The sequence below is a fragment of the Curtobacterium sp. MCBA15_016 genome, assembly GCF_001865105.1.
GTDB lineage: Bacteria > Actinomycetota > Actinomycetes > Actinomycetales > Microbacteriaceae > Curtobacterium.
Genome location: NZ_MJGR01000067.1, coordinates 57,672 through 113,664, shown reverse-complemented (window position 1 = coordinate 113,664; position 55,993 = coordinate 57,672). Strand labels below are relative to the sequence as shown.

Below are 55,993 nucleotides of genomic sequence, written 5' to 3'. Positions count from 1 at the left end.
CGTCGACGGAGTGGCCGGCGAAGCCGCTCGCCCTCACCGCGATCGACGCGACCGACGGCACCTTCCGCGTGCTCACCGCGGCCGACGCCGTGCCGCTCCCCCGCGCCGTCGCCGCGAGCTGCTCGGTGCCGCTCGTCTGGTCACCGGTCGGGATCGAGGGCCGCCCCTACGTCGACGGGGGCATGCGCTCCGCCACGAACGCGGACGTCGCCGCCGGGTACGAACGCGTCCTCGTGATCGCGTGCGGTCCCGAGGGGCCGTCGCCGCTCGGGCCGTGGCTCGACGTCGCGGTCGAGGGGCTCCGGGCGGCCGGTAGCTCGGTCGAGGTCGTCGTCGCCGACAGCACCTCGCAGCAGGCCTTCGGCACGAACTCGCTCTCGCTGTCCACGCAGGCACCCGCCGCCGATGCCGGACGGACGCAGGGCGCTGCCGTGGCCGAGGGCATCGCCGCGTTCTGGGCGTGAGTTCTCCACAGACCGCCGAGTGACCGTGTCGGGTTCCGGGAGCGCCGCTAGCGTGGGTGCATGACGACGCCGTTCTCGGACCTCGACCAGTACACAGCCCTCCCCCGCGTGGACGGGATCGCTGTGAGTCCGGACGGCTCCCGGGTCGCGCTGACCGTCAGCGTGCTCGACGCCGACGGCACGGGCTACCGGCGGTCGGTCTGGGCGGTCCCCGGAACGGCGGACGCTGCGGCCGCTCCGGTGCGCTTGACGCGCTCGGCCAAGGGCGAAGGCGGCGTCTCGTTCACGCGCACCGGTGACCTGCTGTTCGTCTCCGGCCGCCCCGACGGCGAAGGCGACAAGGACAGCGACGCCGCGCAGCTCTGGGTCCTCCCCGCCGCCGGTGGTGAGGCACGACCGGTCACGAAGCTCGCGGGCGGGGTCGGTGGCGTCCTCGGCACCGCATCGCACTCGGACACGATCGCGGTCACGGCCGGGCTGCTGCCGGGTGCCGGCACGGAACGGACCGGTGTGGTCGCCGCCGACGCCGAGCTGCGCGGACGCCGGAAGGACCGGAAGGTGCAGGCGATCCTGCACGAGACGTACCCGGTCCGGTTCTGGGACCACGACCTCGGCCCCGACGAGACGCACGTGCTGACGCTCGACCTCGGCACGCTGCAGGAGAAGGCGACCACACCGTCAGCGACCGCCGCCGATCCTTCCGATGACGAGGCCGGACCCTCCTACCCGACGCACCTCCCCGTGCTCACCGACCTCACCCCCGCTCCGGGCCGCTCGCTCGAACACGTCGACGGGGTCGTCACGCCGGACGGTTCGGTCGTCGTGGCCACGGTCGGCGTGCAGGAAGCCCGCGGGTCCCGTTCGACGATCGTCGCGTTCGACGTCGCGACGGGCACGCGCACCGTGCTGCTCGACGACCCCGATGTCGACCACGAGATGCCGACGATCAGCCGTGACGGCCGGACGCTGGCATGGGTCCGGACCGAGCGGTTCACACCCCGCGGTGCGACCGAGCAGGAGATCTGGGTCGCCCGGTTCGACGGGTCCGCGCTGTCCGACGCACGGCGGATCGCGGTCGAATGGGACCGTTGGCCGAACGAGCTCGTGTTCGCGCACGACGACGGTGCGCTCCTGGCGACGGCGGACCACGACGGTCGCGCACCGGTGTTCCGGCTCCCGCTCGACGGCGGCGCCGTCGAACAGCTCACCCACGACGACTGGGCGTACTCGAGCCTGCGCGTGGCGGCGGCGAGCGGGACCGTGGTGGCGCTCCGTGCCTCCTGGGCCGCGCCGCTGCACCCCGTCCGGATCGAGGCCGACGGCACCGTGACGACCCTGGCGACCCCGGCGCCGCTGCCCGAGGTGCCCGGCCACCTCGAAGAGGTCGAGACGACCGCGGCCGACGGCTCCCGCGTCCGCGGCTGGCTCCTCCTGCCGAACGACGATGCCGGGACCGCCCCGCATCCGCTGCTGCTCTGGATCCACGGTGGTCCGCTCAACTCGTGGAACCAGTGGTCCTGGCGGTGGAACCCGCAGCTCGCCGCGGCCCGCGGGTACGCCGTGCTGCTGCCGGACCCCGCACTGTCGACCGGGTACGGTCTCGACTTCATCAACCGCGGCTGGAACGCGTGGGGGCAGGCGCCGTTCACCGACCTCATGGCGATCACCGACGCGGTCGTCGCCCGTGACGACGTCGACGAGACCCGGACGGCAGCGATGGGCGGGTCCTTCGGCGGCTACATGGCGAACTGGGTCGCCGGGCACACCGACCGGTTCCGGGCGATCGTCACGCACGCCAGCCTCTGGGCGCTCGACCAGTTCAACGGCACGACGGACATGTCGCAGTACTGGCAGTCGATCTTCGACGAGACCGGGCTGCACGAGAACGACCCGCACCGGTTCGTCGCGGACATCACGTCGCCGATGCTCGTGATCCACGGCGACAAGGACTACCGGGTGCCGATCGGCGAGGGGCTGCGTCTCTGGTCGGAGTTGGCGGAGCACCACGCGGCGGACGACGGGACGATGCCGCACCGGTTCCTGTACTTCCCGGACGAGAACCACTGGGTGCTCAAGCCACAGCACGCGGTGGTCTGGTACGAGACGGTGTTCGCGTTCCTCGAGCAGCACGTGCTCGGGGGCGAGTGGCGGCGGCCGGAGTTGCTCGGGTAGCGGGGCGGGCGCCGCGCGGGCGCGCGGGGTGCCGGCGCGCGGCGTGTCACACGCGATCCGCGACACGGCACGAGTCGATCGACGCGTGGAATGTCGATCACCGCACCCATCACCCGCGGCCCGACCGTGACCGCACGGCTTGCGACGTTCCGCGCGTCGATCGACACGCGGAACGTCGCGAACACGCGCCCCAGCCCGGCCCGCCCCTCAGACGAACGCGGCCTGCCCCGTGATCGCCCGCCCCACGATGAGCGTGTTCACCTCGCGCGTCCCCTCGTACGAGTAGATCGCCTCGGCGTCGGCGAAGAACCGCGCGACACCCTTCTCGAGCACGATCCCGTTGCCGCCCTGCACCTCGCGGCACCACCCCACGGTCTCGCGCATCTTCGCCGTCGCGAACGCCTTCGCCATCGCCGAGTGCTCGTCGGCACCGGTGCCGGCGTCCTGCATCGCCGACGCCTGCGTGCACAGAGCGATCGACGCGGTGATGTTCGCGAGGGACTTCACGAGCAGGTCCTGCACCATCTGGTGCGCTGCGATCGGCTTGCCGAACTGCACGCGGGAACGGGCGTAGTCGAGCGCGGCCTCGTAGGCGCCGACCGCGATGCCGATCGCCTGCCACGCCACCTCGGTGCGGGTCAGGCGGAGCACTTCGGCGGTCGCGCGGAACGAGTCGGCGTGCTGCAGCCGTCGCGACTCCGGCACTCGGACGCCGGTCATGACGATGTCGGCGTTCTGCACCCCGCGGAGTGCGATCTTGTCCTCGATCTTCGTCGCCGTGAACCCCGGCGTGTCCGTCGTGACGAGGAAGCCCTTCACCTGACCGTCGGCGACGTCCTTCGCCCAGATCACGACGACGTCCGCGAAGGTCGCGTTGCCGATCCAGCGCTTCTCGCCGTCGAGCACCCACGTGTCGCCCTCTCGCCGGGCCGTCGTGCGGAGCCCCCGAGCGGAGTCGCTGCCGGACAGCGGCTCGGTCAGCCCGAACGCCCCGACGAGCTCGCCGGAGGCCATGCGGGGCAACCACTCCTGCTGCTGCTCGTCACTGCCGGCCACCGCGATCGAGTTCATCGCCAGGCCGGACTGCACGCCGATGAACGTCGCGACACTGGCGTCCACACGCCCGAGCTCGAGCGCCGCCCACCCGCGGTAGACCGCCGAGTTCTCGAACTGCCGGACGAGCGGGATGCCCGGCCCGTACATGCCGAGCTCGGACAGCGGCTTGATCACCTGCATCGGGAACTCGGCGCGCGCCCAGTACTCGTCCGCGATCGGGCGCACGTCGGACTCGAGGTACGTGCGCAGCCGTCCGAGTGACTCGCGCTCCTGGTCGGTCAACCCCTCCTGGAACCGGTAGAAGTCGGACTCGAGGAGCGCGGGGATGGCCGTCGTCAGTGACATACACTGATCGTGCATCATTCTGCGAAACGTTGCAAGGGAGGAGCGCGTGTACACATCGGATTCTGCGCTGCGCGCGTTCCGGGAGGCGCGACACACCTTCATCGCCGGCTCACGCATCGACATGGGCGCGCTCGCCACCTCGCTCGGCGTGGACCGCACGTCGCTGTTCCGGTGGGTGGGCAACCGTGACCGGTTGCTGTCCGAGATCCTCTGGTCCCTCGCCGTGCCGACGTTCGACGCGGCGGCCGCCGCGGCGGCTCTCGCCGGGGCCCCGCGCATCGTCGACGTGCTCGACCGGTTCACGGCGGACCTGATCGACGCGCCCTACTTCCGGTCGTTCCTCACCCGCGAGCCAGCCCGGGCACTCCGCCTGCTGACCACCACCGAGAGCGACGTGCAGAGCCGGTTCGTCGGCCGGGTCACCGCCCTCGTCGAGGAGCAACGCGTCGCCGGCGCGTTCGACCCGACGCCGCTCTCCGCCGAGGAGCTCGCCCGGCTGCTCGTCCGGATCTCCGAGTCCTTCACGTACGCCGACCTCATCTCCGGCCAGACGCCGGACCCCGAACGCGCACGAGCCACGTTCGAGTACGTCCTCCGACCGACCACGACAGGAGCCCGATGACCATCGCCGACTACCCCTTCGTCCGGCTCTACCCCACCCGGTGGAACGACAACGACATGTTCGGGCACGTGAACAACACGATCTACTACAGCGCGATGGACAACGCGGCCACCTACTGGTTCCGCGAGGAAGCCGGCCTCGACCCGTTCGCGTCCGAGTGGATCGCCGTGCTGGTGTCGTCGAGCTGCCGGTTCGTCGAGTCGGCGGTGTGGCCCGACGTCATCGAGGTCGGCATGCGCTCGAAGCACCTCGGGAACACGAGCCTGTCGTGGGAGTTCGGCCTGTTCCGCCAGTCCGACGGCGCGCTGCTCGCGACCGGGGAGTTCGCGCACGTCATCATCGACCGCGAGGGCGCCCGTCGGCCGATCCCCCTCCCGGACGACCTGCGCGAGCTCGTCACCGCCACGATGGCGACGCCCGCACGGTCACCCGAGCCCGAGCCTCAGGGGCGGTAGTCCTCGCGGCGGGGGTTGTTGAGCCGCACCGCGAGGTCGTCACCGGCCGGGTCGTGGCCGTTGCGCGTCCCGATCACCTTCACGACGGTCGACAGCACGAAACCGATCCCCCGACCGATGACCCGCACGATGCGCATGCGTCGAGGATAGCTCGCGTCAGCCCTTCAGCGCCGCCAGCTCGAGGTTGATGTCGTCGGGGTCCTGCACCGACAGGATGACCATGCCCGCGTCACCGAGGTCGGTCACCTCGCCGTGCTCCACCCCGGCCGCGTCGAGTCGCGCGGCCGCCTCGTGGAGTTCGTCCACCGACCCGACGACGAAGCTCACGTGGTCGAGGCCGACCGTCTCCGAGTCGAACCGCTGGCCCGCCGGCGCGACTGGACGGAGCCCGAACACCTGGTCGCCGAGCCGGAAGACGCTGCCGCCGTAGAAGCGCTCCCGGTCCTCGCGGACGCCCGGCTCGTCGATCTGGTCGCTGAAGTCGATCGCCGGGTCGGTGCCGAGCAGCTGCTGGTAGAAGGCCTTGCTGCGGTGGATGTCGGTCACGGTCACACGGACGTGGGCGAGTGCGGTGGGTCGGGCGAACGGTTCGGTCACGGGAGTGCTCCTCAGGCAAGGGGCCGGCAGGGTCCGGCCCACCCCGACGCAACGCGCCCCACCTGACCGGACGCCCCGACCGTGCGGCCACCGGACAGCGCGCCGCGTCGAACCACGAATCCGACATCAGACCAGGCCGGTGCCCTGGTTCGATGTCGGTTCCCTGGTTCGAAGCGAGATCGCCCGTACGACGACCGAGTGCGGCCGGCGGCGCCCGGCGGCACGCAGCCGCCCTAGATCAGGTCGTCCGTCAAGTGGTTCGGCGTGCCGAAGCGGTGCGCCGTGATCGACACCGCCTGCTCCCGCACGAACGGCAGGACCTCGAGGCGCCCGGCCTCGGTCACCGGCTCCCCGTACACGGCCACGTCCGGCCGACCACCGATCGCCGTGTACAGCGCCGACGTGTCGCCACCGATGAGCCGCACGCGCCCGGACGGACCACTCGCCACCGCCGAGGCGAACGCCGCGTCGGAGTGCGACTGCGTCAGCGACCGGACGTTCGGCAGCGCCCGGACGGCCGAGGCGACGTCGGCCGGCAGGGTCGACACGGTCGAGACGTCGATCGTCGTCCCGGCGCGGACGGACGCCGCGACGACGCGGACCAGATCGGCGACCCCGTCATCGGAGGCAGAGGCAGCGAGGCGCACCCGCACCGCCGGGTACGGCAGGTACCGCGCGATGTTCCGCTCCGCCGTCAGCGCGGACACGTCGGTCGCCGTGCCGAAGAGCGACGCCCACGCCTGCTCGTCGGACGCCACGGCCCGGTCGAGCGACGGCGACGCCACCCCGGCGGCACGGACGAACGCGGCGACCGCGGACGAGAGAGACGAACCGGACGCGGCCGGAGCAGGCGCCCAGGACCCGAGCCCGAGCAGGTAGTTCAGCCCACCGGCCTTCGTCCCGGCACCGACGGCCGACTTCTTCCACCCGCCGAACGGCTGGCGTCGGACGATCGCGCCCGTGATGCCACGGTTGACGTAGAGGTTGCCCGCCTCGATGCGCCCGAGCCAGGTGCCGATCTCGGCGCGGTCGAGGGAGTGCAGGCCCGAGGTCAGGCCGTAGTCGACCTCGTTGACGATGTCGATCGCCTCGTCCAGCGTGCGCGCGGTCATGATGCCGAGGATCGGCCCGAAGTACTCCGTGCGGTGGAACGCCGACCCGCGGCGGACACCGTCACGGACACCGGGGCTCCAGAGCGTGCCGGAGTCGTCGAGCTTCGCGGGCTGCACGGCCCACGACTCTCCCGCGCCGAGCGTCGTCAGGCCGTCCAGGAGCTTGCCGGCGGCGGGCTCGATGACCGGCCCCATCTGTGTGGTGGGGTCGGTCGGGTAGCCGACGGTCAGCGACGACACCGCGTCGATGAGCTGCGAGCGGAAGCGTCGCGAGGTGGCGACCGAGCCGACGAGCACGACGAGGGACGCGGCCGAGCACTTCTGCCCCGCGTGCCCGAAGGCCGAGGCGACGACGTCCTTCACGGCCAGGTCGAGGTCGGCGGACGGGGTGACGATGATCGCGTTCTTGCCCGAGGTCTCGGCGAGCAGCGGCAGGTCCGGCCGGAAGGACCGGAACAGCGAAGCGGTCTCGTACGCCCCGGTGAGGATCACCCGGTCGACGAGCGGCGACGCGACGAGCTGCTGCCCGAGGTCGTTCTCCGACACCTGCAGGAACGCGAGCACGTCGGCCGGGGCGCCCATGGCGTCGAGTGCGGTCTCGATGATCGACGCGAGGACGGCACCGGAGCGCTCGGCGGGCGGCGCGGGCTTCAGCACGACGGCGGACCCGGCCGCGAGCGCGGCGAGGGTGGACCCGGCGGGGATCGCGACCGGGAAGTTCCACGGCGGCGCGACGAGCGTGAGAGCGGCCGGGGTGAAGGACGCGCCGTCGACCTCGTCGAGCTCGGCCGCGAGCGAACCGTAGAAGTGCGCGAAGTCGATCGCCTCGGACACCTCGGGGTCGGCCTGGTCGATGGTCTTGCCGGTCTCGGACGCCATCACCTCGACGAGGGCTGCGCGGTTCGCCTCGAGTGCGTCGCCGACGGCGTGGAGCACCGCGCCACGCGCGGCACCGGACCAGGTCCCCCAGACGGCACCGGCGTCACGGACGCGACCGAGCGCGGTGTCGAGCGCCGTGGCGGAGTCGACCCGCGCCTCCTGGACGGCACGGACGCCGAGCGTCGACGACGCGACTCGGTCCGTGATCGCAGCACCCCACGATCGCACCGCGGCGACCGACGGGTCGCTGTCCGGCGTGTTCTCGAAGTGCCCCGGGCCGGGGCGATCGACGGCGGCGTAGCGGTCGGCGACGCGGTGCGATGCGGGGGCATCGAGCCCACCGGGCAGTGCGAGGGGGGCGAGCGACGCGCGGAAGCGCTCCTCCTCGCGGGCGAACAGGGCGGGCGAGGACACCAGGGAGAACACCGCGGACATGAAGTTCTCCTGCGACGCGCCTTCCTCGAGGCGGCGGATCAGGTACGCGATCGCGACGTCGAACTCCTGCGGGTGCACGACGGGCGTGTAGAGCAGGAGCGATCCGACGGTGTTCTTGACCGCAGAAGCCTGCCCCTGCGCCATGCCGAGCAGCATCTCGAACTCGATGCCGTCCCGGACGCCGCGCTCCCCGGCGAGCAGCCAGGCGTGCGCGACGTCGAAGAGGTTGTGGCCGGCGACCCCGACGCGGACGTTCTCGATGCGCGACGGCGTCAGCGCCCAGTCGAGCACTCGCTTGTAGTTGGTGTCGGAGTCCTGCTTGGTGTGCCAGGTGGCGAGCGGCCAGCCGTGCACCGACGCCTCGACCTGCTCCATCGGCAGGTTGGCGCCCTTGACGAGGCGGACCTTGATGCCGGCACCGCCGCGGGCACGGCGGGCGGCGGACCACTCCTGCAGGTGCTCCATCGCGGCGAGCGCGTCGGGCAGGTACGCCTGGAGCACGATGCCGGCTTCGAGGCCGAGGAACTCCGGCTCGTCGAGGAGCTTCGTGAAGACCGCGATGGTGAGGTCGAGGTCCTTGTACTCCTCCATGTCGAGGTTGATGAACTTCGCCGGGGACGCCGATGCGGCACGGCGGAACAGCGGGCGGAGCTTCTCGATGATGTCCTCGACCGCGTGGTCGAACGCCCACGGGGAGTGCGGGTGCACGGTGGAGGAGACCTTGATCGACACGTAGTCGACGTCGTCGCGGGCGAGGAGCTTGTGCGTGCCCTCGAGTCGGCGGGCTGCTTCGCCCTCGCCGAGGACGGCCTCGCCGAGCAGGTTGACGTTGAGCCGGACGCCGTCGCGCTTGATCTTCGCGATGGCCGGCCCGAGCTTGGCGTCGGTCGCGTCGACGATGAGGTGGCCGACCATCTCGCGGAGCACGCGGCGGGCGATCGGGACGACGACGCCGGGGAGCGCCGGCGCCATCCCGCCGCCGAGTCGGACGAGCCCGCGGAGTGCGGCGGGCAGGAAGCCGGGCGCACCGGGCGCGATCGCACGGAGCTTGCGTGCGGCGACGCCGAGGTCCTCGGGGCGGACGACGCCGTCGACGAACCCGACGGCGAAGTCGAGGCCGGCGGGGTCGGCGAGCACTCCGGCGAGCTGCTTCGCCGAGCCGTCGACCGGGTAGGTCTCGGCTTCGGCGAGCCACTGTCGCACGAGCGCGACGGACTGGTCCGCGAGGGCGTCGTGGTCGGTGGCGGGGTGCTCGTGCAGGGTCGTCATGGCATCAGTGTGGAGCCCGCCATGCTGAAGCGGAAGCAACGTTTCGTGACGGATACCCATCAGCGACACTAAAGTGTCGGCATGCTCGACGTCCGCCGCCTGGTCCTCCTCCGGGAGCTCTCGATCCGTGGCACGATCGCCGCCGTGGCCGAGGCCGTGAACTTCACGCCGTCGGCCGTCTCGCAGCAGCTCTCCGCCCTGGAACGCGAGGCCGGCGTACCCCTGCTCCGCAAGGCCGGACGGCGGCTCCAGCTCACCCCGCAGGCCGAGGTGCTCGTCCAGGCTGCGGGGCACGTGCTCGACGTCCTCGAGCGGGCGCAGTCCGAGGTCGAGGAGACCATGCCGACCGTGCAGGGTCGGATCCGGGTGGCGGTGTTCCAGTCCGCGGCGCTCGCCCTGATGCCGAACGCCCTGCACGCGATGGCGACCGAGCACCCGGACGTCCGCATCGAGATGGTGCAGCGCGAGCCGGAGACCGCACTGCACGAGACGTGGATCCGGGACTTCGACATGGTCATCGCCGAGCAGTACCCCGCGCACGCGGCACCGCGGCTCCCCGGACTGCAACGCGAGGACCTCACGACCGACGCCGTCCGTCTGGCGCTGCCCCCGGTCGACACGGCCCTCGCGCCGGTGTCGTCGATCGAGGACGCCGCGGCGCTGCCGTGGGTGATGGAGCCGCGCGGGACCGCGTCGCGGCACTTCGCCGAGCAGGTCTGCCGTCGCTGGGGTTTCGAGCCCGACGTGCGGTACGAGACCGCCGACCTGCAGACGCAGATCCGGCTCGTCGAGTCCGGCAACGCCGCGAGCCTCATGCCGGACCTCATGTGGACGGGCCGGACCACGACGTGCCGGTTGGTGGAGCTGCCGGAGCACCCGCGGCGGACGATCTTCACGGTGGTCCGAGCGGCCGGGTCCTCGTCGCCGGCGGTCCGCGCCCTCCGCTCGGCCCTCGAGCGCGCTGCCGCGACCGTCGGCGACTGACCGTCGGCGACCGATCCGAGCGCGACCGACCGTCGGCGACTGACCCGACGGCGACCGACCCGAGCGCGACCGATCGGTCGCTCCGTCGTCGTTACCGGACCGAGACGTACCGGGTCGTCAGGATCGTCGGCGCCGCGACACCTCCAGGATGAGGGCACCTCCCGGTGCCCCGCACAGCATCCAGGGGGATCCCATGAAGCAGTCCTGCACCGCCAGTGTCCGACGCGGCGCCGCCATCGGCGCAGCCGTCGCCATCGTCACTGCCTCCTCGGCGTTCGGCATCGGCGCGACGAGCGCGATGGCCGACGAGGCTCCGACATCGCTCACGCCCGCCACCACCGTCACGACCGGCACGTCCGACGGCTCGGGAGGCGCGGCGAGCGACCCCACGTCGCCCACCGCCGACGAGACGGGGACGACTCCCCCCGTGGTCACCGACGACCCCGCCGAGTCGCCCGGACCGGTCCCGACGCCCGACGCGACCACGGACCCGACAGCGGCACCGGAGCCGTCCGCCACCACGACCGCACCCGCGGCGACCGCGGCGACCGCGCCGGCCGAGGAGGCTCCGGACCAGTCCGCCGCCGCGGCGCTCGCCTTCCCCGAGGGCACGAGCGCCGACGCCCCGCTGGTCCTCACCGCGACGGTGGGCGACACCGTGTCCCGGACGTTCACCGCGACGGGCGGGTCGGGCACCGTGTCGTACAAGGTGCGCGGCGCGAACGGCAGCCCGGTCATCGGCCAGGGCGACTTCAACAGCGACTTCTCGTTCGACGGGACCACCGGCACGCTGTCCGGGTCGCCTCGGTACGCCCTGCGGACCTACACGTTCCAGGTCATCGCCACGAGCGGCTCCGAGACCGCCGTCGAGTACGTCGAGCTCACGGTGAAGCCCGGTGCCCCGGTCGGTGTCACCTTCTCGGTCGCCGCGCAGGAGACCTCCGGCCTGTGGCAGGTCGAGCCGGACGGCACGATCTGGGAGGAAGCAGTCGGCAAGGGACGAGTCCGCATCGTCTCCGACGTCCCCGTCGCGACCGGGACGACACTCTCGCTGGCTGGTCTCGCGGTCGACGCCTACGGCAACCGCGTGACCGGGAGCGACCAGGACGACGACTACCCCCGGTCGACCGTCACGAGCACCGTGTCGTCCGACCGTGCGGTGTGGGACCCGGCGGGTGCGAACCTCGTGACCTTCACCGAGGCGGGCACCCGCACGGTGACCGTGTCCGAGGGCGGCGTGTCCACGTCCTTCACGGTCGTGGTCACCGACGAGCCGTTCGCGTTCGTCGACCCGTCGTCCGCCGACGCTCCGATCGCCATCACCCCGACCGCGGGCGAGGAGTTCACGCGGACGTTCGACGTGTCGGGCGCGACCGACCCGTCCGACCTCCGCTACGAGCTCCGCGGGGTCCAGGGCGAGCCCTTCGACGAGACGTACGCCCGGAACGGGCTCGACCTCGCCGTCGACCCGACCACGGGCGTGCTCACCGGGACCGGCACGGCGGCGACGTCGTTCCGCTTCCAGGTCGTCGCGACGAGCGGCGGGAAGGAGGCCGTCGCGAACGTCGAGGTCACCGTGTCGCCCGCGGCCTTCGCGAAGCTCGTCGTCGCGGTCCTGCCGTCCGACCGGGACCCGGAGTCGGAGACCTGGGCGGTCGACGGCGACACGATCACGCACAGCACCCCGGACGGCGGTTCGGAGGTCGTCGACGCGGTCCCCGCACGGCAGGGGCAGCGCATGCTCGTGCTCGCGGTGCCGGTCGACGCCTACGGGAACGCGGTCGCCGACCACGACGACCTGACCATCACGAGCGACGTCGCGAGTGACCGAATCGCCTACGACCCGAGCACCGCCGCGACCTGGGTCACGTTCGAGCACGCCTCGCCGCACGTCGTGACCGTCGCGTACCAGGACCGCACGCAGGACATCCGGTTCGACGTCACCCCGACCGCGGCGACGGCGGGAGCCACCACGAACACGGGCTCCGGCCGTCTCGCCTACACCGGCGCGGAGACCTCGGGTCCCCTCGCCTGGGCGCTCGGACTGCTCGCCGCCGGCGGCGGACTGCTGGTCCACCGGCTGCGTCGCCGTCGCGCCTGAGACGCGACCGTCCGGCGGACCGGGAGGCGCGGTGCCAGCTGGCACCGCGCCTCCCGTCATCGTCGGCGTGCCTGAGTGAACCGGAATGCCCCGGGGACGCCTGCGGTCGTACCGTCGTCGCTGACAGGAGCGGATCGCCGCCCTGCACAGAACGACCAGGGGATCTCATGAACACCACCACGTCGTCGCGCCGTCGCGCGGCCCTCGTCACCGCCGTCGCGGTCGCCGTCGCCGCAGCCGGTTCGACCGCCGTCCTCGGCGTCGACGCCGCATCCGCCAGCACCACGGTCACGAGCCAGCACGCCGCGGCGACGCCCGCGCCGCTCGCCTTCACGCAGAGCTCCTCCGCCGCCCACCCGATCGCGCTGACCGCGACCGCGGGGAAGGCGTTCTCGCACACCTTCACCACCAACGCGAAGGCGGGGTCGGTCGCCTACGCAATGGACGAGCCGGCCGGGCCGACGGCGGACTCGCCGCGCGCGTCCGACCACTTCTCGGTGAACACGAACACCGGCGTCCTGTCCGGCACGGGGGTCGAGAGCGGCATCTGGGACTTCCAGGTCGTCGCCCTCCGCAACGGCGTCGAGGCCCACGCGTACGTGCAGCTCACCGTGGTCCCGGGGGCAGCGGTCGGCGTGCGGACGTACGTCTCGCAGCCGAACACGACCGCACCGATCTGGTACATCGCGCCGAACGGTGTCGTCCGCCAACGGCTGACCCCCACGAGCAAGGCGACGGTCGTCAAGACCGTCCCGGCGGTCCGGCTCGAGCAGCTCATCGTCACCGGGGTCGCGGTCGACGCCGAGGGCAACGTCATCAAGGCTCCCGACGAGGGCGGCGACGTGTCCACGGTCACGAGCAACGTCACGTCGGACCACGTCACCCGGACCGGCGCCCAGGACACGATCACGATCAGCGGTGCGTGGTCGCACCGTCTCACCGTGACCCAGGAGCACGCGCACACGTCGTTCACGGTCTCGGTGGCGCACGCCGCGCACTGAGTCGACCACGGGGAGCCGCGGGTGGCGCGCTGGACGGCACGCCACCCGCGGTTTCCCGCACGCACCCCCAACCCAGGTCACATTTCGTGCTCGGTGCTCCCGAGCACGCGCGCGTACCCCTACGATCCGATCAGGCCGAGGATTCTCGGCAGATTCTTACGATCCGGCACCCGACCGGACCTGAACACCTGGGGGAACACGTGCGCCGCAGCACTTCCACCGTCCGACGCGCCTGCGCGCTCGGGACCACCGCCGCGCTCATCGCGCTGACGACCGGTCTCGGCATCGCGACCGCGACCGCAGCACACGCCGAGGGCGCCGACACGTCGGTCCCGACGCAGACCGCGCCGGCCGACCCGACGCCGACCGACGCGCCGACGGACACCACGCCGACGGACGCGCCGACGGACCCGGCACCGACGGACGCGCCGACCGACACCGCGACGGACGCGCCGACGAGCACGCCGACGAGCACCACGGCACCGTCCGCTCCCGCACGGAACCAGACGCCGTCGGCCGCGTCGACGGACGCACCGGTCACGCCGCTGGCCGCCGACCCCGCCGTCACCGTCTCCGGCGACACCAAGGTGGGCTCGCAGCTCACGGCGGACACGACCGGGTTCGACGAGGACGGTTCGTTCAAGTACGTCTGGACCGAGGCCGACGCCGGCCCGACGCCGACGACGATCGCCAAGACCAAGACCTTCACGGTCGACCAGACCGAGGCGGGCAAGCAGCTCGTCGTGACCGTGACCGGCGACCTGCCGGGCGGCGGCAAGGAGACCGTGACCTCGGACCCCTCCGCGGTCGTCACGCAGGACCCGGTGTTCGTCGACGCGGACGGCAAGCCCATCACCGAGGGCACCGAGGCGGACGTCGACGTGCTGCCCCTCGAGGCCACCGCCGGTGACCCGTTCTCGTACACGTTCCGCGCCCAGGGGTACCCGGCGCCGACCTACAAGCTGGACTGGTACTACGGCGACGAGGAGGACTCCGCCGACTCGATCGTCGAGTCGAAGTCGCAGGCCGACTCCATCGCGATCGGGTACGGCTTCGAGGAGGACGACGACTTCACCGTCGACGACCAGCTCCCCGAGGGCATCACGTTCGACCCGACCACGGGCGAGCTGAGCGGCACCGCCACCCTCGCGTCGTTCTACGACTTCGCCGTCACGGCCACGAGCGGTGACGTCTCGACCACGCAGTACGTCGAGCTGACCGTCGACCACGCCGCCGCGTTCGGCATCACCGCGTTCACGACCGACGAGAAGTCGATCACCGCGCGGGACAAGCGCATCTGGCTCATCCAGCCCGACGGCTCGATCTACACCGTCGACCTGTCGACCGACGAGGACGGCTTCCCCGAGGAGCTCACCCTCACGCCGACCGGCCGTCCCACCGTGGCGCAGGGCGGCACGCTCATCGTGTCCGGCTCGCCCGTCGACCGCTTCGGCAACGACGCGTCGGACTTCGACGACGAGGGCAACCCGACGTTCGTCCCGACGGTGACCTCGGACGTCTCCACCGACGTGGTCGCTCCGTACGAGGAGAACGGCGCCGAGGGGCAGGGCGTCTTCGGCGTCACGTTCCCGCACGCGTCGATCCACACCCTCACGGTCGCGAGCGGCGCGCTGCAGCCGCTCTCGTTCGCGGTCGACGTGCGTCCGACGACCCCGACGGTGGCCGTCGTCACGCCCACCACCGCGAAGGGCCAGCTCGCCTACACCGGTTCCGACGCGACGGGTGCCCTCCCCTGGGCCCTCGCGCTCGTCCTCGCCGGCGCCGGTCTGATCGGTGTGCGCACGCTGCGCCGCCGTCACGCCCAGCGCTGACGCCCAGACGCCTCCCGCCAGTCGCGTGCCCGCGTGACTGACGGGAGGCCCACCTCGGCCCCGCCTCGCCCCTCACCGGCGCGGCGGGGCCGTTCCCGTCATCCGGTGGGTGTCGGTCGGTAGCGTGGGGACCATGCCCACGCTCCTGCACATCGACTCCTCGGCCGACCTCGCGCACTCCCGCTCCCGCGCCCTCACCGCGGCCTTCGCGGACGCCTGGCGCGCACGCGGCCCGGAGTACACGGTCGTCCGCCGCGACCTGCACGTCGACCAGCTCCCCCACCTCGAGACCTCGGCGCTGCACTGGGCCGCCGCCGACCGCACGGACGACGAGGTCGTGGCCCCCGAGGCCGACGCGCTCCGGCAGGAGGTGATCGACGAACTCCTCGGCGCCGACGTCGTCGTGGTCGGTGCGCCGCTGTACAACTACACCGTGCCGTCGACGCTCAAGGCGTGGATCGACCGCATCCACGTGCCGGGTGTCCTCGCCGGTGCCGTGCAGCCGCTCGCGGGGCGTCCGGTCGTCACCGTCGTCAGCCGGGGTGCCACGTACGACGCCGGGACCCCGACGGAGGGCTGGGACCACGGCTCCCCGGTCCTGCACCTCATCCTCGGGACCGCGCTCGGCATGAAGCCGTACCCGATCACCGTGAGTGCGACCCTGGCGGACCGGCTGCCCGACCTCGCGCCGCTCGCGGACCACGCCGCCGCGGAGTTCGCCGACGCGAAGACGACCCTGGAGCGCCTCGCCGCGACGCTCGGCTGACGCGGGGCGCCTGCGCCCGCGGCGGCAGCGGCGCCCCGCACAACCGAAGTCCATCCGCGCCGCGGCAATCCGCGGCGCGGAGGCACTTGCGTTGTGCGACGGCGGTGCGAACCGCGGCGCCGAGGCCGCTGCGGCCGGCGGGGTCAGGCGGGGCGGACCTCGTCCGCGCGACCGAGCAGCGCCGCGTGGAACGCCGTCTGCGTCAGCGCGCTCGCGAGCAGGAACCCCGTCATCGACTCGATGCCCCCGCTGAAGGGCACCCGGGACGCCACCTCGTAGAGCGTCGGCGAGGACAGGCCGTCGAGCGCGTCGGCGACGTGCCGCGACCGTTCCTCGCGGTGCCGCGCCAGGGTGCGGGCCCGGCCGACGACGTCACGGAAGCGGTACTCGTGGCCGGGGCAGACCTCGAGGTCGGCGTACCCGTCGAGCCGTCCGAGCGAGGCCAGGTAGTCGCCGAGCGGGTTCGTGGCGGTTCGGCCCCCGAGCCCGATCCCGGAGTTGATGCGGGGCAGGACGTGGTCGCCGGTGAACAGCAGGCCGTCCTCCGCGTCGACGAAGCAGCAGTGTCCGGCGGTGTGCCCGGGGGTCCACAGCGTCCGGATCGTCCGACCGGCGACCGGCAGCACGTCGCCGTCCTCGAGCAGCAGGTCCGCGAAGGGCTCCGCCGTCCGACCGAGCCCGATCCATCGTCCGCTCCCCCAGGCCTCGACCACGCCGGCGCGCAGGTGCTCCGGCAGTCCCCACGTCGCGATGTCGGCGTCGTTCGCCGCGGCGTCCGCCCGCTCCCGGTGCAGCGCCTCGACCTCGAGCCGGTGCATGGCGACCCGGGCGCCGGTGGCCCGTCGGATCGCCGCCGCGGCACCGAGGTGGTCCGCGTGCAGGTGCGTCACGACGACCAGCCCGACGTCGTCGAGCGACCGCCCGATCGCCGTGAGGCCGTCGCGGAGCACGTCGAGACCGTCGTCGGCGGTCCACCCGGGGTCGATCAGCGCGAGCGAGCCGTCGGAGCCCTCGAGAACGTACACGAGCGTCGCGTCGGGCACCCCGAAGCGGAACGGCACGGCGAGGGTCCAGATGCCCGGCCGGACCTCCTCCACGGGCGGCAGGACGCCGTCGCGGAGCGCGGCGGCCTGCACGGGACTGATCGGTTCCGGTGCCGGCGCTGCCGGCGGGGGCACGGTCGTCACGCGACCACCCTACTGAGGTGCGGGTCGCGACCGGGCCGAGCCGCGCCTCCAGGGCCACGGCCACCCGACGACGGAGCGACACCTGCCGGACGGACGCGGCCGCCCGAGTAGACAGGACGCATGGAGATCGCACCGATGCTCGCCAAGGCCGTCCCCACCGTCCCCGAACCCGACAGCGTGCGCGGCGGACTCCGGTACGAGCCGAAGTGGGACGGGTTCCGCGGCATCGTGACCATCGACGGCGACGACGTGGAGATCGGCAGCCGCGGTGCGAAGCCCCTCACCCGGTACTTCCCCGAGCTCGTCGAGGCCTTCCGCGCACAGTTCGGTGGCCGCGAGCACCCGGTGGTCCTCGACGGCGAGGTGATCCTGCGCTCCGGCGACGCCGGCGCGGAGCGGCTCGACTGGGAGGCGCTGTCGCAGCGGATCCACCCCGCGGCCTCGCGGATCGCGAAGCTCAGAGCCGAGACACCCGCGCAGTTCGTGGCGTTCGACCTGCTCGCGGTGGACGGTACGGAGCTCCTGGACCTGCCGTTCGACGAGCGTCGGTCGCGCCTGGACACGCTGTCGCAGGACATGTCCGACCCGCTGTTCGTCACGCGCACCACGCTCGACGTCGACCTCGCCCGCGAGTGGCTGACCACGTTCGAGGGCGCCGGGCTCGACGGTGTCGTCGCGAAGCCCCGGGCGAAGCCGTACGAGCCGAACAAGCGCACCATGCTCAAGGTCAAGCACCACCGCACGGCCGACGTCGTCGCGATCGGGTACCGCGTGCACAAGAGCGGGACCGGCGTCGGCTCGCTGCTCGTCGGGTTGTACGGCGACGACGGCGAGCTCCGGCAGGTGGGCGGCGTGTCCGCCTTCTCCGACAAGCGACGGGTCGAGTTGGTGGACGAGCTCGACCGGGTGGTCCTCCGGGATGCGGACGGGAGGCCCGTCACCGGTGACGGGGAACGCTCGCGGTTCTCGTCGGGTCGCGACACGTCGTTCGTCCGGCTGGCGCCGTCGCTGGTCCTGGAGGTGCGGTACGACCAGATGGAGGGCGATCGGTTCCGGCACACGGTCCAGTTCGAGCGGTGGCGTCCCGACCGCGAGGCTGCCTCGTGCGGCTTCGACCAGCTCGAGGTCCCGGCGGCGTACGACCTCGACGCCGTGCTGCTGTCCGATTGACGCTCGACGATTGATGTAGTTAGGCTAACTAGGTAACTTCTTCCATGCGGATGCATCCGCATCGAGCAGACGGGAGCGGGACATGATCATCGACGGCATCAGCGACGCCCACCGCGGGACCTGGTCCCGACTGACGCGCCTGCACACGGCGAGCGTCTCGCTCCCGACACACACCACGCGCGTCGCCGAGCCCGAGGGCCGCGCCGAGGACTGCGCCGCCGTCTGACCCGGTCAGGCCTTCTTCGCGCGTGACGGTTGCACGCGCGGCGGCTCCCCCGGCATCTTCGGGAAGTCCGGCGGGAAGGGCAGCTCGCCCTCGCCGTTCTCCAGGTCGCGCTCCCACCACGCCAGCAGCGGTGCGATGCTCGCGGGATCGTCGTGCATCGCCTGCCACGGGTCGCTCGTGGTCCGCAGCCGCTCCGGCACCGACCGGATCGTGAACGCCGTGGGATCGGCGTCGTCGAGTTCGTCCCACGCGATCGGCGTCGACACGGCCGCGTGCGCGAGGGCACGGGGACTGTAGGCACCGGCCATCGTCCGGTCGCGGTTCGCCTGGTTGAAGTCGACGAAGACGCGCTCCCCGCGCTCCTCCTTCCACCACGCGGTCGTCACCCGGTCCGGCATCCGTCGCTCGAGTTCGCGTGCGGCGGCGATGACCGCGTGCCGGACGTCGAGGAACTCGTACTCGGGCAGGATCGGCGCGAAGACGTGCAGCCCGCGGTTTCCGCTCGTCTTGATCCACGCCGTCAGCCCGACCTCGTCGAGCACCTTCCGGAGTTCGTGCGCGACGGGGACGGTGTCTTGGAAGTCGGTACCGGGCTGCGGGTCGAGGTCGATGCGGAGCTGGTCCGGGTGGTCGGGGTCCCCGGTGCGCGAGGCCCACGGGTGGAACACGACGGTGTTCATCTGCGCGGCCCACACCGCGACGGCCGGCTCGTCCACCACGAGCTGCGGGTGCTGCCGGCCGCTCGGGTAGGTGACGGTGACCGCGCGGACGTACTCGGGCGCGCCCTTCGGCGGGTTCTTCGAGAAGAACTGCTCGCCGTCGACGCCGCCCGGGAACCGCTGCAGCGAGATCGGGCGGTCGCCGTTGGCCCGGACGAACGCGTCACCGACGGCGACGAGGTACTCCGCCAGGTCGAGCTTCGTGATGCCGGGCTCGGGCCAGAGCACGCGGGAGGGGCTGCTGATCCGGACCTCCCGGTCGCCGTCCGGCCCCGGGACCGTCAGCGTCGTCGCTTCGCTCGCCATGCAGCGGACCGTACACGGGCGGGCCCGGGCCCGGCCGCAGCCCCCGGTCCGGGTCGGTCGGGGGCGCGGGCTGGGTCGGGGTCGGGGTCGGTCGGGGTCGCGGGCGGGATCGGGGTCGGTCGGGGTCGAGCGGGCGAAATGCGTCACGCTCGGCGTGCCTGACCGGCCGGTTCCGCCCGCTCGGCGAACCGCGCGCGGCATGTCCCGCCCGCCCGGGTGCACGATGGACGGGTGAACGCGTACCTCGGGGTGGACCTGGCATGGGGACTCGGCACCGCGACCCGCGCACCGAACGAGACCGGACTCGTCGCGATGGACACCGACGGAGCGGTCACCGACGCCGGCTGGGCCCGGGGCGTCGACGCCGTCACCGACTGGATCGCCGGGCACCTCGGCGAGCGCTCCCTCATCGCCGTGGACGCCTCACTCGTCGTGACGAACCCGACCGGCATCCGCGAGGCCGAACGGCAGGTGGGCCAGCGCTACGGCCGGTGGAAGGTCGCGGCGAACCCGACGAACCTCGCGTCGGCGGCGAGCGCCGGGGCCCGCCTGCTCGAGCGGCTGACGGCCCTGGGCGTCGGGTACGTGTCGTCGACCGCGGCAATGCGGGAGCGCACCGGTCCGGCGGTGTTCGAGTGCTACCCGTACACGACCCTCGTCGGGGTCGAGGAGCTCGGCTACGGCGTCGAGCGGCCGCGGTACAAGCGTCTCGACCTGCACGTCCCGCCGGCGACGGCCCGGGCACGACGAGCGGAGGCGTTCGACGAGCTCGTGCGTCGGCTGCGCGCGACGCCGCTGGACCCTCCGCTCCGGCTCGACACGCATCCGCTCACCCGGGCGCTCGCCGAACCCTCCGGGATCCACGGGCCGACGCACAAGCACCGGGAGGACCTGCTCGACGGGGCCCTCTGCGCCTGGACGGCCGCGTTCTGGGAGCGACACGGCGACGACCGCGTGCAGATCCTGGGAGGCGATCCGTGCCTCCCGTCCGACCCCGTGGACGAGGCGGGCCGACGGCCCGTCGTGGTGGCGCCCGCGCGCCCGTCGCAGCGGCCGACGCGCGGATAGGCTTGCGCGGTGAGCACCACCACCGAACCCCTGCGCATCGGGCTGGTGTCGCTGCACACCTCCCCCGGCGACGAACCCGGCTCCGGCGAGGTCGGCGGCATGAACGTCGTCGTCCGCCACCAGGCCGAGGCCCTCGCCGACCGCGGCCACCACGTCGACATCATCACGCGCCGCTCGTCGCCGACGCAGCCGGACTCGGTGTCGCTCGTGCCGGGCGTCTGCCTACGGTTCCTGTCGGCGGGGCCCGCCGAGCCGGTGCCCAAGGGCGAGCACGACGCGTTCATCGAGCCGTTCCGCCGCGAGCTCGAGCACCTCGGCCCGTTCGACGTGCTCCACTCGCACCACTGGTTCTCCGGCGCGGCCGCACTCCCCGTGGCCCGCGAGCGGGACATCCCCCACGTGCAGTCCTTCCACTCGATCGCCGCAGACAGCGACACGCCGCTGTCCGAGGGCGAGCGCCCGGAGTCCGACGGACGGATGGCCGGCGAGCGCATGCTCGCGCACGAGTCCGACGCGGTCGTCGTCGTGTCCTCGGCCGAGGCCGACACCGTCCGCACGCGGCTCGGCGGCGAGACCGGGCGCATCTGGATCGTGCCGCCGGGCGTCGACGGGTCGGTGTTCCGTCCGTCCGCCGCCGGTGCCCGCCGCGCGGACGTCCCGTACGTGGTCGCCGCCGCGCGGGTGCAGCCGTTGAAGGGGCTGGACCTCGCGATCGAGGCGATCGCCGGCATCAGCCAGGAGGCGCGACCCACCCTCGTCATCGCCGGGGACGCCTCGAGCGAGGCGGGTGACTACGTGGACGAACTGCGTCGGCTCGCGGCCCGCCTCGGGATCGCCGACCGCGTGACGTTCGTCGGTCCGCAGTCGCGGGCCGACCTGGCGTTCCTGTTCCGGGGCGCGGCAGCCGTGCTGGTCCCGTCGCACTCGGAGACGTACGGCCTCGTCGCGCTCGAGGGCTCCGCGTCCGGGGTGCCCGTCGTGGCCGCCGCTGCCGGAGGACTGCGGGAGGCCGTGGTCGACGGCGAGACCGGCGTGGTGCTCGAGTCCCGCGACCCGGCCGTCTGGGCGGCGGAGACGGAGCGGATCCTGACGGACGCGTCGTACGCGGCGTCGCTGGCCGCGGCCGGCCGGGAGCACGCGGAGCGCCTCAGCTGGGAGCGCTCGGCCGCCGGGCTCGAGGACGTGTACCGCCGGGTGCTGGGACGCGCGTGACCGGCGCCGGGCGGTTCGACGCGTTCTGGGCAGCGCTCGACGCCGTGCCGGTCGCGGACGACGCCGAGGCGCTGTACGACGTGTCGACCGCTGCCGGGCGGCTACGTCGGGCGAACCTCGAGCGGTACCTCTCGACCGTCGGAGCCCGGGCGGACACGCTCCTCGTCGCCGAGGCCCCGGGCTGGCGCGGCATGACGAACACCGGCGTGCCGTTCACGAGCATGCGGGAGCTCGGGCCGGACTACCTCGTCCCGCCGGAGCCGACCGCCCCGTGGGAGGCATCGTCCCGCGTCGTGCAGGCTGCCCTGGCGTCGTGGCACGGTGCGCTCCCGATGACGTGGGCGATCTTCCCGCACCACCCGTTCGCCGCCCCGGACCGGCTGACGAACCGGACGCCACGGCCGACCGAGGTCCGGGAGGGCGCGCCCGTCGCGCTCGCGCTGCTCGATGCGATGCGGGCCGGTCCGGGCAGCGATGACGTGCGGGTCGTCGCGGTGGGGCGGAAGGCGCAGGGCGCGTTGGCGCTGGCGGGGATCGACGCAGTGGCGGTGCGGCACCCGGCGCAGGGCGGGGCCGCGCAGTTCACGGAGCAGGCGCTGGCGCTCCGCCGCTGAGCGCGCGGGCGGGTGCGGGTGCGGCGAGACTCGGCTGGGCGGACAGTTTCGCGGCCGATCCCGCACGAGGGTGTCCGCGCAGCCGAGTCTCGGCTCGCAGGGGCGCGGCGCGCGGCGGCTCAGGCGGAGCGGACCTCGACGCCCTTCGCGGCGAGCCGCTCGACCACGTGCGCGGGCAGCGGTGCCGCGGCGTACACGGTGCCGAGGGCCGGCAGGTCGAGCACGTCGTCCCAGTTCTGCGGGTCGTACCGGTCGTCGGAGCCGTCCCACCCCGGGTGCACGTCCTGCAGGACCTCGAGGTCGGAGTCGACCGTCAGCTCCGTCACGAGCGACAGCTGCGACGGCAGGAGGTCGAGGTCGTCGTAGTACTCGCGCGCACGGTCGTCCTGCCCTTCGACATCGAGGTCCTCGTCGCTCTCGTCGTCGTCCCCGGCGTAGGGCTGGAGGACGTCGAGGTCGTAGCAGAGCACGTCGAGCACGAGGAGCTTCGCGTTGAAGTCGGCGAACTCCACGGGTTCCTCGGTCGTGTTCGTCTCGTCGTGCATGGCTGGGAGCGTAGCCGTCGCCACCCGAGAGCGCCCAGGGGCGGTGGCACGTGTCCGACGGAGCACGAGCATGTTGCGATCTGCGGCGATTTGCCTGTGAGACTGGACAGGATGACCCGAAGCGGAACAGGCTGACGCATGGCCACCACCAACACAGAGCGCCCGCAACAGGAGCAGCCAGAGCTCCGGCGGGTCATCGGTCCCAAACTCCTCCTGCTCTTCATCGTCGGGGACATCCTCGGCACGGGCGTCTACGCGCTCACGGGTCAGGTCGCGGCAGAGGTCGGCGGAGCAGCGTGGCTCCCCTTCCTCATCGCGTTCGCCGTGGCGCTGCTGACGGCGTTCTCGTACCTCGAGCTCGTCACGAAGTACCCGCAGACGGCCGGTGCGGCGCTGTACGTCCACAAGGCGTTCGGCATCCACTTCGTCACCTTCATCGTGACGTTCATCGTGATGTGCTCGGGCATCACCTCGGCATCGACGGCCTCACGGGCGTTCGCGGCGAACCTCGGCGCCGGCTTCGGGTTGGAGCTGCCGAACGCGGTCGTGATGCTCATCGCGATGGGCTTCATGCTCGCGGTGATGGCGATCAACTTCCGGGGCGTCAGCGAGAGCGTGAAGACGAACGTCGTCCTCACCCTGGTCGAGCTGTCCGGTCTCGTGATGGTGATCCTCATCGGCTTCTGGGCGATCGCCGGCGGCAACGCGGACTTCTCCCGCGTGGTCATGTTCGACACGCCGGAGGACAAGTCGCTCCTGCTCTCGGTGTCGACCGCCACGTCGCTGGCCTTCTTCGCCATGGTCGGGTTCGAGGACTCGGTGAACATGGCCGAGGAGACCAAGGACCCCTCTCGCATCTTCCCGAAGGTCATGCTCACGGGTCTCGGCATCACCGCCGTGATCTACGTGCTCGTGTCCATCTGCGCCGTGGCGGTCGTGCCGATCGGTGAGCTCGCCGGCAACGAGACGCCGCTCGTCACCGTCGTGCAGACCGCGGCCCCGGACTTCCCGATCGCCGACCTGCTGCCGTTCATCTCGATGTTCGCCGTGGCCAACACCGCGCTGATCAACATGATGATGGCGTCGCGACTGCTGTACGGCATGAGCAAGCAGGGCGTCCTGCCCGGCTTCCTCGGGAAGGTCTCGCCGGCCCGCCGCACCCCGTCCACCGCGATCGTCTTCACGACGCTCATCTCGCTGCTGCTGATCGGGTGGGTCTCGCTCGACCCCGACTCCCCCATCGTCGTCGTGCTCGGCGGCACCACCTCGCTCCTGCTGCTGTCGGTGTTCGCGGTCGTGAACGCGTCGGTGCTGGTGCTTCGCCGCGACAAGGTCGACCACAAGCACTTCCGGGCGGGTGTCATCGTGCCGATCATCGGTGTCGTCACCTGCCTGTGGCTCGTGCTGCCCTTCTCGTCCGGCCGCGACCCGCAGCAGTACCAGATCGCGGGCGCACTGCTCGCGCTCGGCATCCTGCTGTGGATCGTGACGTGGTTCACCCGCGGGCGGAAGCAGACCGAGAAGGCGCCCACCGGCCTCGTCACCGAACCGACGACGGTCCAGCGTCCGAACGAGCCGGCGCAGACGCACGACCACGACCACCGCGACGTCTGACCCACGGACGACCGAGCCGGTCCTGCGACACCCCCGATCGGGCGGGTGCGGTTCCCAGGCGGCGCACGTAGCCTCTTCGTGCTCCGCCTGACCCGCCCCGCTCGAGAGGACCCGCCATGCGCCGCGTCGGCATCACCCTCGCGTCGGTGTTCGGCGCGGGCGTCGTCGCGATCGGCATCGGCATCGTGGTGGTCATCGTCATCGCGGTGAACTCGCTGACGGGTGCCGCCAAGGGTGTCGTCGCGGACCCGACCCCGACCTGCCCGGACGTCGCGACGAGGACGATCGGCGGCATCGTCGTCCCCGCGGGCCCCGTCGGCGGGTTCTGTCAGGACCGCCTGGTCAACGCCGCGTACGTCATCAGCGCCGCACAGGCCATGGGCATCGGACCGCACACCCAGGCGGTCGGCGTGATGACCGCGATCGGGGAGTCGAGCCTGGTGAACCTCGACCACGGGGACGCCGCCGGACCCGACAGCCGCGGGCTCTTCCAGCAGCGGGACAACGGTGCCTGGGGCACGTACGAGCAGCGGATGGACCCGTACACCGCGGCGTCGATGTTCTACACGAAGCTCGTGAAGATCCCCGGGTGGAAGACCATGACCCCGACCCAGATGGCGCACGCCGTCCAGATCAACTCGGACCCCGACCACTACGCGAAGTTCTGGCCCGAGGCGAAGTCCGTCGTCGAGGGCCTCACCGGGGAGACCGTCCCCGACACCGCACCCCAGGGCGGACCAGCACGTCACGAGGCGAGCGGGAGCGGACCGTCGTCCACCGGCTCGACCGGCTCGACGTCGTCGAGCGACACGATCGCGACGCCGCCGGTGTGCACCGCCACCTGCGCACGGAGCCGGACGTGGTGCTCCTCGAACGCGCAGGCGCACGCGTCGACCCACTCCCAGTCGACCGGGAACAGCCGGGACTCCCCCGGGCGTTCCCAGACCAGCACGACCTCGGCCGCGCCGACCTGCACGAGGACGTCGCCCACCAGCGCGGCGAAGTCCTCGACGTGTTCGTCGGGTTGCCACGGCAGGTCGGAGATCGGCATGACGAACGACACCGGCACGGCCCGTTCGTCGAGGAAGAGCACCCAGCACTGCCGGGTGATCGGGCGTTCGACGAGCGCGGTCACGAGGTCCACCACGTCGTCGTCGGTGCGGGCAGGGGTGCGGATGAGGCGGTCGAGCATGTCGGTGTCTGGCATGCCCTCAGCGTCGCCTACACCACCGCACCGCACGGCGACCAGACGCCCATCTGTGGACGACCGCCGCGCGGGGCCGCCCTGTGGAGGAACGACCCTCAGATGCCGTGGGTGATCGCGCTGTCGACGAGCAGGATCGCGCCGAAGAACACCGCCACGACGGCCGCGATGCCGACGAGGGCGAACGGCCACGAGAGCCGCCGGCGAACCAGTCGCAGCACGCACACCACGAGCGCCGCGACGAGCACGAGGGCGACGAGCACCGGCCCGACGTAGACGACCGCACCGCCGAGGGTCTCGTCGCAGGAGTTGCCGGGAGCGCCGCACGAGCTGAACGCCAGCGACAGGAACACGATCCCGCCACCGGCGACCACCGACTCCGCTGCCAACAGCACCAGCAGCACGACCGTGGCGACCACGTCCGCGACGCGACGGCCGCCTGCCAGGGGGTGTCGCGCCTCCCGTCCGAAGGCCGCCGGACCGGACCCGAGCGGATCCGCGACCACGGGGGCTTCCATCACCCTCGCCGCCCGCGCGTGGACCAGAGGGCCCAGGCGATGAGGACCGGCTGACCGAACAGGCGGCCGATGCGCTTGACGTCCGTGTCGAGCCCGAAGGCGTCGCGACGGTTCAGCCACTGGGAGATGTTCCCGGGGAAGATCGCGGTGAAGAAGAGCGCCGCCACCGTGCCGACGAAGCGACGCGAGCGACGGGGTGCGAGCACGAGGGCGCTGCCGAGGCCGATCTCCGCGATGCCGGAGGCCAGGACCGTGGTGTCCTCGTCGAGCGGGACGAAGTCGGGCACCTGGGCGCGGAAGTCCTGCCGGGCGAAGGTGAGGTGGCTCGTGCCGGCGAAGACGAGCGCGAGGCCGAGCAGGACGCGGAGGAAGGATCGCATGCCTCCATCGTGCCCGTGCCGGACGTCCACCGCACACGCCGCACGGCGTGCCGGACGGCCACCGCCCCGCTAGGTTCGGACGCATGGGAACAGCCTCCCGCGACCACGAGCCACCCGCAGCACCCGCCGTCGTGGCCGCGCTGCTCGGTCCGATGGCGCTCTACATGGGGTTCATCGTCCCCGCGGCCTCGATGGGGCGGCACGTCGTGCTCGGTGCGGTGTTCGGCATCGTGTGCATCGCCAGCGGCTGGCGCGCCCTGTCGATCGCACGACGGAGCCAACGAGGCGTGCGGGTCTGGTCGTGGATCGGGATCGTCCTCGGCGTGCTCGGGCTCGTGATGCTCGTGTGGCAGTTGCTCGTCATCGTGACCGGGGGCGCCTTCCCCTCGCCGTTCTGGACGCCGTACGCCCACCGCTGACGCGGACCCTCACCACCCGAGCGTGCCCGGCGCACCCTTGAACGGTCCGACCACCCGCGAGGTGATCCACCCGCCGTAGAAGTCCCCCTCCTGCGCCTGGACCACCTCGCCGCCGACCTCGCACGAGTCCATCGCCGAGGGGTAGATCGCCACCCGGTCGCGCAGCTGCTCGTAGCCCGGCTCGGGCGTCGGGTAGTTCCACGCCGCCCGCGGAGCGACCACGTCCCCACCCACCACGTCGAAGTACCGCGCGCGCCCCTTGAACTCGCACATGCTCGACCCCTCGGCCGGCCGGAGCTCGAGGTCGGCCATCGGCACGTAGTACACCGGCGGGTGCGAGGTCTCGAGCACCCGCACCGCGTCCGTCGTGTCCACGACCACCTCGCCGCCGAGCCGCACGACCACGCGTTCGGGGACCGGCTCCACGGCGGGAGGCCTCGGGTAGTCCCACACGGACTCCTGGCCGGGGGCGGGCTCGGTACGGTTCGGTCGGCGCATGGGTCACGTCTACGCCGCCTCCCTGCCCGCGGGCCTGGAGGCGCGGCTCGCCCCCGCCCCGCCGGCCCGGCCCGCCCGTGGTCGCCCCGGGCGCGGGGCGCGGCGGACGCGCGGCGCCCGCAGGGTGCAGAGTGGGCGCGTGACGACGACGACACGCACCCTCTTCCGACGGAAGCCGATCGAGACGATCGACGACGAGACCGGTGGCGACGGCGGCCTGAAACGGCACCTCGGCCTCTGGCAGCTCACCGCGATCGGCATCGGCGGCATCATCGGCGCGGGCATCTTCACCCTCGCCGGCACGGTCGCGAACGGCGTCGCCGGCCCCGCGGTCCTCATCAGCTTCCTCGTCGCCGGTGTCGCGAGCGCCGCCGCTGCCCTGTCGTACGCCGAGTTCGCCGGCCTCATCCCGAAGGCCGGCAGCGCGTACACGTACGGCTACGCGGTCCTCGGCGAGATCGTCGGCTGGTTCATCGGCTGGGACCTGCTGCTCGAGTACACCGCGATCGTGGCGGTGGTCGCGATCGGGATCTCGGGCTACGTCGGGTTCCTCGTCGGCCAGTTCGGCATCGACCTGCCCGCCTGGATGCTCGGCGCACCGGGCACGGGCGACGGCCACGTGATCGACGTGTTCGCGATCATCCTGTGCCTGCTCACCGCATTCGTCCTCACCCGCGGCATCCGCAGCGCCGCACGGTTCGAGTTCGTCGCCGTCGGCATCAAGGTCGCCCTCGTCGTGCTCATCGTCGTGCTCGGCGTGTTCCACATCAACAGCGCGAACTACTCGCCGTACTTCCCGTTCGGCTTCGGCGGCGTGATGACGGGCGCCGCGACGGTGTTCTTCGCGGTGTTCGGCTACGACGCGATGTCCACCGCCGCCGAGGAGTCCACCGACGCCCGCAAGCACATGCCGAAGGCGATCCTGCTGTCGCTCGGCATCTCGATGGTCCTCTACGTCCTCGCGACCCTGGTGCTCACCGGGATGCAGAAGTACACCGACATCGACCCCGCCTCGGGCTTCTCGTCCGCGTTCGCCTCGGTCGGCCTCGGCGGCGTGGCGAACATCATCGCGATCGGCGCCATCGTCGGCATCATCACCGTGCTCGTGACCTTCATGCTCGGTGCGAGCCGCGTCTGGTTCTCGATGAGCCGCGACGGCCTCATGCCGAAGTGGTTCGCGAAGACCGACCCGAAGCGCCACGTGCCGACCCGCGTCACGTGGATCCTCGGCATCGCGTCGGCGATCCTGGCCGGCGTGCTCCCGATCGGGGTCGTGGCCGAGCTGACGAACATCGGCATCCTGCTCGCCTTCGTCGTCGTGTGCTCCGCCGTGATCGTGCTGCGCTACCGCCAGCCCGACCTCGACCGGCAGTTCCGGCTGCCGTTCATGCCGGTGATCCCGATCATCGGCGTCATCGCGTCGCTGTGGCTCGTGACGTTCCTGCAGTGGGAGACGTGGGTGCGCTTCGCGGTCTGGTTCGCGATCGGCCTCGGCGTGTACTTCGGCTACTCCCGTCGGCACAGCAAGCTGGCGACCGGCGAGGCGACGGGCAAGCCGATCGTCTGACCGGACGGGCTACGCGTCCCGGCGGTGCTTCCCCTTCGCCGCCGTCGGGTCGGCCATCGGGTGGTTGCGGAACCACCGCAGCAGCTCCCGGGAACGGCCGGAGTCGGCGCTCTGGTCGCCCGAGGTGAGGAAGTCACTGAAGCCCTCCGGCGTCGCGGCGCCCTCGACGTCACGGTCGTACGCCATCGACCACTCCGGGAAGCGCCGGGTGTGGATGGACTCCTCGGCGAGGAGCCGCACCTCGTCGTGACGCTCGTCCGCGAGGATCCGCTGGTACGTCGACAACACCTGCTCGTACGGTCCCTCGAGCAGCTGCATGAACCGCCCGTTGCGGTGCACGAGCAGCCCGGTCAGACCGTCGGCGGTGTTCCGGGCGCGGGCGTGGGCGAGCACCTCGTCGAGGGCGTCGTCGTCGAACGGCTCCGTGGCCGCGCTCATGTAGACGAGTGACTGCAGCATGCCGTCGATCCTGCCCGCTCCCGCGCGCCCGCGACTCCCCCAGAACGGGACGCCGGACGTCCTACGACCGGATCTCGCGCATGTTCTGGGCCTGCCACCCCTCGGGGATCGACGCGCGGAAGGCCTGCAGCGCCTCCTCGTAGGTCTGCCCGGTCGCCTCGTGCGGCCTCGTCTCCTTGGAACGGGCGATCGCACGCACGGTGGTCTCGCCGGTCGCCTTGCTCGTGACCGCGTTCACCTGCTGCAGCTCGAACCCGTGCAGGTCCAGGGCCTCGACCGCCGCCGTACGCGCCGCCTCGATGTTCTCGCCGCTGCCCTCGGCCTCCGTCGTCGCGGTCGAGCGCAGTTCTCCTCGCAGTGTCGTCACCCACCCAGTATCGCGGCCCCCGGACAGGGTCTGTCGCACGCGGGCGCCGCACGCCATCATCGGGAACGCCGATCCGGAGGAGTTCCATGCGCCGCACCACCCTCACCGCCGCACTCGTCGTCAGCGTCGCCGCCGTGGCGTCGTCCCTCGTCGGTGTCGCGCCGGCGCAGGCCGCCGGGATGCCCGCAGCGATGAAGGCGCAGTACGACCACCAGTACGGCACGTTCACCCCGTTCACGAAGTCGGGCAGCCGGAACGCCACGATCGTGCTCCCGCAGAACGCCCGCAGCGGGATCATCGTCGCGACGTTCACCCCGGCGGATGCCGAGCACACCGGGTTCGAGGTGCACGAGCTGAACAGCAAGGGCGGCCCGACCGGTTCGAACCCCATCGGCCAGGGCGGCAAGTACACCGGCCGTGTCGCCTACGGCACCGACTCGTGGCGGAAGCCCGCCGCGCTCAAGGTCGAGGCCAGGGGGCAGTGGACCCTGCGGTTCAGCCAGGTCTCGAGCGCCCCCGCCCTGACGACGTCGGGGCACGGCGACAACGTGATGCTCTACTGGGGCGCGACGGCCACCCGCCAGTTCCGGTGCACGACGACTCGTGTCGCGACGTGCATGCTCCGCGAAACCCTGCTCCGCAACGACTACGAGACCATCCCCGCCAGCGACAACGGCTCCGGCAAGGATCTCTCGAAGCGGATCACCCTGTCGAAGGGCCCGTCCGTCCTGCAGCTGAACGCCGGCAGCACCTGGTCGATCCGCTGACCCGGCGAGCGCCGGAGGTCGGTGGCACCTGGCACGATTGACCCGTGCCAGCCGCCCCGATGATCGACGCCGTCGACGTCATCCGTTTCGTCGGGCCGCAGGCGTTCGGCCGAGCGCGGGACCTCGTCCGGGCGGGCCTCGTCGACGACGTCGTCTGGCACGACGACGACGGCACCGTCACCGGCGCGGTGTCCGGCTCCGCCGACGACCCGTACGAACTCCGCATCGAGACCACCCCGGCCCGCGGCGAGTTCGTCCGTCCGGTCCGCAGCACCTGCACCTGCCCGCTCGGCGGCGACTGCAAGCACGTCGCCGCAGCCCTGCTCACCATCAACGCCCGTGCACTCGCCGCAGCCGCCGGCCCGAAGCCGGAACAGCCGGCTCCACCGCCCTCGGACTGGAGGCACGACCTCGCCCGCCTCGCCGGTGACGACGAGCAGGTGGCCGAGCCGCAGGGCACCCCCATGGGACTGCAGTTCGAGTTGCGTGACGCGGTCTCCGCCCGGCTCGCCTCGCGTGCGCGAGCCGCCGGGCGCGCGCTGCCGACGGCCTCGCGGTCGGTGCGACTCGGCGTCCGCCCGGTGACCCGCAGCGACGCCGGCAACTGGGTTCGGGGGCAGCTGACGTGGGGCACGCTCCCCTACTCGATGAACCGGCTCGGCCTCTCCCCCGAGCAGCACGCCTGGTTCGTCCAGTTCGCCGCGCTCCACCGCGCCGGGCAGCTCGCCGGGCTCCCGGGCGAGGCCGAATGGATCCACATCGACGACTTCGGCAGTCCGCTGCTCTGGCCGCTCCTCACGCAGGCACCGGCCCTCGGCATCGCGTTCGTCACCGGCAAGCGCGAGGGCGGTGCCGTGCTCGGTGCCGAGGCGCGTGTCCTCCTCGACGTCGCCCGGCAGGACGGCGGGCTCGTGATCGGTGCGAGCGCGGTCCTCGACGGCCGACCGGCGGCTCCCGGCACGGCCCGGACGATCGGCGACCACGGCGTCTACGTCTTCCGCGAGAGCCCCGAGTTCCACGTCGCGTTCGCCCCGACGGTCGCCCCCGTGCCGGAGGACCAGCGGCGCATGCTCGTCGACGGCGCACGGATCACCGTTCCGGAGCCCGAGGTCGCCGAGTTCCTCGCCGACTGGTCCCCACGACTCCGGGGTGCGCTCGGCCTCGTCAGCGCCGACGGCTCCGTCGAGCTGCCAGAGCGCACGCCGCCCGAACTCGTCCTGACGACGACGTTCGAACCGGCCCGGGCGCCCCGCACGGACGACCGCGTGCACCTGCAGTGGCGCTGGCACGTCGATGGGCGGAAGGACCCCGTCGCGCTGCACGGACCCCTCCCGGACCTCGCCGGGCTGCGCGCGGCCGACGACACGGGCGGCCCGACCGGACCCGGCGGCGGACTCGCGTGGTTCGAGGACGGCACGATCGACGGCGCCGACGTCGCGGTGTTCGCGAACGAGCTGTTGCCGGAGCTGCCCGCGCTCGGCGTCCGCACCGTCGTGCAGGGCGAACGCGTCGACTACGAACGGCTGACCGGTCGGCCGCACATCCGCGTGACGACCATGCCGTCGGACAAGCACGACTGGTTCGACCTCGGCATCTTCGTGTCGGTGAACGGCAAGCAGGTGCCGTTCACGCCGCTGCTCCGGGCGCTCGCGAAGCGGGACCGGCGGATGAAGCTCATCGACAACTCGTACCTGTCGTTGTCCGACCCCGCGTTCGACCGGCTGAAGGAGCTCATCGACGAGGCGCGCGACCTCGACGAGTGGGAGCCCGACCAGCCGATGACCGTGACGCCGCTGCAGGCCGGGCTGTGGTCCGAGTTCGACCAGCTGGCCGACGAGACCTCGCACGACGAGCGGTGGGAGGCGATCGCGGCGGGGCTGCTCGGGGCGACGCCGCCGGAGTCGGTGTCCGTGCCGGACTCGGTGCACGCCGAGCTCCGGCCGTACCAGCACACCGGGTACGCCTGGCTGTCGTTCCTGCTGTCGCACGGGGTCGGCGGGGTGCTCGCGGACGACATGGGTCTCGGCAAGACGCTGCAGGTCCTCACGACGATCGCCGCCGCGCGGGAGTCCTCGCCGGACGCGCCGCCGTTCCTCGTCGTCGCGCCGACCTCGGTCGTCGGCAACTGGGCGGCGGAGGCGACCCGGTTCACGCCGTCGCTGCGCGTCACCACGATCGGCGCGACGACGCTGAAGGACCCCGGGCTCGTCGCACGCGCGGCTGCCGCGTCGGACATCGTCGTGACGTCGTACGCGCTGCTCCGGCTCGACGCGCAGGCGTACACCGACCTGCCGTGGACGGCCCTCGTGCTCGACGAGGCGCAGTTCGTGAAGAACCCGCAGTCGCAGACGCACCGGGTGGCGGTCGACCTCCGCGCGCCGGTGAAGTTCGCGATCACGGGCACGCCGCTCGAGAACGGGCTGACGGACCTCTGGGCGCTGTTCCACATCGTCGCGCCCGGGCTGCTGTCGTCGTGGTCGCGGTTCGGGGACGACTACGTGAAGCCGCTCGGTTCGCCGGACCTCCGCGGCGCCGCCCGTCAGGAGCTCACCGCGCGGCTCCGACGGCGGATCCGGCCGCTCATGCTCCGGCGGACGAAGGAGAGCGTCGCCGCCGACCTCCCGCCGAAGCAGGAGCAGGTCGTCCGGGTGACGCTCGACCCCGCGCACCGGACCCTGTACGAGACGACGTTGAACCGGGAGCGGCTGAAGGTCCTCGACCTCATCGACGACCTCGCGAAGAACCGGATGATCGTGTTCCGATCGCTGACCCTGCTGCGGATGCTCGCGCTGTCACCGGCGCTGGTCGACGGTTCGCGAGAGGACCTGTCCTCCGCGAAGCTCGACCTGCTGCTCGACGAACTCGAACAGCTCGCCGCCGAGGGTCGCCGCGCCCTGGTGTTCAGCCAGTTCACCTCGTTCCTCCGCATGGTGGCCACCGCCCTCGACGACCGGGGCGTCGGCTACGAGTACCTCGACGGCTCGACGAGGCGCCGCCCCGAGGTCATCGACCGCTTCCGGAACGGCACCGCCCCGGCGTTCCTCATCTCGCTCAAGGCCGGTGGCTTCGGGCTGACCCTGACCGAGGCGGACACCGTGTTCGTGCTCGACCCGTGGTGGAACCCCGCCGCCGAGAACCAGGCGGTCGACCGGACGCACCGCATCGGCCAGACCCGGTCGGTGAACGTGCAGCGGTTCATCGCCGAGGACACCATCGAGGAGAAGGTCCTCGCGCTCGCGGCGAAGAAGGCCGAGCTGTTCGCGACGATGATCGACGACGACGCCCTCTTCGCCGAGGACCTCACGGCCGACGACATCCGCTCCCTGCTGGCCTGACGCGCGGGCGCGCCGTTGGGCGTACGGTGCGGAGCCCGTCAGCCCGAGTGCTCTCGCCCACTCCGTGCACGGTCGTAGGCGCCCACCGTGACCGGCCAATGGAACGCGCGGGGTGCGGGACGGGAGGCGCGGGTCGGGCCCGCACCGCGCCTCCAGTCCGCCGAAGGCGCGGCAGCAGGACGAGTGACGTCCCGCGGGACCACGGCGGTGCGTGGTCCCGCGGGACGTGGGTCGTGCCGAGGGTCAGCGGGCGAGGGCGTCGATCGCGGTGACCTCATCGGACGACAGCTCGATCCGGGCGCCGGCGGCGTTCGACCGGATGCGCTCGGGGTTCGACGACTTCGGGATGACGACGAACCCGTGCGCGACGTGCCAGGCAACGATGATCTGCGCACTGTCCGCGTCGTGTGCGTTCGCGATGTCGACGAGCGTCGGGTCGTGCAGGTTGCTCGCCTTGAAGGGGCTGTAGCCCTCGAGGACGACCCCGCGGGACGCGAGCCCGTCCGCCACGGCGCGGTCGAACTCGACGGGGCTCCACTTGATCTGGTTCACGGCCGGGGCAGTCCCCGTGGCAGAGGTGATCTCGTCGATCTGCGTGAGGGAGTAGTTGCTCACCCCGACCGCCTTCGTGAGGCCGTCCGACTGCGCCTGGACGACCTGCTCCCACACGTCCGGGCGTGCGTCGCCGTTCGGCGGCCAGTGCACGAGCCAGAGGTCGAGGTGGTCGAGGCCGAGCTGGTCGAGGCTCTCCTCGATGGTCTCCCGCACGCGGTCGGCGTTGTCCGGCGGCAGCTTGGTCGTCACGAAGACGTCGTCGCGGGCGAGTCCGGACTCGGCGACGGCCTTCCCGACGCCGCGCTGATTGCGGTACCCGGTGGCGGTGTCGATGTGGCGGTACCCGGCCGCCAGTGCTTCGCCGACGGCGGCGGGCGCCTCGGCGTCAGGGATCTGCCAGGTGCCGAAGCCGAGGAGCGGCATCGACCCACCGGTGACGGACACGGACGGGTTCGCGTAATCGGTCATGCACCCGTGTCTACGCCGTGCCCGCGGAACGGTTCAGAGCGAGGCGGTCCACTCGGCGACTGTGACGACCTCGGCCTGCCGCGGGAAGACCTTCTCGGTGAGGACACGGTGGACCTCCGCGTCGCCGTCGGCACACGCGTCCGAGAGGACCGTCAGCCCGAAGTCGAGGTCCGCCGCCTGGCGCAGCGTCGAGAGGACGACGCCGCTCGTGGCGATCCCGGCGAGCACGAGGTCGCGGACCTCGAGGCCGCGGAGCAGCACGTCGAGGTCCGACCCGGCGAAGGCACTGACGCGGAGCTTCGTCACGACGAGGTCGTCGTCCCCGACCCCGAACGCGCTGTGCACGTCGGTCGATCCGGGAGTCTGGGACCCGATGCGCTCCCGCATCCCGCCGAACATCTTGTTCGTGCGCGCGGCCTCGGGTGCGCCCGGCCGGAACGCCACGCGGACGAAGACCACGGGGATGCCGCGCTCCCGGGCGGCCGAGACCGCTGCCGTCGCCGCAGCCAGGGCCTCGTCCGTACCGAGTCGTTCGACGATGCTGTTCTGGTAGTCCATGACGAGGAGTGCGGTGCCCACCTCGTGGACGTTACTCCGGCTGGCCGGGCGGCCGACCCTCCGCCGGGGTCCGGGGCGATGTCCGACGTGTCCGGCATCATCGTCGGTGCACCGCACCACCGCACCACCAGGAGCTCCACCCACGCATGACGTCCCGCCGACGCCGCACCAGCACCAGCCTCACGTCCGTCCTCGTCGTCCTCGCACTCGCACTCGCCGTCTGCGGGTACGCCCTGCACACCGCGGGCATCATCGCGCCCGACGCCGACGCCGCACCGGCGACGACCAGCGCACCCACGGGGACCGACGCCCCCACCATCGAGACGGAACCGGGCGCGCCGGGGACGACCCGCGCCTCCCGAACCGACGCGCCGAGCGCGACGACCGCGCCGAGCGCGACCGACGCCGACGCCGACGCCGCAACAGCAGCCACCGCGCGGGCCGAACTCGCCGCCCTGCCGGTCAAGGGCAAGGCCCCCGCCACCGGGTACGACCGGGTCGGCGACTTCGGCACCGCGTGGCTCGACGTCGACCGGAACGGCTGCGACACGCGGAACGACGTGCTGGCGCGGGACCTGTCGGCGATCACCCGCCAGGGCCCCTGCCGGGTGCTCACCGGGACGCTCGTGTCGCCGTACACCGGGGCGACGATCGGCTTCGTGCGCGGCGAGACGACCTCCACCCTCGTGCAGATCGACCACGTCGTCGCGCTCGAGAACGCCTGGCGGACCGGGGCCCAGCAGCTCTCGCAGCGTGAGCGGGAGTCGCTCGCCAACGATCCGGCGAACCTGTTCGCGGTGGACCGGCACTCGAACGCGCAGAAGCGTTCCGGCGACGCCGCGACCTGGCTGCCGGCGGACAAGTCGTTCCGGTGCACGTACATCGAGCACCAGGTGGCGGTGAAGACGAAGTACCGCCTGTGGGTGGCCCCGGCCGAGCACGATGCGATGGAGCGGATCCTGCGGACCTGCTGAGCACGGCCGCAAGACAACAGGTGTAGCCTATCTCCCGTCGATGCGAATGCATCGTTCGGACTCGCTGCTCCACCGCGGACCCCGAGCCCTTCACCGTCGAAGACCTCAGGAGGCCTCCCCATGACCGCAACCAGCTCCCCCACGACCCGCTTCACCGACCGCGTCGTCCTCATCACCGGCGGCGGCTCCGGCCTCGGCCGTGCGACCGCCGTCCGCCTCGCCGCCGAGGGCGCGAAGCTCTCCCTCGTCGACGTCTCTGCCGAGGGACTCGAGGCCTCGAAGGCCGCCGTGCTCGAGACCGCCCCCGACGCCGAGGTCCTCACCACCGTCGCCGACGTCTCGGACGAGGCCCAGGTCGAGGCCTACGTCACCGCCACCACCGAGCGCTTCGGCCGCATCGACGGCTTCTTCAACAACGCCGGCATCGAGGGCAAGCAGAACCCGACCGAGTCGTTCACCGCCGCCGAGTTCGACAAGGTCGTCTCGATCAACCTGCGCGGTGTGTTCCTCGGCCTCGAGAAGGTCCTGAAGACCATGCGCGAGCAGGGTTCCGGCATGGTCGTCAACACGGCGAGCGTCGGCGGCATCCGCGGCATCGGCAACCAGTCCGGCTACGCCGCCGCCAAGCACGGTGTCGTCGGTCTCACCCGCAACTCCGCCGTCGAGTACGGCCGCTACGGCATCCGCATCAACGCCATCGCCCCCGGTGCCATCTGGACGCCGATGGTCGAGAACTCGATGAAGCAGCTCGACCCGGAGAACCCCCGCAAGGCCGCCGAGGAGTTCATCCAGGTCAACCCCTCCAAGCGCTACGGCGAGGCGCCCGAGATCGCCGCGGTCGTCGCCTTCCTGCTGTCCGACGACGCCTCGTACGTCAACGCCACGGTCGTCCCGATCGACGGCGGGCAGTCCGCCGCGTACTGAGTCACGCAGCCCGGCGCGCGGCCACCTCGACGTGCGCTGGGCATCGGCCTGGAGGCGCGGCGCACCCCCGCCCCGCGTGGCAGGCTGCGGACATGGCTGAGCAACTCACGGTCCCGCAGGCGTTCGCGCTCCTCCAGATCGAGTCCGACGGGCGGAAGTCCACGGACGTGCAGACCCTTGACGCCGGGCTCGCCGGCGCCGTCCTCGCGGACCTCGCCCTGCGCGGCGTCGTCTCGCTGCAGGACGGCTTCGTCACCGTCGTGAACGGTGCTGCCACCGGCGACCCGGTCCTCGACGGGGTCGTCGGCACCATCGCGGCCGCCGACAAGCCCCGCAAGGCGAAGTGGTGGATCACCCGCATCGGCAAGCGACCGCTGCGGGACGACGTGTTCGCCGGACTCATCGCACGCGGCCTCATCACGCTCGAACAGGGGAAGACGCTCGGCATCTTCCCCACCACGAAGTACCCGGAGCGCGACGGTGGCCCCGAAGCGCTCCTCCGCGCCGGCATCGGCGACGTCCTCGCCGGGCGCGCCGAACCCACGCCGTTCGCCGCCGCCGTCATCGGCCTGCTCGACGCGACCACCACGCTCCGCAAGCAGTTCGGCAAGGTCGACCGGGCGCTCGTGAAGGAGGTCACCTCGGGCGGCTGGGCCAGCCCCGCGGTCAAGGCCGTGCTCGAGGACATCCAGACGGCGGCGATCATGGCGACGGTGGCGGCGAGCACCGCGGCGACGACGGCGACGATCTCCTCGAGCTGAGCCCGACCGCCGACGTCGGCGCCGCGGGAGCAGGTTTTGTTCCGGGTCCGTGACCGTTCCGGTTCGCGATCCCCGGCTTCTCCGAACCAGAACGGTCAACCAGCGGGCGCGGTCCCCGGTCGCCGTGCTGCAACGTCGTGACGACCCCGTCGGCCGTGACAGCATGGTCGACGACCCCAGGAGGGAACCGCATGAGCACCAACGACCAGACCGGATCCGCCTTCGGCCGTGGCGTCGACAAGACCCCACCGACCGCCGCCGCCGAACTCCGGCGGCGCATGGCGACCTCGCCCGCCGGCTTCCTCCGCAGCGCCGCCTGGGTGCCGTGGCGACCCGCGGACGCTCCCGACGGCGGAAGCGTCGCGCACGTGGTCATCCGCGAGAAGCCGTTCGTCCCGGTGTTCACCGACCCCGCCGAACTCGCCGCCGGCCTGCCCGACACCGAGGGCCGTCCGGTGTCGATGTCCGAGCTCGTGACGGCGCTGCCGGAGGAGTTCGGCATCGTCGTCGACCCCACGAGTGCCGCCGAGGCGAACTTCCTGCACGCCGACGTCCTCGCGGGCATGCGCGCGCAGATGCAGAGCGGTGTCCACCTCGACGAGGACCCCGACCAGGGCTGACCCCGTCGCCTAGCGGCTGCTCGGACCGGGCTCGACGAGCTCGATGAACCGGGACAGCAGCGACAGCCCGGCGATCGAGGGCGGCAAGCCCGTCGCCAGCGCCGGCGAGTACACGAGGTACGCCGCCCACTTCGCCCGCGACAGCGCCACGTTCAACCGGTTCGGTATGAGCAGGAAGTCGAGCCCGCGCGGGATGTCGGCGGCGCTCGACGCCGCGAGCGACACGATCGACACGACGGCCTCGCGCCCCTGGAACAGGTCCACGGTGCCGACCTGCGTCCCCCGCAGTCCTGCACGGTCGAGGGCGTCACGGATCACCGCACCCTGGGCGTTGTACGGCGCGACGACGATCACGTCCTCGTCCGTCAGCACGCGTTCGGTGTCACCGTCCACCCACCGCCGACCGACGACGTCCTGCGCGAGGGCGACGACCCGAGCCGCTTCCTCCACCGAGGACGTGGTGTTCCCGGCGTGCACGATCGGCTCCGGGTGGACGCCCGCGTCGATGCCGTCGAGGTGTCGCCCGGACACCATCGACGCGAGCTGCCCGTCGTACGACAGCGCCGACACCGACGCCGTGAGTGCCGGCTCCATCCGCCGGGTCCGCGCCAGGAAGTACCCGAACGCGTCCGGCAGCACGTGCTGGCCGTCGGCGAGCCAGCCGAGGGCCGACTCGTCGACGGGCTCCGGGTGGGACCCCTGCGACACCTGCGGCAGCTGCTGCGGGTCCCCGAGGAGGAGCAGGCGCGTCGCCGCGATCGAGGACGCGATCGTCGGCGCGAGGGAGAACTGCCCGGCCTCGTCCACCACGAGCAGGTCGAGGGAGCGGCGCGGGATCGTGCCCTCGTTCGCGAAGGTCCACGCGGTCCCGCCGACGACCCCGCCCCTGCCGGTCTCGGCGCAGGACGACAGGAACGCAGCCACGGCGGCGTTGTTCTTCACGGGCGTCCACGGTGCCGACTCGACGTCGTCCGGGTCCGCTCCCGCCCGGGGCACCTTCACCACGCGGTCGGCGGGCACCCCGGCCTGCACGACCGACGACAGGAAGTTCTCCGAGGTCGCGTGCGACTGCCCGACGACCCCGACGCGCCAGCCGTACTCGCGCACCAGCCGCGCGACGACGTTCGACCCGACGTACGTCTTGCCCGTCCCCGGAGGGCCTTGGATCGCCAAGTACGACCGGTCGAGGCCGAGCAGCGTCGCGACCACGGCCGACACCGTGTCGTCCCCCTGCACGGGGACGATCGGCCCCCGCGGCGGGACCCGCCGGAGGAGGTCGAGCGCCGGATCGGGCAGCATCGCGGGCAGGGCGTCGAGGACCGCCTGTCCCCACTCCGCGATCGCCTCGGGCTGGGGCTTCGCCCGCGGTGGTGCCGCCGGCGCGAGGGCGACCGGGAAGTCCTCGTGCGGAGAGCCGCCGACCGGCAGGCTCTCCTTCACGAGCACCTCGAAGCCGTCACCGTCCTCGAACGCGTCCAGCACGACGGCGCGGGCCGAAGCGCCCTTCGAACCCGGCGCCGGAGCGGCGATCGACGGCGGGAGCGGGTCGTCGTAGACGAGGTGGGGCGTGCCTCCTGGACGGAGCCGCGAACCGGGCGCGAGCGTCCCCGACAACCGGATCTCTCGGGACTGCGACCGGGCACGCGGCAGCGTGTCCCAGTCGCGCTCGACCGACGCCCGCTCGACGACCAGCACGTCGCGGGTGTCCGCCCACTCGTCGACCGGGTTCCGCAAGCGGTCGAAGTGGTCCTGCCAGAAGGTCTTCGCCTCGCGCCGGTGGTAGTCGATCGCGGCTGCGGCGAGCGCCAACGCCGTCTGGTCGGGCGTCCGGTCGAGGGCGTCGACCCCGTCGAGCTGCGCGGCGAGCGCCGTGTACACGGGGTTCGGTTCGCGGTCGACCGGGATCGGCGGGAGCAGTTCGTCCGGCTCGGCAGCGACGGGCGCGGACGAGGACGCGCGCGCTGTCGCTCGGAGCGACAGGAGCCAGTCGCGCAGACGGAGGGTCGACCGGCAGTCGTAAGCGTTGTAGTCGGCGACCTCGTCGAGCATGTGCTGCCCGGCGGTGGCGTCACCGTTCCGGAGCTCCTCGATCGCGTCGACGTACGCGGTGATGCTGTCCGCCGCGTTCGTCACATCGCTGAGCCGCAGGTCCGAACCCATGTAGAGCGGCTCGAGCTTCTTGATGGAGTAGCTGCGGCTGCCGACCACGAGCGCCTTGCGAACGATCGGGTACAGGTCGACGAGGACCCCGGCGCGGAGCAGGTCGTCGACGGCTTCCTCCCCGACGCCGTGCCGGGCGGCGAGGGACAGCAGGTGCGTCCGCTCGTACGCCGCGTAGTGGTAGATGTGCATCCCCGGGTACTGCTGCCGCCGAGCCTCGACGAAGGCGAGGAAGTCCAGCAGCGCCTGGCGCTCGTCGCGGATCGTGTGCGCCCAGAACGCCGTGAAGCGTGCCTCGGGGTCGACGAGCCCGAACAAGTAGTCGAGTCCCCAGTGGACGCCGTCCTCGGTGTGGAGCGGGTCTCCCTCGAAGTCGAAGAACACGTCGCCCGGGTCTTGCGTCGGGATCGCGTCGAGCGCTCGGGCGTCGAGCACCTCGAAGAGTGGCTTGGTCGGCCCGGTCGCCTGGGCACCGTCGGCTGCGGTCCGCGCGTGCTCGGTGTCGACCTGGAGGCGCGCCTGACGCACCAGCCGCGCTTGCGTCCCGCGCGGGAGACCGGGCACGGCCGTGGTCCGGTCCGCCAGCTCGTCGATCGTCCGCACCCCCTGCCGGATGAGCTTCGTCCGCTGGTCGAGGCGCATGCCCGCGACGAGGACCAGGTCACGGTGCTCGGCGACCTGTGTCGTGCACACGTCGCATCGGCCGCACGACGAGTACCGCGGGTCGGCCCACTGCAGCGGCTCGGTCTCGGCCAGGCGCTCGGCGATCACCCGCTGCAGCTCGGCGCGCTGCGTCCGGTACACGGGTGCGATGTCGGCGAGGTCGTGCGTGGTGGTCGTCCGGTCGCCGAGCACGAGGTGGACCTGCTCGCCGGTGGGGATGCCGTGCGCCTGCATCTGCTCGGCGTACGCGGCCAGCTGCAGCAGCGCGCTGATCTTGGCGTGGCGGGCGAGCTTGGTGTCGTACACCTCGTACTGGCCGCGCTCGTTCCGCATGATGAAGTCCGCGAAGCCGATGAAGCCCGGCGCCCCTGCCGTCGGCGACGCGAAGAAGGTCGGTTGGTAGAGGACGTCCGCGCCGGTGCGCATCGCGTCCAGCGCGGCCGCCGCTGCCGACGGGTACTCGGCCGGCGCCGGTCGGTCGAACTCGACGACGTCCCGCGTGTCCTTCAGGATGGCGAGGTAGTCGAGCTCGTGCTGGTCCCCCAGGCGTGCGGTGCGCTCGAGCATGTCGTCGTGCGACTCGGGCAGCGGCTCGCCCCGGCCGAGCTTGACGTCCATGCGCCGGAGGAACGCCCACTCGCAGGCCGCCCACGTCGAGAGGTCGCTCGGGCTGAGCAGGACCTGCCCGTCGCCGCCGATCTGCATGCGTCTCCCCCGTCTCCTCGGTGCCCTGCGAGCCTAGGCCCGCCCGCCGACACCACCATGCAGAAGTGAAATATGCATTGCGACATTCTGGTACTGCAGTCCATAGTGCTGTTGGATCCGCAACCGTCGCGGCTCCGTCGAAGAAGGGGAACCACATGACACGTCTGCGGCACACGATGATCGGGCTCGCTGCGACCGGCGCGCTGATCGCCGGAGGGGTGTTCGTCACCCCAGCAGCCAACGCAGCGGAAGCATCACGCACCGAGACGGACGTGATGCGCGAAGCGACGAGCCTCACTCCCACGCAGATCGATCAGGCCATCACCGAAGCGCGCGCGGTGGGCGCAGTCACGAGCATGGTGGCGACACCGGACGGCTCGGTGACGACGATCGACCTCGGGGACGGGTTCGTCTTCGACCTCGTGACGGCGCCGACGACGCAGCGCATCGGTGCCGGCAGGGACTCCAAGGGAACCTTCGTGAGCTTCAACGCCACCGACCAGAACATGATCATCAGCGGCTCCGCATTCGCCCTCGGCGCGGCGGTCTGCGCCGTGAGCGGCGGGACGTTCTGCGTCGTCGTCGGGGCGATCCTGACGGCTGCCACGGTCGCGATCACGGGCAGCGGCGCGATCCGCTGCGGGACGAAGCAGCTGCGGGTCTACCCGTTCGCGGGCGGCAAGGTCAAGCCGCGATGCGCCTGAGGCGAGCGAGCGCCGTGCGCCGGTTCGTCACCAGCCTGCCGTTCGCGCTGATCACCAGCGTGATCCTGGTCGTCCTCGGTTCGGTGTCGGCGACGTGGCCCGCGACCGCCGACCACTGGTACGGACCAGCACTGGCTGCGATCGCATTGTTCCTCGCGATGGTCTCGACCGGCAGCGCGATCCGCCGCCGGAGGAACCGTCGGCCCTGAGCGACGGCACGCACAGCCCGTCGCCCGCACCGACGCCGGCGCGGGCGACGGCTGACGGTCAGATCGTCAGGCCACTGCGGCGCGGACGAAGCGCGGCCCCTCGTACCCGTCCCGGGACACCCACGCCGTGAAGTCCGCGAGCGACCGCACCCAGTGCCCGCGCTCCCCGTACAGCGCCTGGTAGACGACCACCGGCTCCTCGGTCTCGACGTCCCGCGCCACGAGCACCACCTCGTACTCGCCGCCCTTGAAGTGCCGGTACCGTCCCGGCATCACGGCTGCCGGCAGCAACTCGGCGAGCAGCTGTGCGACCCGCCGCTTGGTCTCGTCGCGGATGGGCCGGACTTCCTCGATCCCCTTGCCGGCCGGGTCGGTCAGCTCCCAGTCCTCGTACCGCTTGCCGGGGAACACCGGACACGCGTCGCCACACCCCATCGTGATGATCGCATCGGACGCTTGCACGTCCGACGTCTTGAGCAGCTGCGGGACGGCCCCGGAGATGTCGATGCCGTCCTCCGCCATGGCCGCGACGGCGATCGGGTTGATCTGCGACCCCGCCTCGCTCCCGCCGGACAACACGCGCACACGGTCCCCGCCGAGCGTGCGTGCGTACCCGGCTGCCATCTGGGAGCGTCCGGCGTTGTGGACGCAGACGAACAGGATCGTGGGGACGTCGTTCATGCGACCAGCCTGCACCACACGACCCAGCGCCTCGAATCCCGCGCGAGCGCGACACGGCGGCGTGATCCCGACGCGGAGGTGCGGGAATCCGCAGCCCTTCCGGATTCACGAGTCCGGACGCCTGCGATCCTGAGCGGACAACTAGGGTCGAGCCATGGCATCCAGCGGCAAGGTCATCGGCGGCACCTACGTCGACTCCATGGTGTCCACTGCGACCTTCGGCAGCGGCATCGTCATCCAATCCGGCTTCCGCGGGCGGAAGGTCGACCTCGAGACCGTCGCACGATGGGAGGAAGTCACCCTCGACGCGCGTGGCGCGAAGACCGCGAGCGCCGTCGGGCAAGCCGTGGTCGAGGCCGTCCTGCCACGCTTCCTCAGCCGAGGAGCATCGGCGGCGATCGGCGCGTCCATCGAGTCCTCGAGCCGGCCGCCGCGCGGTGTCCGGATCGAGTGGACCGACGGCAAGCAGCCCTCGCTCCTGAAGCTGCCGGAGGACCTGTTCACGCACTTCGAACTGCTGCTCGACGAGCGCCGTGCCGAGGTGGAGGTCGGTGATGTCGAAGTGGACGTCGCCGTCGTGACGACCACGGCCGCGGCAGCACCTGCCGCTCCGCAGACGCTCACCGAGCAGGCCTTCTCGATGGTCTCCGGTCTCTTCAGGGACCGCGCGAAGCCGACAGCGAGTGCGACCCCTGCTGTGAACGAGGTCGAGGCCGCCTCCCCGTCGACGAGTGATCTCACGGAACAGCTCATGCAGCTCGCACAGCTGCGCGACGCCGGCGTCCTGACCGAAGCGGAGTTCGCGGCGAAGAAGGCGGAGCTGCTCGCGCGGATCTGACGCGCTCCCCGTCTTTAGACTCGGCTCCATGACCGAGCCGGCACGCACCGAACGTGGTCTCGACCGTCTCGTGAACTTCTCCGACGCGACCGTCGCCATCGCGATCACGATCCTGATCCTCCCGCTCGTCGACCTGGCCGGCGAACTCAGCGGTGGCAGGGGCGCCGGAGACCTGCTGCAGGAGCACTGGCCGGCGCTCCTCGAGTTCTTCATCACGTTCTGGGTCATCGCCCGCTTCTGGACGCTGCACCACCAGGTGTTCGAGCACGTCCGCTCGTACAACATCCGCGTGATGCAGCTCAACTTCGTGTGGCTCGTGAGCATCGCGTTCCTGCCCTTCGCCGCGAACCTGCTCAACACCGAGGTCGAGGGCGACCGGGTGGCACACGCCCTCTACCTGGGCAGCATGGTCGTGACGAGCCTCACGCTGACCGCGATCGAGTGGGAGCTCCGCCGCTCCCCGGAGCTGCTGTCCTCGCCGCTCGGCGACTGGCGGAAGGGCCCGATCGCCGCCGTGCTGCTCGCCCTCGCGCTCGTCCTCTCGATGATCTTCCCGTCGATCGGCCTGTACTGGGTGCTCCTCCTGGTCCTCCAGGGCACACTCGGCCGACTGCTGCCGAAGCCCCGCACCTGACCCGACCGGACCGGACGCCGCCGCCCGGACGCCGCAGCTCGTCACACGCGGTCATGTCGATGCTCCCGAGCACCTGAGGACGTACCGTCTCGACATGACCGTCGCCGCAGCAGTCGCCGTCCTCGTGGGAGTCCTCGCACTCGCCACGGCCCTCGGCCTGGTCCTGCGCGCCCGGACCGGCCGAGCCCGCCCCACGCGGACGAACGACACCCGCACCACCACCGATCCGACGACCGCCGACCTCGCCCCCGCCGAGGCCTTCGGCACCGAGGCCACCCTCGTCCAGTTCTCCACCCCCACCTGCGCCCGCTGCCCGGCCACCCGTCGCCAGCTCGACGCCCTCGCCGCCGAGCACCCCGGCGTCACCCGTCTCGAGATCGACCTCGCGGAACGCCCCGAGCTCGCCCGACGCTTCGCGGTCATGCAGACCCCCACGGTCCTGCTCCTCGACCGAGGCCGCGCGGTGCACACCCGGTTCGGCGGCCCGCCACGACCCGCCGAACTCACCGCAGCCCTCGACACCGCCCTGGCAGCAGCAGCAAGAGCAGCAACAGCACCGACAGCACCAGCAACGACCCCCGGAGACCAGTCCCCATGACCGCCACGAACGACCCCGCCCGCGGCATCGACCCCCGTTCCCCGAGGTTCGGCGCCGCCATCACGACCGTCCTCCTCGCGGCGACGATCGTCCTCACCCTGATCCCCGCGACGTGGCCGATCGGCATCGCACTGCTCGCCGTCATCGTCGTGCTCTTCGCCATCGGCGGCATCGCCGGCATCCGCCGCCACCCCTACGGCGCGCTGTTCCGCCGGCTCGTCCGCCCGAGGCTCGGCCCGCCCGCCGAGCTCGAGGCCCCGGAACCACCGACCTTCGCCCAGCAGGTCGGCCTCGTCATCACGGCCCTCGCCCTCGTGCTCGCGCTCGTCGGCGTCCCGTACGCGGCTCCCGTCGGTGCGGCGATCGCGCTCGTCGCCGCGTTCCTCAACGCCGTCTTCGACGTCTGCATCGGCTGCCTCCTCTACGTGTGGCTGGTCCGCGCAGGCGTCTTCCGCCAGCGGTCCGCGGTCTGATCACGGGCCTGGAGGCGCGACCCACCTCCGCGACGCAGGTCGCGTCGTCGAGGTGATCCGCGCCTCCTGGCACCCGTGCCCCGTCTCGTAGGCTGACCGCATGGGGGACCACACCACACCACTGCTCAAGAAGGTCGCGACCTACCTCGCCGACCACGAGAACTCCGGCGCGGCCGACATCATCCCCGGCTACGCGCCCCCGACCAGCTCCCGCCCGAGCCGCCGGATCGAGGTCGGCGGACGCCTCACCCTCACGCCCGGGGTCCTCTGGTTCCACGCCCACCCGCTCAACTTCGCCCGCTCCGACTTCGGGATCCCCGTCGAGGAGATCGCCCGACTCGACGACGTGTCGAGCGGCCTGCGGAAGAAGGTCCGGATCACCCTTCGGAGCGGGATCGAGCCGACCTTCCTGATGTGGGGCATCCCCCGGTTCATCGAGGCGGTGGAGCGGGCGCGCAGCGCGCTCTGAACGGACGGACTGGAGGCGCGGCTCGCCTCCGCCCCACAGGTGGCGGCGGAGGATCCCCCCACGACATCCTCCGCCGCCACGACTCGAGCGCGCGACGGCTCAGTGCGTTGCGAGCGCCTGCTCGCTCAGCGCGACCAGGTCGTCCGCGCGCAGGCTCGGCCACCCGTGCAGGAGCTCGCGCCACTCGGCCGGCAGCGCGGCCGCGCCGTACAGCGCACCCGCGAGCCCACCGGCAATCGCGGCCACCGTGTCGGTGTCGTTCCCGGTCCGGACCGCGCGGACGAGCGCGTCCTCGAGCGACGAACTCCGCTTGACCGCCGAGTACGCGGCCTGCATCGCGGACACCACCCACCCGTTCGAGTCCGTGAAGTCGACCGGCTCGGAGTGCTCTGCCGTGACGAGCCGGTCCACCCACAGCCGACGCTTCTCGAGGTCGAGCAGGTCGAGGCCCCGCAGCACGTCGAGCTCGCCGGTGAGCACCGCGTGCCGGATCGCCACGCACCAGAGCACGCACGCGTCCCCGGCGTCCGACTCGTGGTGGGTGAGGTCGCTGATCGCCCGGGCGGCCTCGGCGAGCCGGAGTTCCTCGTCGGCCGCACCGGTCAGGTACCCGAGCACGAGCGGTGCCGTCCGCATGAGCGATCCGTTGCCGGCCGACTGCCCCTTGTACTCGTGTTCCTGCCGGGCCGCAGCGCGTGCGTCGGAGGCGACCCGTGCCTCCAGACCCGTGAGGACGTTGCGCGTCTGGATGCCGACGTCGGGCGCGGTGACGGCCCACGCTGCCCAGGCCGCGACGAGGCCGTCGAGCGTTTCCTCGGAGGCCGGGTCGCCGCCGCGCGCGAGCGTGCGGAGGATCGGGACGGCCATGCTCGTGTCGTCCGTCCACTCCCCCGGAGCCCAGCCGAACGAGCCGCCGCCTGTCATCCGGATCGGGGTGGGTTCGGGGACGGCGGGGCGGAACTCGTAGCCCGCGCCGAGCGCGTCGCCCGCGGCGGAGCCGATGACGGCGCCGATCGCCCGGTCGGTCTGTTCGGTGGTCAGCATGGCCGCCTCCTCAGGTTTGCGCGGAATTGCGTAAACCTGAGTCTGCACGATCGTCGCAGTTTGCGCAAGTGTGCGTAAACTCGCTGCCATGGCGAACGAGTACCGCGACGCGAGCGGCAAGCGGCTGACCGACTACCCGCGGCCGTCCGTCGCCGTCGACACCGCGGTATTGACGGTGCCGACGGGGGGCGATCTCTCCGTCCTGCAGGTGTGCGACGCGACCGACGGCGACTGGCGGCTGCCGGGGACGTTCGTGCACGAGGGCGAGCGGTTGGCGGCGGCGGTCCTGCGGTCACTCTCCGACAAGGCCGGCGTGACGGGGCTGGCGCCGACGCAGCTGCACGTGTTCGACGACCCTGCGCGGGACGACCGGGGATGGGTGCTGTCGGTGGCGCACCTCGACGTGGTGCCCTTCTCGGCGCTGTCGTCGTCGCTGAACCCGTCACAGGCGCGGCTGGTCCCGGTCGACACCGCGACGGGGATGGTGCACGGGCACGACGACATCGTGGCGTTCGCGGTGGCCTCCTTGCGGGCGTCGTACGCTGCGGCACCCGATCCGCGAGGCCTCCTGCCCGAGCCGTTCACGATGTCGGAGCTGCGGCACGTGCACGAGGCCGTCCGCGGCGAGCGGCTCCTGCCCGACTCGTTCCGCCGGGCGATGCTGCCGCTGCTCGTCGACACGGGGTCGCGCGCTGCCGCGGGCCCGGGCAAGCCGGCGACCCGGTACCGGCGCGCCTGAGGCCGCCTGCTTGGTGAGCAGAACGGTCGGGTCCGGGGCGCCGACCCGACACTTTCTGCCCACGGAACGCGCCGACGAAACACGAAAGTAACTTGCAGCACTGGCAAGTGTCGGTGCAATGCGCTTTCATGGAGCGCATGACGATCGCTGACCGTACCGACCGCGCCGACGCGTTCGCCCTCGTCCGGACCCAGTCCGGTTCGATGCCGACGAGCATGCGCGCGATCGCCGACGCCGTCCTCGACGACCCCGGCACCGCGGCCACCACGAGCGCCGCCGAACTCGCCGACCGCGCCGGGGTCTCCCCCGCGACCGTCTCCCGCTTCGCCCAGCACCTCGGGTTCGCGAACTTCGCCGCACTCCAGCGCAGCATGACCCGGGCCGTCGAGCGGGGCATCCACGAGCGGCGCGAGACCGAGATCCACGCGGGCGTCAGCGTCGACGACGACGTCACCACCGTGATCGCGAAGGTCACCGAGGACGTCCGCGCCGTGATGAGCGACACCCGCGCCACGCTCGACCCGTTCACTCTCGAAGCCGCAGCGGTCCGCATCAGCGAGGCCCGGCGGGTCGTCCTGTACGGCGTCGGCGCGAGCGGGATCGTCGCCCGCGACCTCCACTTGAAGCTCGAACGCATCGGCATCGCGAGCTCGATCGCGGACGACCCGCACAACGCCCTGACCCTCGCGAGCGTCCTCGTCCCGAAGGACGTCCTCGTCATCACGAGCCACTCCGGCACCACGGTCGAGGCGCTCGAGGTCGCCACCGTCGCGCGCGGGAGCGGCGCCACCGTCGTCGCGATCACCGGCCACGCCACCTCGCCGCTGACCCACCACACCGACCACGTCCTGCTGGGCGTCGCCGGTGCCGAGAGCGACCTCCGCCCCGCCGCGATGGGCAGCCGGATGAGTCAGCTCGCCATCGTCGATGCGCTGTTCATCGTCGTCGCCCAGCGCACCGACGAACGATCCCGCCCGCTCCTCGCACGCAGCCGCCACGCGGTCCGCACGCACCACCGTTCCTGAATCGAGCACCATGCACCACCACGACGACCTCCGCGAGGAGCTGCAGCACCTCGCGACCGAGGCCACCGACTCGTCCCTCGACGACATCGACCTCGTCTCCACCCTCGAGGCTGCCCAGCGCATGAACGCGCTCGACCGCAGCGTGCCCGCGGCACTCGAGCCGTGCCTCCCGGCCATCGCCCTCGCCGCCGACTCGATCGCCGCAGCGTTCTCGCGCGGCGGCCGCCTGATCTATGTCGGTGCCGGCACGCCGGGCCGACTCGGCGTCCTCGACGCCAGCGAGTGCCCCCCCACCTTCGGCACCGACCCCGCGCAGGTCGTCGGCGTCATCGCCGGCGGCTCCGTCGCCCTCACCACCGCCGTCGAGGGCGCCGAGGACGACGAAGCAGCCGCCGTCCGCGACCTCGACGCGCTCGGCCTGACGGCCGACGACGTGGTCGTCGGGATCAGCGCGTCCGGCAGGACGCCCTACGTCATCGCGGCCATCCTGGAGGCGCGGCGCAGGTCCGCCCTGTCCGTCTCCGTCGCGTGCAACCCCGACTCGGCCGCGGGGCGGGAAGCCGACATCGCCATCGACGTGGTCGTCGGTCCCGAGTTCATCGCCGGGTCCACCCGCCTGAAGGCGGGGACCGCGCAGAAGCTCGTCCTGAACATGCTCACCACGCTGGCGATGGTGCGCAGCAACAAGACGTACGGCAACCGGATGGTCGACGTGCGTGCGACGAACGAGAAGCTCATCGCGCGGTCGTTCTCGCTCGTGCAGGACGTCACCGGGGCTGCTCCGGCCGACGTCGCTGCTGCCCTCGATGCTGCGGACGGCGAGGTCAAGACGGCCATCGCGATGATCCTCACCGGGTCATCGGAGTCCGTCGTCCGTTCCCGGCTCGCCGCTGCCGACGGTTCCCTGCGCGCCGTCCTTTCCTGATTTCTCCCGTTCGTCCTTCCTTCCCCCGAGGAGCACCATCAATGACCGATGCACAGCAACTCGCACAACAGATCCTCGACACCGTCGGCGGGTCCTCGAACATCGCCGACGTCGAGAACTGCATGACCCGGCTGCGGGTCGAGGTGGCTTCTCCTTCCTCTGTTGATCTGCCGGCGCTCCAGGCCACCGAGGGGGTCATGGCAGCGATCGCCGCCGGGTCCAACCTGCAGATCGTGCTCGGGCCGGGGTTGGTGGACCGGGTAGCTGATTCGCTCGAGTCGTTGCGTGCTGCTCCTGTTCCGGGTGCGTCCCCGGCTTCGGTGTCGCCCGAGGAGCTGGCGGCGCGGGGCGCGTCGATCAAGGCATCCGCCCGTGCCCGTTCCGACGGCCGCACCATGCGTGCCATCCGTCGCATCTCGGCCATCTTCATCCCGCTCATCCCCGCGCTGATCGCGTGCGGGCTCATCGCCGGGATCAACGGCATCCTGACGAACCTCGGGTGGCTGCCCGGGGTGACGCCGTTCCTCGGCGTGCTGTCCTCCGGGTTCCTGTCCCTGCTCGCCGTGTTCGTCGGGATGAACGCCGCGAAGGAGTTCGGCGGGACGCCCATCCTCGGCGGTGCCGTCGGCGGCATCATCGTCGCCGCCGGCGTCGCGAACGTCACCGTGTTCGGCGAGACCCTGGCGCCCGGGCAGGGCGGTGTGCTCGGTGCGTTGGCGGGCGGCATCCTCGCTGCGTACGTCGAGCGGTTCATGCGGAAGGTCACGCCCGACGTCATCGCGCTCATCGTCGTGCCGACCGTCACCGTGCTCGTCGCCGGGTCCGTGACGCTCGGCATCCTGATGTCCGTCGCCGGCGTCGTCTCCGTCGCCATCGGCACCGCGGCGACCTGGCTGCTCGCGAACGGCGGGGCCTTCGCCGGGTTCATCCTCGGCGGGCTCTTCCTGCCGCTCGTCATGACCGGGATGCACCAGGGGCTCATCCCGATCCACGCCACGCTCATCGAGCAGACCGGGTGGACCGTGCTGCTGCCCGTGCTGGCCATGGGCGGTGCCGGGCAGATCGGTGCGTGCATCGCGCTGTGGGTGCGGTTCCGGTCGAACGCCTCGCTCGTGCGGACGATCCGTGGTGCGCTGCCGGCCGGGTTCCTCGGGGTCGGCGAGCCGCTGATCTACGGGGTAACGCTCCCCCTCGGGCGGCCGTTCATCACGGCGTGCATCGGTGGGGCGTTCGGTGGCGGGGTCGTCGGGCTGTTCGACCAGCTCGGGCACTCCGTGGGGGCGATCGCCATCGGGGCGTCGGACCTGTCGCTCATCCCGCTGTTGAACGGGTCGTCCGGCTACGGCTGGGCGGTGCTCGGGTACGGGTCGGGGCTCGTGGTGGCGTACGTGGTGGGGTTCGTGGCGACGATGGTGTTCGGGGTGTCCGCGTCGGTGCGCGCCGACCTAGAGTCGCAGTCCGCTCCGGGTGCGCCGCTCGACATCGTCGCAGCGGCCGAGCCCGCCGACGCGACGGAGGCCGAGCCCGCCGGAGCCACGCGCTGATGCGGTTGGGGGCGAGCGCGCACCTCGGCCACGCCGAGCTGGCCGCATCCACCTTCGCGGCGGCTGCAGGGTCCGGGGCGACACTCGCCTCGCAACGCGCGTCGCGTCGCGTCGCGTCGCGTCGCGTCGGGAGGGTGCTCCGCGCCTCCAGACAGTCAGCGCGGACGACTACGGATTCCGTAGCGCTTCCGCGACCCGCTGCGCGAAGCCCGGGGCTCCGCTGCGTGACAGCCGACCAAGCAGTCGATCGATCTCCACGGGAGGCTGACGCATGGCGGCTGCCTGTTCAGTGACGATCCGGCACGCCCCGCTCGGCGACAGATCAAACTGGTCCAAGAGGAACGCGTCAGTTCGGACGGCTTCTAGCCCCAAGGGTGCGAGCACCGAGTCCGGGAAGTCCTTCACGTTCTCCGTGACGATGAGGTCGGCTCTCCCGAGGAGCGCGGCAGCCACGACGTGCGCGTCATTCGGATCAGGCAGTTCGATGCCCTGGGTGAGCGGTTCCCAACCCTCCACGAGTGCGTCGTCGAAGGCTTCGTTCATTGATCGGAAACGACTGCGGAATCGACTCGGGTCAACACCCGGATGGATGCGCCCAAGAGCTCTGAGCGCTTCGTCGAGCACGCTCTGAGACCAGATTGGGCGGAAGGCGCCAGCATCCGCCATGCGGAGCATGGTGTCACACGGAGCCAACGGCACGACCACGCAAGCGTCGAGGAACGCCGTGAATCGCGCCACCGCTACGACTGCTCCCGCGCCTGAGCCAATGCTTCCTTGTAGGCGTCAGCATCGACGTCGTACAGCCCGTCTTCGTCTGCTTGTCGGGTGAGTTCGTCCAAGCGGCTCCGTCGATCAGCACGCTTTCGATCCCTGTAGGCGAGAACATCGTGCAGTCGCAATCGCCGGTGCCTCGACTCGCCGAACCGCTCGAAAGGGAGCTCGTGTTCGTCGAGCAGCCGGACCAAGGTGCTGCGGCTGATACCGAGCAGAGTGGCCGCTTGTTGAGTCGTCAGCTGCCGATCGATTGGTTCGACGCTGACGGTCTCGCCACGCTCCATCGCCGACACCACTTGCCTGAGTACGTCGTACGCCACCATCGGGAGCGGGATCTGCTCACCGTCAGGACCGAGCAACAGCGCGGGAGCGGTGTGATGGTCCAGGAACCGGCCGAGTTCGAGCATCTCCCTGAGGTCCTGAGGTGGGTCGACGACCAGCGGATCTCTCGTTCGTGCGGATGCGGCGCTCATGGCTCTATATTCACCCAAATCGCGCAAATTTGCCATATCGTTCAGCAATCTCGCGGGATGAAGGACACGGAAAACCGTCTAAGGACGGGTGCCGCCGACCATCGACCTCGCCTCCACCCTCGAGTCTGCCCAATGCATGAGCGCACTCGACCGTAACCTGCCTGCGGCACTTGAGCCGTCCTACCGGCCATCGCGCTCACCCACGACTCGATCGCCGCAGCCTCCGGGGACGCCGTACGTCATCGCGGCCATCCTGGAGGCGCGGCGCAGGTCCGCCCTGTCCGTCTCCGTCGCGTGCAACCCCGACTCGGCCGCGGGGCGGGAAGCCGACATCGCCATCGACGTGGTCGTCGGACCCGAGTTCATCGCCGGGTCCACCCGCCTGAAGGCGGGGACCGCGCAGAAGCTCGTCCTCAACATGCTCACCACGCTGGCGATGGTGCGCAGCAACAAGACATACGGCAACCGGATGGTCGACGTGCGTGCGACGAACGAGAAGCTCATCGCGCGGTCGTTCTCGCTCGTGCAGGACGTCACCGGCGCCGCTGACCTCGAGGCCGCAACCGAACCTGTTCTAGCGTTCCCGCTCGCTTGCATAGCGCGGTGCCATCGACTCCATCTGTTGCATGACGATCTTGATTGCCTCGGGCTGCTTGTCCGGCGGGTACTTGTACTTCACGAGCAGCCGTTTGATGGACGACCGCAACTTCGCGCGGACATCGTCGCGCACTGTCCAGTCGGTGCGGACGTCGCGCCGCATCACCGCGACGAGCTCCCTGGCGATCTCGGCGAGGACGTCCTCGCCCTGAACGTCGACGGCTGACTCGTTGCTTGCAACGGCGTCGTAGAACGCGAGCTCGTCGCTCGACAGAGGCGGAGAGAAGTGCGAGCCGCGCGATGCCTCGGCCGCGACCTCCTTCGCCAGTTCGACGAGCGCAGCGATCACTTCGGCCGATGTGAGCTGCTGGTTCGTGTAGCGATTCATGATCTCCGCGATCCGCTCAGAGAATGCTCGCTGCCGCACCACGTTGCCGCGGGTCGCGGTGGAGCCTGCGTCGGTGAGTGACTTGCGCAGCGCCTCGATCGCGAGGTGTGCGTTCGGTGCGGCCTGCGCCTTCGCGAGGAACTCCGGCCCGAGGTCGTCGAGTGCGAGGCGCGGCAGACCGGCCGCCTCGTAGATGTCGAGCACCTCGCCCGGCGCGATCGAGTCAGCGACGAGGGAGCCGAGCAGCCGGGAGATCTCCTCGGGGATTGGTTCGTCGCGGGACTGACGATCAGCGGCATCGTACTTCGCCATCCACACGCGCACTTCCTGGTAGAAGGCGATCTCATCGTGCAGTTCGGCGAGGCCAGCATGCCCTGACGCGAGAGCCCACGCACGTGCCAACCGGCCTGTCCCGGTCCGGTAACGCGCCGAGAGCCGATCAGCCCCCAGCTCCATGGCATTCATCGGGTTCGCGGCGTCCCGAAGGTAGTTCGTCGCAGTCGTCGCGGCAGTGCGCCACGCACGAGAACCGCCCCTCGCCGCGATCGTCCGCCAGTCACAGCCCTCGAGCATCTCGCGGACCCGCGCCACCAACTCGATCGCGATCCCAACGGCCTCATCGACGTCACGACCGATCGGCTTGCTCTCCTGATCCGAGACGGTGTACTCCGACAGCGCATTGGCGAGGTTGTCGGCCAGCGGCGCGTAGGCAACGAGCAGCCCGTCCTGCTTACCTCGGAACGTGCGGTTCACGCGCGCGAGAGTCTGCATGAGCAACGCGCCCTTAAGAGGCCGGTCGAGGTAGAGGGTGTGCAGGGGCGGGGCGTCGAATCCTGTGAGCATCATGTCCTTGACGATCACGAGTTCGAGTTCATCCGAGGCGTCCTTCAGCCGGGCCTTGATCGACTTGTTCTCTGACTCGCGGCGCACGTGGTCGCTCACCGGAGGCTGGTCCGACGCTGAGCCCGAGTAGACGACCTTGATGCGGCCCTCCTCGAGCGCATCCGAGTGCCAGTCCGGCTTCAGCGCGATGATCGCCGAGTACAACCGCGCGCAGATCTCGCGCGTACCGCCAACAATCAGGGCCTTGCCGGGCGACTCCAGGAACGGCTTCATCCGTTCACGCCGCTCTTCCCAGTGCTGCACGAGGTCGGCGGCGAGTGTCTCGATGCGCTCGGGTGCGCCGTAAACGGCGTTGACGACGGCGACGGACGCTTCCAGCCGA

The 55,993-nt window shown here is 71.6% G+C and carries 55 protein-coding genes and 2 pseudogenes (2 of these 57 only partly in view); 35 read left to right on the top strand and 22 right to left on the bottom strand.

The annotated features are described in order from the left end of the window. Together BIV03_RS18080 and BIV03_RS18075 are read left to right on the top strand one after the other, a co-directional pair. Nucleotides 1–464, top strand: partial view of a patatin-like phospholipase family protein gene (locus tag BIV03_RS18080; protein ID WP_071296681.1) — the 3' portion only. It extends 409 nt beyond the left edge of the window; the window shows 464 of its 873 coding nt (coding positions 410–873); its start codon lies beyond the left edge, outside the window; its stop codon occupies nt 462–464. A 60-nt stretch (nt 465–524) separates the two neighbouring features. Further along, entirely contained in the window at nt 525–2,636 is a 2,112-nt protein-coding gene (locus tag BIV03_RS18075) for an alpha/beta fold hydrolase (protein WP_071296680.1), read from the top strand. A 207-nt stretch (nt 2,637–2,843) separates the two neighbouring features. Here BIV03_RS18075 and BIV03_RS18070 read toward each other — a convergent pair whose 3' ends face one another. Next, nucleotides 2,844–4,037: an acyl-CoA dehydrogenase family protein gene (locus BIV03_RS18070; RefSeq protein ID WP_071296679.1), complete on the bottom strand. Its 1,194-nt coding sequence runs from the start codon at nt 4,035–4,037 to the stop codon at nt 2,844–2,846. A gap of 46 nt (nt 4,038–4,083) precedes the next feature. On the opposite strand from BIV03_RS18070, the gene BIV03_RS18065 reads away from it, so the two are divergent. Together BIV03_RS18065 and BIV03_RS18060 are read left to right on the top strand one after the other, a co-directional pair. Beyond that, nucleotides 4,084–4,659, top strand: a complete 576-nt coding sequence (locus tag BIV03_RS18065) for a QsdR family transcriptional regulator (RefSeq protein ID WP_071296678.1) — start codon at nt 4,084–4,086, stop codon at nt 4,657–4,659. Continuing rightward, nucleotides 4,656–5,114, top strand: a complete 459-nt coding sequence (locus tag BIV03_RS18060) for a thioesterase family protein (RefSeq protein ID WP_071296677.1) — start codon at nt 4,656–4,658, stop codon at nt 5,112–5,114. The genes BIV03_RS18065 and BIV03_RS18060 overlap by 4 nt, the downstream gene beginning before the upstream one ends. Here BIV03_RS18060 and BIV03_RS19985 read toward each other — a convergent pair. From BIV03_RS19985 to BIV03_RS18050, 3 genes are all read right to left on the bottom strand, one after another. Next, complete coding sequence (locus BIV03_RS19985) at nt 5,102–5,251, bottom strand: hypothetical protein (RefSeq protein WP_175475986.1); 150 nt, start codon at nt 5,249–5,251, stop codon at nt 5,102–5,104. The genes BIV03_RS18060 and BIV03_RS19985 overlap by 13 nt on opposite strands. A 19-nt stretch (nt 5,252–5,270) precedes the next feature. Continuing rightward, the gene (locus BIV03_RS18055) at nt 5,271–5,711 is read right to left on the bottom strand and encodes a VOC family protein (RefSeq protein WP_071296676.1); all 441 of its coding nucleotides are present in this window, start codon (nt 5,709–5,711) and stop codon (nt 5,271–5,273) included. A 233-nt stretch (nt 5,712–5,944) separates the two neighbouring features. Beyond that, nucleotides 5,945–9,406, bottom strand: coding sequence for a bifunctional proline dehydrogenase/L-glutamate gamma-semialdehyde dehydrogenase (locus BIV03_RS18050; RefSeq protein ID WP_071296675.1), 3,462 nt, complete (start codon nt 9,404–9,406; stop codon nt 5,945–5,947). A gap of 81 nt (nt 9,407–9,487) precedes the next feature. Between BIV03_RS18050 and BIV03_RS18045 the strand changes: the two genes are divergently transcribed. The 5 genes from BIV03_RS18045 (at nt 9,488) to BIV03_RS18025 (ending at nt 16,090) form a co-directional block, all read left to right on the top strand. Then, the gene (locus BIV03_RS18045) at nt 9,488–10,390 is read left to right on the top strand and encodes a LysR family transcriptional regulator (RefSeq protein WP_070418601.1); all 903 of its coding nucleotides are present in this window, start codon (nt 9,488–9,490) and stop codon (nt 10,388–10,390) included. A 193-nt stretch (nt 10,391–10,583) separates the two neighbouring features. Beyond that, nucleotides 10,584–12,491, top strand: coding sequence for a hypothetical protein (locus BIV03_RS18040; protein ID WP_071296674.1), 1,908 nt, complete (start codon nt 10,584–10,586; stop codon nt 12,489–12,491). Nucleotides 12,492–12,658: 167 nt separating this feature from the next. Continuing rightward, on the top strand, nt 12,659–13,492 hold the full coding sequence (locus BIV03_RS18035; protein WP_071296673.1) for a hypothetical protein: 834 nt from the start codon (nt 12,659–12,661) through the stop codon (nt 13,490–13,492). Nucleotides 13,493–13,692: 200 nt separating this feature from the next. After that, nucleotides 13,693–15,324: a putative Ig domain-containing protein gene (locus BIV03_RS18030; protein ID WP_071296672.1), complete on the top strand. Its 1,632-nt coding sequence runs from the start codon at nt 13,693–13,695 to the stop codon at nt 15,322–15,324. Between the two features lie 133 nt (nt 15,325–15,457). Then, nucleotides 15,458–16,090, top strand: a complete 633-nt coding sequence (locus tag BIV03_RS18025; RefSeq protein WP_070418597.1) for an FMN-dependent NADH-azoreductase — start codon at nt 15,458–15,460, stop codon at nt 16,088–16,090. Nucleotides 16,091–16,233: 143 nt separating this feature from the next. On the opposite strand, the gene BIV03_RS18020 is transcribed toward BIV03_RS18025, so the two are convergent. Continuing rightward, nucleotides 16,234–17,277, bottom strand: a complete 1,044-nt coding sequence (locus BIV03_RS18020; protein ID WP_071296671.1) for an MBL fold metallo-hydrolase — start codon at nt 17,275–17,277, stop codon at nt 16,234–16,236. Between the two features lie 120 nt (nt 17,278–17,397). Here BIV03_RS18020 and BIV03_RS18015 point away from each other — a divergent pair, with 120 nt between their 5' ends. Together BIV03_RS18015 and BIV03_RS19980 are read left to right on the top strand one after the other, a co-directional pair. Then, complete coding sequence (locus BIV03_RS18015) at nt 17,398–18,447, top strand: ATP-dependent DNA ligase (protein WP_071296670.1); 1,050 nt, start codon at nt 17,398–17,400, stop codon at nt 18,445–18,447. Between the two features lie 82 nt (nt 18,448–18,529). Next, entirely contained in the window at nt 18,530–18,673 is a 144-nt protein-coding gene (locus BIV03_RS19980) for a hypothetical protein (protein ID WP_175473622.1), read from the top strand. Nucleotides 18,674–18,678: 5 nt separating this feature from the next. On the opposite strand, the gene ligD is transcribed toward BIV03_RS19980, so the two are convergent. Continuing rightward, nucleotides 18,679–19,698, bottom strand: a complete 1,020-nt coding sequence (gene ligD, locus BIV03_RS18010; RefSeq protein WP_071296669.1) for a non-homologous end-joining DNA ligase — start codon at nt 19,696–19,698, stop codon at nt 18,679–18,681. A 231-nt stretch (nt 19,699–19,929) separates the two neighbouring features. Here ligD and BIV03_RS18005 point away from each other — a divergent pair, with 231 nt between their 5' ends. The 3 genes from BIV03_RS18005 to BIV03_RS17995 are packed head-to-tail and all read left to right on the top strand — an operon-like array spanning nt 19,930 to nt 22,592. Next, entirely contained in the window at nt 19,930–20,766 is an 837-nt protein-coding gene (locus BIV03_RS18005) for a DUF429 domain-containing protein (RefSeq protein WP_071296668.1), read from the top strand. A gap of 9 nt (nt 20,767–20,775) precedes the next feature. Further along, entirely contained in the window at nt 20,776–21,978 is a 1,203-nt protein-coding gene (locus BIV03_RS18000; protein ID WP_071296667.1) for a glycosyltransferase, read from the top strand. Next, nucleotides 21,975–22,592 carry a uracil-DNA glycosylase gene (locus tag BIV03_RS17995; RefSeq protein WP_071296666.1) on the top strand — a complete coding sequence of 206 codons (618 nt, stop codon included), beginning with the start codon at nt 21,975–21,977 and terminating at the stop codon, nt 22,590–22,592. Before BIV03_RS18000 ends, BIV03_RS17995 begins: the two co-directional genes overlap by 4 nt. Nucleotides 22,593–22,711: 119 nt before the next feature. On the opposite strand, the gene BIV03_RS17990 is transcribed toward BIV03_RS17995, so the two are convergent. Continuing rightward, the gene (locus tag BIV03_RS17990) at nt 22,712–23,137 is read right to left on the bottom strand and encodes a hypothetical protein (RefSeq protein WP_071296665.1); all 426 of its coding nucleotides are present in this window, start codon (nt 23,135–23,137) and stop codon (nt 22,712–22,714) included. Between the two features lie 138 nt (nt 23,138–23,275). Between BIV03_RS17990 and BIV03_RS17985 the strand changes: the two genes are divergently transcribed. After that, a complete protein-coding gene (locus tag BIV03_RS17985) occupies nt 23,276–24,751 on the top strand; it encodes an APC family permease (protein WP_071296664.1) in 1,476 nt (491 codons plus the stop codon). A 745-nt stretch (nt 24,752–25,496) separates the two neighbouring features. On the opposite strand, the gene BIV03_RS17975 is transcribed toward BIV03_RS17985, so the two are convergent. The 3 genes from BIV03_RS17975 to BIV03_RS17965 form a co-directional block, all read right to left on the bottom strand. Then, entirely contained in the window at nt 25,497–25,958 is a 462-nt protein-coding gene (locus tag BIV03_RS17975) for a hypothetical protein (RefSeq protein ID WP_071296662.1), read from the bottom strand. Nucleotides 25,959–26,053: 95 nt separating this feature from the next. Then, a complete protein-coding gene (locus tag BIV03_RS19975) occupies nt 26,054–26,374 on the bottom strand; it encodes a hypothetical protein (RefSeq protein ID WP_139219841.1) in 321 nt (106 codons plus the stop codon). 98 nt (nt 26,375–26,472) lie between these two features. Then, complete coding sequence (locus BIV03_RS17965) at nt 26,473–26,853, bottom strand: hypothetical protein (protein WP_070418584.1); 381 nt, start codon at nt 26,851–26,853, stop codon at nt 26,473–26,475. An 83-nt stretch (nt 26,854–26,936) separates the two neighbouring features. Here BIV03_RS17965 and BIV03_RS17960 point away from each other — a divergent pair, with 83 nt between their 5' ends. Beyond that, a complete protein-coding gene (locus tag BIV03_RS17960; protein WP_139202083.1) occupies nt 26,937–27,272 on the top strand; it encodes a hypothetical protein in 336 nt (111 codons plus the stop codon). Nucleotides 27,273–27,281: 9 nt separating this feature from the next. On the opposite strand, the gene BIV03_RS17955 is transcribed toward BIV03_RS17960, so the two are convergent. After that, a complete protein-coding gene (locus BIV03_RS17955) occupies nt 27,282–27,770 on the bottom strand; it encodes a DUF427 domain-containing protein (protein WP_071296660.1) in 489 nt (162 codons plus the stop codon). 139 nt (nt 27,771–27,909) lie between these two features. Between BIV03_RS17955 and BIV03_RS17950 the strand changes: the two genes are divergently transcribed. Continuing rightward, a complete protein-coding gene (locus tag BIV03_RS17950; RefSeq protein ID WP_070418581.1) occupies nt 27,910–29,337 on the top strand; it encodes an amino acid permease in 1,428 nt (475 codons plus the stop codon). A 9-nt stretch (nt 29,338–29,346) separates the two neighbouring features. On the opposite strand, the gene BIV03_RS17945 is transcribed toward BIV03_RS17950, so the two are convergent. Both BIV03_RS17945 and BIV03_RS17940 read right to left on the bottom strand, forming a co-directional pair. Further along, nucleotides 29,347–29,796: a BLUF domain-containing protein gene (locus BIV03_RS17945; RefSeq protein WP_070418580.1), complete on the bottom strand. Its 450-nt coding sequence runs from the start codon at nt 29,794–29,796 to the stop codon at nt 29,347–29,349. A 61-nt stretch (nt 29,797–29,857) separates the two neighbouring features. Next, nucleotides 29,858–30,163: a hypothetical protein gene (locus BIV03_RS17940; RefSeq protein ID WP_070418579.1), complete on the bottom strand. Its 306-nt coding sequence runs from the start codon at nt 30,161–30,163 to the stop codon at nt 29,858–29,860. An 86-nt stretch (nt 30,164–30,249) separates the two neighbouring features. On the opposite strand from BIV03_RS17940, the gene BIV03_RS17935 reads away from it, so the two are divergent. Then, nucleotides 30,250–30,930 (top strand): hypothetical protein, encoded by a 681-nt coding sequence (locus BIV03_RS17935; RefSeq protein ID WP_071296659.1) that lies wholly within the window; start codon nt 30,250–30,252, stop codon nt 30,928–30,930. 44 nt (nt 30,931–30,974) lie between these two features. Then, on the top strand, nt 30,975–34,265 hold the full coding sequence (locus BIV03_RS17930) for a DEAD/DEAH box helicase (RefSeq protein WP_139202082.1): 3,291 nt from the start codon (nt 30,975–30,977) through the stop codon (nt 34,263–34,265). Between the two features lie 243 nt (nt 34,266–34,508). Here BIV03_RS17930 and BIV03_RS17925 read toward each other — a convergent pair whose 3' ends face one another. Together BIV03_RS17925 and BIV03_RS17920 are read right to left on the bottom strand one after the other, a co-directional pair. Continuing rightward, entirely contained in the window at nt 34,509–35,288 is a 780-nt protein-coding gene (locus BIV03_RS17925; RefSeq protein ID WP_071296657.1) for an aldo/keto reductase, read from the bottom strand. A 33-nt stretch (nt 35,289–35,321) separates the two neighbouring features. Beyond that, on the bottom strand, nt 35,322–35,867 hold the full coding sequence (locus BIV03_RS17920; RefSeq protein ID WP_071296656.1) for a cysteine hydrolase family protein: 546 nt from the start codon (nt 35,865–35,867) through the stop codon (nt 35,322–35,324). A 125-nt stretch (nt 35,868–35,992) separates the two neighbouring features. Here BIV03_RS17920 and BIV03_RS17915 point away from each other — a divergent pair, with 125 nt between their 5' ends. From BIV03_RS17915 to BIV03_RS17900, 4 genes are all read left to right on the top strand, one after another. Further along, nucleotides 35,993–36,820 carry an HNH endonuclease family protein gene (locus tag BIV03_RS17915; RefSeq protein ID WP_071296655.1) on the top strand — a complete coding sequence of 276 codons (828 nt, stop codon included), beginning with the start codon at nt 35,993–35,995 and terminating at the stop codon, nt 36,818–36,820. Nucleotides 36,821–36,940: 120 nt separating this feature from the next. Next, the gene (locus tag BIV03_RS17910; protein WP_071296654.1) at nt 36,941–37,744 is read left to right on the top strand and encodes an SDR family oxidoreductase; all 804 of its coding nucleotides are present in this window, start codon (nt 36,941–36,943) and stop codon (nt 37,742–37,744) included. Between the two features lie 92 nt (nt 37,745–37,836). Continuing rightward, nucleotides 37,837–38,505 (top strand): GPP34 family phosphoprotein, encoded by a 669-nt coding sequence (locus BIV03_RS17905; RefSeq protein ID WP_071296653.1) that lies wholly within the window; start codon nt 37,837–37,839, stop codon nt 38,503–38,505. Nucleotides 38,506–38,696: 191 nt separating this feature from the next. Then, nucleotides 38,697–39,125 carry an SseB family protein gene (locus BIV03_RS17900; protein WP_071296652.1) on the top strand — a complete coding sequence of 143 codons (429 nt, stop codon included), beginning with the start codon at nt 38,697–38,699 and terminating at the stop codon, nt 39,123–39,125. 9 nt (nt 39,126–39,134) lie between these two features. On the opposite strand, the gene BIV03_RS17895 is transcribed toward BIV03_RS17900, so the two are convergent. After that, nucleotides 39,135–42,653, bottom strand: coding sequence for a TM0106 family RecB-like putative nuclease (locus BIV03_RS17895; RefSeq protein ID WP_071296651.1), 3,519 nt, complete (start codon nt 42,651–42,653; stop codon nt 39,135–39,137). A 155-nt stretch (nt 42,654–42,808) separates the two neighbouring features. On the opposite strand from BIV03_RS17895, the gene BIV03_RS17890 reads away from it, so the two are divergent. Beyond that, nucleotides 42,809–43,357, top strand: coding sequence for a hypothetical protein (locus tag BIV03_RS17890; protein ID WP_139202081.1), 549 nt, complete (start codon nt 42,809–42,811; stop codon nt 43,355–43,357). A gap of 14 nt (nt 43,358–43,371) precedes the next feature. Next, nucleotides 43,372–43,566 carry a hypothetical protein gene (locus BIV03_RS17885; protein WP_071296649.1) on the top strand — a complete coding sequence of 65 codons (195 nt, stop codon included), beginning with the start codon at nt 43,372–43,374 and terminating at the stop codon, nt 43,564–43,566. A 66-nt stretch (nt 43,567–43,632) separates the two neighbouring features. Here BIV03_RS17885 and BIV03_RS20200 read toward each other — a convergent pair whose 3' ends face one another. Further along, the gene (locus BIV03_RS20200) at nt 43,633–43,839 is read right to left on the bottom strand and encodes a DUF1653 domain-containing protein (RefSeq protein WP_254790968.1); all 207 of its coding nucleotides are present in this window, start codon (nt 43,837–43,839) and stop codon (nt 43,633–43,635) included. A gap of 6 nt (nt 43,840–43,845) precedes the next feature. Next, nucleotides 43,846–44,247 (bottom strand): annotated as a pseudogene (locus BIV03_RS17880) (arsenate reductase ArsC); the annotation flags it as partial. 154 nt (nt 44,248–44,401) lie between these two features. On the opposite strand from BIV03_RS17880, the gene BIV03_RS20195 reads away from it, so the two are divergent. The 5 genes from BIV03_RS20195 (at nt 44,402) to BIV03_RS17855 (ending at nt 47,259) form a co-directional block, all read left to right on the top strand. Then, complete coding sequence (locus tag BIV03_RS20195) at nt 44,402–45,085, top strand: SHOCT domain-containing protein (protein ID WP_071296648.1); 684 nt, start codon at nt 44,402–44,404, stop codon at nt 45,083–45,085. Nucleotides 45,086–45,113: 28 nt separating this feature from the next. Continuing rightward, nucleotides 45,114–45,719, top strand: coding sequence for a TMEM175 family protein (locus BIV03_RS17870; protein ID WP_070418568.1), 606 nt, complete (start codon nt 45,114–45,116; stop codon nt 45,717–45,719). A gap of 94 nt (nt 45,720–45,813) precedes the next feature. After that, on the top strand, nt 45,814–46,317 hold the full coding sequence (locus tag BIV03_RS17865; protein ID WP_071296647.1) for a thioredoxin family protein: 504 nt from the start codon (nt 45,814–45,816) through the stop codon (nt 46,315–46,317). Further along, nucleotides 46,314–46,790 (top strand): DUF4395 domain-containing protein, encoded by a 477-nt coding sequence (locus BIV03_RS17860; RefSeq protein WP_071296646.1) that lies wholly within the window; start codon nt 46,314–46,316, stop codon nt 46,788–46,790. Before BIV03_RS17865 ends, BIV03_RS17860 begins: the two co-directional genes overlap by 4 nt. 100 nt (nt 46,791–46,890) lie before the next feature. Continuing rightward, nucleotides 46,891–47,259 carry a hypothetical protein gene (locus BIV03_RS17855; protein WP_071296645.1) on the top strand — a complete coding sequence of 123 codons (369 nt, stop codon included), beginning with the start codon at nt 46,891–46,893 and terminating at the stop codon, nt 47,257–47,259. Between the two features lie 99 nt (nt 47,260–47,358). On the opposite strand, the gene BIV03_RS17850 is transcribed toward BIV03_RS17855, so the two are convergent. Then, nucleotides 47,359–48,303, bottom strand: coding sequence for an ADP-ribosylglycohydrolase family protein (locus tag BIV03_RS17850; RefSeq protein ID WP_071296644.1), 945 nt, complete (start codon nt 48,301–48,303; stop codon nt 47,359–47,361). A gap of 88 nt (nt 48,304–48,391) precedes the next feature. On the opposite strand from BIV03_RS17850, the gene BIV03_RS17845 reads away from it, so the two are divergent. The 4 genes from BIV03_RS17845 to BIV03_RS17830 all read left to right on the top strand — a co-directional run bounded on the left by BIV03_RS17845 (nt 48,392) and on the right by BIV03_RS17830 (nt 52,536). Beyond that, nucleotides 48,392–49,042 (top strand): NUDIX domain-containing protein, encoded by a 651-nt coding sequence (locus tag BIV03_RS17845; protein ID WP_071296643.1) that lies wholly within the window; start codon nt 48,392–48,394, stop codon nt 49,040–49,042. Nucleotides 49,043–49,179: 137 nt separating this feature from the next. Next, on the top strand, nt 49,180–50,067 hold the full coding sequence (locus tag BIV03_RS17840; RefSeq protein WP_175475984.1) for a MurR/RpiR family transcriptional regulator: 888 nt from the start codon (nt 49,180–49,182) through the stop codon (nt 50,065–50,067). Between the two features lie 10 nt (nt 50,068–50,077). After that, nucleotides 50,078–50,992 carry an N-acetylmuramic acid 6-phosphate etherase gene (murQ, locus tag BIV03_RS17835; RefSeq protein ID WP_071296642.1) on the top strand — a complete coding sequence of 305 codons (915 nt, stop codon included), beginning with the start codon at nt 50,078–50,080 and terminating at the stop codon, nt 50,990–50,992. 41 nt (nt 50,993–51,033) lie between these two features. Further along, the gene (locus tag BIV03_RS17830; RefSeq protein ID WP_071296641.1) at nt 51,034–52,536 is read left to right on the top strand and encodes a PTS transporter subunit EIIC; all 1,503 of its coding nucleotides are present in this window, start codon (nt 51,034–51,036) and stop codon (nt 52,534–52,536) included. Between the two features lie 168 nt (nt 52,537–52,704). Here the strand turns inward: BIV03_RS17830 and BIV03_RS17825 are convergent, their stop codons facing one another. Continuing rightward, nucleotides 52,705–53,274: a PIN domain-containing protein gene (locus BIV03_RS17825; RefSeq protein ID WP_139202079.1), complete on the bottom strand. Its 570-nt coding sequence runs from the start codon at nt 53,272–53,274 to the stop codon at nt 52,705–52,707. 2 nt (nt 53,275–53,276) lie between these two features. Continuing rightward, nucleotides 53,277–53,783, bottom strand: a complete 507-nt coding sequence (locus BIV03_RS17820) for a helix-turn-helix domain-containing protein (protein ID WP_071296640.1) — start codon at nt 53,781–53,783, stop codon at nt 53,277–53,279. 136 nt (nt 53,784–53,919) lie between these two features. Between BIV03_RS17820 and BIV03_RS20190 the strand changes: the two are divergent. Continuing rightward, nucleotides 53,920–54,153 (top strand): annotated as a pseudogene (locus BIV03_RS20190) (hypothetical protein); the annotation flags it as partial. A 204-nt stretch (nt 54,154–54,357) separates the two neighbouring features. Here BIV03_RS20190 and BIV03_RS17810 read toward each other — a convergent pair. After that, nucleotides 54,358–55,993: the 3' portion of a type I restriction endonuclease subunit R gene (locus BIV03_RS17810; RefSeq protein ID WP_071296638.1), read on the bottom strand. It continues 1,547 nt past the right edge of the window; 1,636 of the gene's 3,183 nt are visible here — the last part of the coding sequence; its start codon lies beyond the right edge, outside the window; its stop codon occupies nt 54,358–54,360.

Coding starts and splice junctions, on each gene's coding strand:
- BIV03_RS20200 (WP_254790968.1), bottom strand. CDS start 43,839: ATGCCGGGACGGTACCGGCACTTCAAGGGCGGCGAGTACGAGGTGGTG.
- BIV03_RS17895 (WP_071296651.1), bottom strand. CDS start 42,653: ATGCAGATCGGCGGCGACGGGCAGGTCCTGCTCAGCCCGAGCGACCTC.
- BIV03_RS17850 (WP_071296644.1), bottom strand. CDS start 48,303: ATGCTGACCACCGAACAGACCGACCGGGCGATCGGCGCCGTCATCGGC.
- BIV03_RS17830 (WP_071296641.1), top strand. CDS start 51,034: ATGACCGATGCACAGCAACTCGCACAACAGATCCTCGACACCGTCGGC.
- BIV03_RS18045 (WP_070418601.1), top strand. CDS start 9,488: ATGCTCGACGTCCGCCGCCTGGTCCTCCTCCGGGAGCTCTCGATCCGT.
- BIV03_RS19985 (WP_175475986.1), bottom strand. CDS start 5,251: ATGCGCATCGTGCGGGTCATCGGTCGGGGGATCGGTTTCGTGCTGTCG.
- BIV03_RS17900 (WP_071296652.1), top strand. CDS start 38,697: ATGAGCACCAACGACCAGACCGGATCCGCCTTCGGCCGTGGCGTCGAC.
- BIV03_RS18015 (WP_071296670.1), top strand. CDS start 17,398: ATGGAGATCGCACCGATGCTCGCCAAGGCCGTCCCCACCGTCCCCGAA.
- BIV03_RS17915 (WP_071296655.1), top strand. CDS start 35,993: ATGACGTCCCGCCGACGCCGCACCAGCACCAGCCTCACGTCCGTCCTC.
- BIV03_RS17975 (WP_071296662.1), bottom strand. CDS start 25,958: ATGCCAGACACCGACATGCTCGACCGCCTCATCCGCACCCCTGCCCGC.
- BIV03_RS17890 (WP_139202081.1), top strand. CDS start 42,809: ATGACACGTCTGCGGCACACGATGATCGGGCTCGCTGCGACCGGCGCG.
- BIV03_RS17865 (WP_071296647.1), top strand. CDS start 45,814: ATGACCGTCGCCGCAGCAGTCGCCGTCCTCGTGGGAGTCCTCGCACTC.
- BIV03_RS17960 (WP_139202083.1), top strand. CDS start 26,937: ATGGGAACAGCCTCCCGCGACCACGAGCCACCCGCAGCACCCGCCGTC.
- BIV03_RS18050 (WP_071296675.1), bottom strand. CDS start 9,406: ATGACGACCCTGCACGAGCACCCCGCCACCGACCACGACGCCCTCGCG.
- BIV03_RS17820 (WP_071296640.1), bottom strand. CDS start 53,783: ATGAGCGCCGCATCCGCACGAACGAGAGATCCGCTGGTCGTCGACCCA.
- BIV03_RS17855 (WP_071296645.1), top strand. CDS start 46,891: ATGGGGGACCACACCACACCACTGCTCAAGAAGGTCGCGACCTACCTC.
- BIV03_RS17905 (WP_071296653.1), top strand. CDS start 37,837: ATGGCTGAGCAACTCACGGTCCCGCAGGCGTTCGCGCTCCTCCAGATC.
- BIV03_RS17925 (WP_071296657.1), bottom strand. CDS start 35,288: ATGACCGATTACGCGAACCCGTCCGTGTCCGTCACCGGTGGGTCGATG.
- murQ (WP_071296642.1), top strand. CDS start 50,078: ATGCACCACCACGACGACCTCCGCGAGGAGCTGCAGCACCTCGCGACC.
- BIV03_RS17955 (WP_071296660.1), bottom strand. CDS start 27,770: ATGCGCCGACCGAACCGTACCGAGCCCGCCCCCGGCCAGGAGTCCGTG.
- BIV03_RS18060 (WP_071296677.1), top strand. CDS start 4,656: ATGACCATCGCCGACTACCCCTTCGTCCGGCTCTACCCCACCCGGTGG.
- BIV03_RS17990 (WP_071296665.1), bottom strand. CDS start 23,137: ATGCACGACGAGACGAACACGACCGAGGAACCCGTGGAGTTCGCCGAC.
- BIV03_RS18070 (WP_071296679.1), bottom strand. CDS start 4,037: ATGTCACTGACGACGGCCATCCCCGCGCTCCTCGAGTCCGACTTCTAC.
- BIV03_RS17985 (WP_071296664.1), top strand. CDS start 23,276: ATGGCCACCACCAACACAGAGCGCCCGCAACAGGAGCAGCCAGAGCTC.
- BIV03_RS20195 (WP_071296648.1), top strand. CDS start 44,402: ATGGCATCCAGCGGCAAGGTCATCGGCGGCACCTACGTCGACTCCATG.
- BIV03_RS17860 (WP_071296646.1), top strand. CDS start 46,314: ATGACCGCCACGAACGACCCCGCCCGCGGCATCGACCCCCGTTCCCCG.
- BIV03_RS19980 (WP_175473622.1), top strand. CDS start 18,530: ATGATCATCGACGGCATCAGCGACGCCCACCGCGGGACCTGGTCCCGA.
- BIV03_RS17845 (WP_071296643.1), top strand. CDS start 48,392: ATGGCGAACGAGTACCGCGACGCGAGCGGCAAGCGGCTGACCGACTAC.
- BIV03_RS18035 (WP_071296673.1), top strand. CDS start 12,659: ATGAACACCACCACGTCGTCGCGCCGTCGCGCGGCCCTCGTCACCGCC.
- BIV03_RS17965 (WP_070418584.1), bottom strand. CDS start 26,853: ATGCGATCCTTCCTCCGCGTCCTGCTCGGCCTCGCGCTCGTCTTCGCC.
- BIV03_RS18040 (WP_071296674.1), top strand. CDS start 10,584: ATGAAGCAGTCCTGCACCGCCAGTGTCCGACGCGGCGCCGCCATCGGC.
- BIV03_RS17840 (WP_175475984.1), top strand. CDS start 49,180: ATGACGATCGCTGACCGTACCGACCGCGCCGACGCGTTCGCCCTCGTC.
- BIV03_RS17910 (WP_071296654.1), top strand. CDS start 36,941: ATGACCGCAACCAGCTCCCCCACGACCCGCTTCACCGACCGCGTCGTC.
- ligD (WP_071296669.1), bottom strand. CDS start 19,698: ATGGCGAGCGAAGCGACGACGCTGACGGTCCCGGGGCCGGACGGCGAC.
- BIV03_RS18025 (WP_070418597.1), top strand. CDS start 15,458: ATGCCCACGCTCCTGCACATCGACTCCTCGGCCGACCTCGCGCACTCC.
- BIV03_RS17935 (WP_071296659.1), top strand. CDS start 30,250: ATGCGCCGCACCACCCTCACCGCCGCACTCGTCGTCAGCGTCGCCGCC.
- BIV03_RS17870 (WP_070418568.1), top strand. CDS start 45,114: ATGACCGAGCCGGCACGCACCGAACGTGGTCTCGACCGTCTCGTGAAC.
- BIV03_RS17945 (WP_070418580.1), bottom strand. CDS start 29,796: ATGCTGCAGTCACTCGTCTACATGAGCGCGGCCACGGAGCCGTTCGAC.
- BIV03_RS18075 (WP_071296680.1), top strand. CDS start 525: ATGACGACGCCGTTCTCGGACCTCGACCAGTACACAGCCCTCCCCCGC.